This is a genomic window from Desulforamulus aeronauticus DSM 10349 (genome assembly GCF_900142375.1).
Lineage (GTDB): Bacteria > Bacillota > Desulfotomaculia > Desulfotomaculales > Desulfotomaculaceae > Desulfotomaculum > Desulfotomaculum aeronauticum.
In genome coordinates this window covers 115343-172153 of sequence record NZ_FRAR01000008.1, presented here as the reverse complement: position 1 = coordinate 172153, position 56811 = coordinate 115343, and the positions used below count along the sequence as shown (strand labels likewise).

65 protein-coding genes and 2 other annotated features (2 of these 67 only partly in view) are annotated in these 56811 nt (G+C 48.3%); of the genes, 59 read left to right on the top strand and 6 right to left on the bottom strand.

Annotated features, from left to right (window positions below; genetic code table 11):
• The 29 genes from rpsQ to BUA78_RS05090 form a co-directional block, all read left to right on the top strand.
• Positions 1-85, top strand: the 3' end of a protein-coding gene (gene rpsQ / locus BUA78_RS05230; protein ID WP_072911568.1) for a 30S ribosomal protein S17. 185 nt of this gene lie to the left of the window's left edge; only the last 85 of its 270 coding nucleotides appear in the window; its start codon lies beyond the left edge, outside the window; the stop codon is at positions 83-85.
• A gap of 36 nt (positions 86-121) precedes the next feature.
• Positions 122-490, top strand: coding sequence for a 50S ribosomal protein L14 (rplN, locus tag BUA78_RS05225; protein ID WP_072911566.1), 369 nt, complete (start codon positions 122-124; stop codon positions 488-490).
• 67 nt (positions 491-557) lie between these two features.
• On the top strand, positions 558-878 hold the full coding sequence (gene rplX, locus BUA78_RS05220; protein ID WP_072911563.1) for a 50S ribosomal protein L24: 321 nt from the start codon (positions 558-560) through the stop codon (positions 876-878).
• Between the two features lie 27 nt (positions 879-905).
• The gene (gene rplE / locus BUA78_RS05215; protein ID WP_072911561.1) at positions 906-1451 is read left to right on the top strand and encodes a 50S ribosomal protein L5; all 546 of its coding nucleotides are present in this window, start codon (positions 906-908) and stop codon (positions 1449-1451) included.
• Between the two features lie 23 nt (positions 1452-1474).
• Positions 1475-1660, top strand: coding sequence for a type Z 30S ribosomal protein S14 (locus BUA78_RS05210; protein WP_072911558.1), 186 nt, complete (start codon positions 1475-1477; stop codon positions 1658-1660).
• A gap of 21 nt (positions 1661-1681) precedes the next feature.
• Complete coding sequence (gene rpsH, locus BUA78_RS05205; RefSeq protein WP_072911556.1) at positions 1682-2080, top strand: 30S ribosomal protein S8; 399 nt, start codon at positions 1682-1684, stop codon at positions 2078-2080.
• A 23-nt stretch (positions 2081-2103) separates the two neighbouring features.
• Entirely contained in the window at positions 2104-2652 is a 549-nt protein-coding gene (gene rplF / locus BUA78_RS05200; RefSeq protein WP_072911554.1) for a 50S ribosomal protein L6, read from the top strand.
• Between the two features lie 18 nt (positions 2653-2670).
• Entirely contained in the window at positions 2671-3039 is a 369-nt protein-coding gene (gene rplR / locus BUA78_RS05195) for a 50S ribosomal protein L18 (RefSeq protein WP_072911551.1), read from the top strand.
• 31 nt (positions 3040-3070) lie between these two features.
• Positions 3071-3571 carry a 30S ribosomal protein S5 gene (rpsE, locus tag BUA78_RS05190; protein ID WP_072911549.1) on the top strand — a complete coding sequence of 167 codons (501 nt, stop codon included), beginning with the start codon at positions 3071-3073 and terminating at the stop codon, positions 3569-3571.
• Between the two features lie 11 nt (positions 3572-3582).
• Positions 3583-3762, top strand: coding sequence for a 50S ribosomal protein L30 (gene rpmD, locus BUA78_RS05185; protein ID WP_072911547.1), 180 nt, complete (start codon positions 3583-3585; stop codon positions 3760-3762).
• Positions 3763-3776: 14 nt separating this feature from the next.
• Positions 3777-4217 carry a 50S ribosomal protein L15 gene (rplO, locus tag BUA78_RS05180; RefSeq protein ID WP_072911544.1) on the top strand — a complete coding sequence of 147 codons (441 nt, stop codon included), beginning with the start codon at positions 3777-3779 and terminating at the stop codon, positions 4215-4217.
• Positions 4218-4219: 2 nt separating this feature from the next.
• Positions 4220-5479 (top strand): preprotein translocase subunit SecY, encoded by a 1260-nt coding sequence (gene secY / locus BUA78_RS05175; RefSeq protein ID WP_072911542.1) that lies wholly within the window; start codon positions 4220-4222, stop codon positions 5477-5479.
• A 13-nt stretch (positions 5480-5492) separates the two neighbouring features.
• Positions 5493-6239 (top strand): type I methionyl aminopeptidase, encoded by a 747-nt coding sequence (gene map, locus BUA78_RS05170; protein WP_072911539.1) that lies wholly within the window; start codon positions 5493-5495, stop codon positions 6237-6239.
• Between the two features lie 30 nt (positions 6240-6269).
• On the top strand, positions 6270-6560 hold the full coding sequence (locus BUA78_RS05165; RefSeq protein WP_072911629.1) for a KOW domain-containing RNA-binding protein: 291 nt from the start codon (positions 6270-6272) through the stop codon (positions 6558-6560).
• Between the two features lie 35 nt (positions 6561-6595).
• Entirely contained in the window at positions 6596-6814 is a 219-nt protein-coding gene (gene infA / locus BUA78_RS05160) for a translation initiation factor IF-1 (protein WP_072911537.1), read from the top strand.
• Positions 6815-6842: 28 nt separating this feature from the next.
• On the top strand, positions 6843-6956 hold the full coding sequence (rpmJ, locus tag BUA78_RS05155; RefSeq protein WP_003544690.1) for a 50S ribosomal protein L36: 114 nt from the start codon (positions 6843-6845) through the stop codon (positions 6954-6956).
• Positions 6957-6976: 20 nt separating this feature from the next.
• On the top strand, positions 6977-7348 hold the full coding sequence (gene rpsM / locus BUA78_RS05150; protein WP_072911534.1) for a 30S ribosomal protein S13: 372 nt from the start codon (positions 6977-6979) through the stop codon (positions 7346-7348).
• 25 nt (positions 7349-7373) lie between these two features.
• Positions 7374-7763, top strand: coding sequence for a 30S ribosomal protein S11 (gene rpsK / locus BUA78_RS05145; protein ID WP_072911531.1), 390 nt, complete (start codon positions 7374-7376; stop codon positions 7761-7763).
• A gap of 20 nt (positions 7764-7783) precedes the next feature.
• The gene (gene rpsD / locus BUA78_RS05140; protein ID WP_072911528.1) at positions 7784-8410 is read left to right on the top strand and encodes a 30S ribosomal protein S4; all 627 of its coding nucleotides are present in this window, start codon (positions 7784-7786) and stop codon (positions 8408-8410) included.
• A gap of 49 nt (positions 8411-8459) precedes the next feature.
• The gene (locus BUA78_RS05135) at positions 8460-9407 is read left to right on the top strand and encodes a DNA-directed RNA polymerase subunit alpha (protein ID WP_072911526.1); all 948 of its coding nucleotides are present in this window, start codon (positions 8460-8462) and stop codon (positions 9405-9407) included.
• 14 nt (positions 9408-9421) lie between these two features.
• Positions 9422-9760, top strand: coding sequence for a 50S ribosomal protein L17 (gene rplQ / locus BUA78_RS05130; protein WP_072911523.1), 339 nt, complete (start codon positions 9422-9424; stop codon positions 9758-9760).
• 247 nt (positions 9761-10007) lie between these two features.
• A complete protein-coding gene (locus tag BUA78_RS05125) occupies positions 10008-10844 on the top strand; it encodes an energy-coupling factor transporter ATPase (RefSeq protein WP_072911521.1) in 837 nt (278 codons plus the stop codon).
• Positions 10832-11695, top strand: a complete 864-nt coding sequence (locus BUA78_RS05120) for an energy-coupling factor transporter ATPase (protein ID WP_072911519.1) — start codon at positions 10832-10834, stop codon at positions 11693-11695. The genes BUA78_RS05125 and BUA78_RS05120 overlap by 13 nt, the downstream gene beginning before the upstream one ends.
• 219 nt (positions 11696-11914) lie before the next feature.
• Positions 11915-12718, top strand: coding sequence for an energy-coupling factor transporter transmembrane component T family protein (locus tag BUA78_RS05115; RefSeq protein ID WP_072911516.1), 804 nt, complete (start codon positions 11915-11917; stop codon positions 12716-12718).
• 146 nt (positions 12719-12864) lie between these two features.
• Complete coding sequence (truA, locus tag BUA78_RS05110; RefSeq protein WP_072911514.1) at positions 12865-13608, top strand: tRNA pseudouridine(38-40) synthase TruA; 744 nt, start codon at positions 12865-12867, stop codon at positions 13606-13608.
• Between the two features lie 196 nt (positions 13609-13804).
• Positions 13805-14236 (top strand): 50S ribosomal protein L13, encoded by a 432-nt coding sequence (gene rplM / locus BUA78_RS05105; protein ID WP_072911511.1) that lies wholly within the window; start codon positions 13805-13807, stop codon positions 14234-14236.
• 29 nt (positions 14237-14265) lie between these two features.
• Positions 14266-14658 carry a 30S ribosomal protein S9 gene (gene rpsI, locus BUA78_RS05100; RefSeq protein WP_072911509.1) on the top strand — a complete coding sequence of 131 codons (393 nt, stop codon included), beginning with the start codon at positions 14266-14268 and terminating at the stop codon, positions 14656-14658.
• A 138-nt stretch (positions 14659-14796) separates the two neighbouring features.
• Positions 14797-15615: an N-acetylmuramoyl-L-alanine amidase family protein gene (locus BUA78_RS05095; protein ID WP_072911507.1), complete on the top strand. Its 819-nt coding sequence runs from the start codon at positions 14797-14799 to the stop codon at positions 15613-15615.
• Between the two features lie 267 nt (positions 15616-15882).
• Complete coding sequence (locus BUA78_RS05090) at positions 15883-17055, top strand: aminotransferase class V-fold PLP-dependent enzyme (protein WP_072911505.1); 1173 nt, start codon at positions 15883-15885, stop codon at positions 17053-17055.
• Between the two features lie 192 nt (positions 17056-17247).
• Here the strand turns inward: BUA78_RS05090 and BUA78_RS05085 are convergent, their stop codons facing one another.
• Together BUA78_RS05085 and fliK are read right to left on the bottom strand one after the other, a co-directional pair.
• Complete coding sequence (locus BUA78_RS05085) at positions 17248-17538, bottom strand: EscU/YscU/HrcU family type III secretion system export apparatus switch protein (RefSeq protein ID WP_084082315.1); 291 nt, start codon at positions 17536-17538, stop codon at positions 17248-17250.
• Between the two features lie 3 nt (positions 17539-17541).
• A complete protein-coding gene (fliK, locus tag BUA78_RS05080; RefSeq protein WP_072911503.1) occupies positions 17542-18135 on the bottom strand; it encodes a flagellar hook-length control protein FliK in 594 nt (197 codons plus the stop codon).
• 220 nt (positions 18136-18355) lie between these two features.
• On the opposite strand from fliK, the gene amrA reads away from it, so the two are divergent.
• The 12 genes from amrA (at position 18356) to BUA78_RS05020 (ending at position 33349) form a co-directional block, all read left to right on the top strand.
• Entirely contained in the window at positions 18356-19759 is a 1404-nt protein-coding gene (gene amrA, locus BUA78_RS05075) for an AmmeMemoRadiSam system protein A (protein ID WP_072911501.1), read from the top strand.
• 42 nt (positions 19760-19801) lie between these two features.
• Complete coding sequence (gene amrS, locus BUA78_RS05070) at positions 19802-20800, top strand: AmmeMemoRadiSam system radical SAM enzyme (RefSeq protein WP_072911623.1); 999 nt, start codon at positions 19802-19804, stop codon at positions 20798-20800.
• A 111-nt stretch (positions 20801-20911) separates the two neighbouring features.
• On the top strand, positions 20912-21952 hold the full coding sequence (gene argC, locus BUA78_RS05065) for an N-acetyl-gamma-glutamyl-phosphate reductase (RefSeq protein ID WP_072911498.1): 1041 nt from the start codon (positions 20912-20914) through the stop codon (positions 21950-21952).
• Positions 21953-21967: 15 nt separating this feature from the next.
• Complete coding sequence (argJ, locus tag BUA78_RS05060; RefSeq protein ID WP_072911496.1) at positions 21968-23185, top strand: bifunctional glutamate N-acetyltransferase/amino-acid acetyltransferase ArgJ; 1218 nt, start codon at positions 21968-21970, stop codon at positions 23183-23185.
• 83 nt (positions 23186-23268) lie between these two features.
• Complete coding sequence (gene argB / locus BUA78_RS05055; RefSeq protein ID WP_072911621.1) at positions 23269-24126, top strand: acetylglutamate kinase; 858 nt, start codon at positions 23269-23271, stop codon at positions 24124-24126.
• A gap of 23 nt (positions 24127-24149) precedes the next feature.
• The gene (locus tag BUA78_RS05050; RefSeq protein ID WP_072911494.1) at positions 24150-25340 is read left to right on the top strand and encodes an acetylornithine transaminase; all 1191 of its coding nucleotides are present in this window, start codon (positions 24150-24152) and stop codon (positions 25338-25340) included.
• A 186-nt stretch (positions 25341-25526) separates the two neighbouring features.
• Positions 25527-28745, top strand: a complete 3219-nt coding sequence (gene carB, locus BUA78_RS05045) for a carbamoyl-phosphate synthase large subunit (RefSeq protein ID WP_072911492.1) — start codon at positions 25527-25529, stop codon at positions 28743-28745.
• 24 nt (positions 28746-28769) lie between these two features.
• Positions 28770-29723 (top strand): ornithine carbamoyltransferase, encoded by a 954-nt coding sequence (argF, locus tag BUA78_RS05040; protein ID WP_175548970.1) that lies wholly within the window; start codon positions 28770-28772, stop codon positions 29721-29723.
• Positions 29724-29890: 167 nt separating this feature from the next.
• A complete protein-coding gene (locus tag BUA78_RS05035) occupies positions 29891-31096 on the top strand; it encodes an argininosuccinate synthase (RefSeq protein WP_072911489.1) in 1206 nt (401 codons plus the stop codon).
• A gap of 97 nt (positions 31097-31193) precedes the next feature.
• Positions 31194-32561 carry an argininosuccinate lyase gene (gene argH / locus BUA78_RS05030; RefSeq protein WP_072911486.1) on the top strand — a complete coding sequence of 456 codons (1368 nt, stop codon included), beginning with the start codon at positions 31194-31196 and terminating at the stop codon, positions 32559-32561.
• A gap of 240 nt (positions 32562-32801) precedes the next feature.
• On the top strand, positions 32802-33065 hold the full coding sequence (locus BUA78_RS05025; protein ID WP_072911484.1) for a type II toxin-antitoxin system Phd/YefM family antitoxin: 264 nt from the start codon (positions 32802-32804) through the stop codon (positions 33063-33065).
• A 2-nt stretch (positions 33066-33067) separates the two neighbouring features.
• Positions 33068-33349, top strand: a complete 282-nt coding sequence (locus BUA78_RS05020; protein ID WP_072911481.1) for a type II toxin-antitoxin system RelE/ParE family toxin — start codon at positions 33068-33070, stop codon at positions 33347-33349.
• Positions 33350-33507: 158 nt separating this feature from the next.
• Here BUA78_RS05020 and BUA78_RS05015 read toward each other — a convergent pair whose 3' ends face one another.
• Genes BUA78_RS05015 through BUA78_RS05005 form a run of 3 tightly spaced genes read right to left on the bottom strand, consistent with a single transcriptional unit; the run spans position 33508 to position 36083 of the window.
• A complete protein-coding gene (locus BUA78_RS05015) occupies positions 33508-34287 on the bottom strand; it encodes an ABC transporter ATP-binding protein (RefSeq protein ID WP_072911479.1) in 780 nt (259 codons plus the stop codon).
• A complete protein-coding gene (locus BUA78_RS05010) occupies positions 34284-35081 on the bottom strand; it encodes an ABC transporter permease (protein ID WP_072911477.1) in 798 nt (265 codons plus the stop codon). The genes BUA78_RS05015 and BUA78_RS05010 overlap by 4 nt, the downstream gene beginning before the upstream one ends.
• Positions 35082-36083 carry an ABC transporter substrate-binding protein gene (locus BUA78_RS05005; RefSeq protein WP_238456727.1) on the bottom strand — a complete coding sequence of 334 codons (1002 nt, stop codon included), beginning with the start codon at positions 36081-36083 and terminating at the stop codon, positions 35082-35084.
• Between the two features lie 480 nt (positions 36084-36563).
• Here BUA78_RS05005 and BUA78_RS20805 point away from each other — a divergent pair, with 480 nt between their 5' ends.
• Genes BUA78_RS20805 through BUA78_RS04990 form a run of 4 tightly spaced genes read left to right on the top strand, consistent with a single transcriptional unit; the run spans position 36564 to position 38612 of the window.
• Entirely contained in the window at positions 36564-36692 is a 129-nt protein-coding gene (locus BUA78_RS20805; protein ID WP_274377375.1) for a hypothetical protein, read from the top strand.
• 50 nt (positions 36693-36742) lie between these two features.
• Positions 36743-37264, top strand: a complete 522-nt coding sequence (locus BUA78_RS05000; RefSeq protein ID WP_072911476.1) for a hypothetical protein — start codon at positions 36743-36745, stop codon at positions 37262-37264.
• 25 nt (positions 37265-37289) lie between these two features.
• On the top strand, positions 37290-37427 hold the full coding sequence (locus tag BUA78_RS21025; RefSeq protein ID WP_084082314.1) for a hypothetical protein: 138 nt from the start codon (positions 37290-37292) through the stop codon (positions 37425-37427).
• 30 nt (positions 37428-37457) lie between these two features.
• Positions 37458-38612: an HD domain-containing phosphohydrolase gene (locus tag BUA78_RS04990; protein ID WP_084082313.1), complete on the top strand. Its 1155-nt coding sequence runs from the start codon at positions 37458-37460 to the stop codon at positions 38610-38612.
• Between the two features lie 14 nt (positions 38613-38626).
• Here BUA78_RS04990 and BUA78_RS04985 read toward each other — a convergent pair whose 3' ends face one another.
• Positions 38627-39034, bottom strand: coding sequence for a DUF1694 domain-containing protein (locus BUA78_RS04985; RefSeq protein WP_084082312.1), 408 nt, complete (start codon positions 39032-39034; stop codon positions 38627-38629).
• Positions 39035-39202: 168 nt separating this feature from the next.
• Positions 39203-39458 (top strand) — a binding site (T-box leader).
• Positions 39459-39576: 118 nt separating this feature from the next.
• Positions 39577-39829 (top strand) — a binding site (T-box leader).
• Between the two features lie 70 nt (positions 39830-39899).
• On the opposite strand from BUA78_RS04985, the gene ilvD reads away from it, so the two are divergent.
• The 14 genes from ilvD to glmM all read left to right on the top strand — a co-directional run.
• Complete coding sequence (gene ilvD / locus BUA78_RS04980; protein WP_072911474.1) at positions 39900-41561, top strand: dihydroxy-acid dehydratase; 1662 nt, start codon at positions 39900-39902, stop codon at positions 41559-41561.
• A gap of 173 nt (positions 41562-41734) precedes the next feature.
• Positions 41735-43396, top strand: coding sequence for a biosynthetic-type acetolactate synthase large subunit (gene ilvB / locus BUA78_RS04975; RefSeq protein WP_072911473.1), 1662 nt, complete (start codon positions 41735-41737; stop codon positions 43394-43396).
• 13 nt (positions 43397-43409) lie between these two features.
• Positions 43410-43922, top strand: coding sequence for an acetolactate synthase small subunit (gene ilvN, locus BUA78_RS04970; RefSeq protein ID WP_072911471.1), 513 nt, complete (start codon positions 43410-43412; stop codon positions 43920-43922).
• A 3-nt stretch (positions 43923-43925) separates the two neighbouring features.
• A complete protein-coding gene (gene ilvC / locus BUA78_RS04965; RefSeq protein ID WP_072911470.1) occupies positions 43926-44921 on the top strand; it encodes a ketol-acid reductoisomerase in 996 nt (331 codons plus the stop codon).
• 158 nt (positions 44922-45079) lie between these two features.
• The gene (gene ilvB, locus BUA78_RS04960) at positions 45080-46750 is read left to right on the top strand and encodes a biosynthetic-type acetolactate synthase large subunit (RefSeq protein ID WP_072911468.1); all 1671 of its coding nucleotides are present in this window, start codon (positions 45080-45082) and stop codon (positions 46748-46750) included.
• A 19-nt stretch (positions 46751-46769) separates the two neighbouring features.
• Entirely contained in the window at positions 46770-48287 is a 1518-nt protein-coding gene (locus BUA78_RS04955) for a 2-isopropylmalate synthase (protein WP_072911467.1), read from the top strand.
• A 124-nt stretch (positions 48288-48411) separates the two neighbouring features.
• A complete protein-coding gene (gene leuC, locus BUA78_RS04950; protein WP_072911465.1) occupies positions 48412-49674 on the top strand; it encodes a 3-isopropylmalate dehydratase large subunit in 1263 nt (420 codons plus the stop codon).
• Positions 49674-50174 carry a 3-isopropylmalate dehydratase small subunit gene (leuD, locus tag BUA78_RS04945; RefSeq protein WP_072911464.1) on the top strand — a complete coding sequence of 167 codons (501 nt, stop codon included), beginning with the start codon at positions 49674-49676 and terminating at the stop codon, positions 50172-50174. Before leuC ends, leuD begins: the two co-directional genes overlap by 1 nt.
• Positions 50167-51243 carry a 3-isopropylmalate dehydrogenase gene (gene leuB / locus BUA78_RS04940; RefSeq protein ID WP_072911462.1) on the top strand — a complete coding sequence of 359 codons (1077 nt, stop codon included), beginning with the start codon at positions 50167-50169 and terminating at the stop codon, positions 51241-51243. The genes leuD and leuB overlap by 8 nt, the downstream gene beginning before the upstream one ends.
• Positions 51244-51395: 152 nt before the next feature.
• Complete coding sequence (gene cimA / locus BUA78_RS04935) at positions 51396-52946, top strand: citramalate synthase (RefSeq protein ID WP_072911461.1); 1551 nt, start codon at positions 51396-51398, stop codon at positions 52944-52946.
• A gap of 139 nt (positions 52947-53085) precedes the next feature.
• A complete protein-coding gene (locus BUA78_RS04930; RefSeq protein WP_084082311.1) occupies positions 53086-54255 on the top strand; it encodes a CapA family protein in 1170 nt (389 codons plus the stop codon).
• 161 nt (positions 54256-54416) lie between these two features.
• A complete protein-coding gene (cdaA, locus tag BUA78_RS04925) occupies positions 54417-55241 on the top strand; it encodes a diadenylate cyclase CdaA (RefSeq protein WP_072911458.1) in 825 nt (274 codons plus the stop codon).
• Positions 55238-56233: a CdaR family protein gene (locus BUA78_RS04920; RefSeq protein WP_072911456.1), complete on the top strand. Its 996-nt coding sequence runs from the start codon at positions 55238-55240 to the stop codon at positions 56231-56233. The genes cdaA and BUA78_RS04920 overlap by 4 nt, the downstream gene beginning before the upstream one ends.
• 136 nt (positions 56234-56369) lie before the next feature.
• A protein-coding gene (glmM, locus tag BUA78_RS04915) for a phosphoglucosamine mutase (RefSeq protein ID WP_072911453.1) crosses the window boundary here: on the top strand, positions 56370-56811 show its beginning. It continues 893 nt past the right edge of the window; only the first 442 of its 1335 coding nucleotides appear in the window; its start codon is at positions 56370-56372; its stop codon lies off the right edge, out of view.

Genomic DNA, 56811 nt, shown 5'->3' with positions numbered 1-56811 from the left:
CGTTCGCATCATGGAAACTCGCCCGCTTTCAAAAGATAAGCGCTGGCGTGTGATTGAAATCCTGGAAAGGGCCGAGCAGCTATAAGTTCAGCTGCACCCGGTACGAAGGGAGGTTAATTCAGTGATTCAAGTTCAAACGATCTTGAAGGCTGCTGATAACACAGGGGCTCGTAAGTTAATGTGCATCCGGGTTTTGGGCGGATCCCTGCGTCGTTATGCCAGCGTTGGAGATATTATTGTTGCTTCCGTTAAAGAAGCTACACCCGGCGGCGTTGTTAAAAAAGGCGATGTTGTGAAGTGTGTCGTTGTTCGCACCAGCAAAGAAGTGCGTCGTGAAGATGGCTCCTACATCAAATTTGACGAAAATGCAGCCGTTGTCATTAAGGATGATAAAACCCCCAAAGGTACACGTATCTTTGGACCCGTGGCCCGGGAGTTACGCGAAAAAGACTTCATGAAAATTGTTTCCCTTGCACCTGAAGTTATTTAGGGTAGGGGGCTTAACCAAGAGGTAAGAGAGGTAGGAGTGACTCTTACACAGGAGGTGTATGTACTACATGCCGAAAGTTCATGTTCGCAAGGGTGATACTGTGCTGGTGGTTACCGGTAAAGATTCCGGTAAAAAAGGTAAAGTATTGTCTGTAGAACCGGCCAAGGGCCGTGTAATTGTTGAAAGTGTAAATATTGTTAAGCGTCATCGTAAGGCCACTCCCCAGATGCCTCAGGGAGGTATCGTGGAACAAGAGGCCCCCATCCATAGCTCTAACGTTATGCTGTTCTGCAATAAGTGCAACAAGCCTACCCGAATCAAGAAGAATGTTCTGGATAATGGGAGTAAAGAGCGAGTTTGCAAACATTGCGGAGAAACACTAAGCTAACGAGAGTGTCGGAAAGGAGGAGAGCACGTGGCAAGACTAAAGGATAAATACCGGAATGAAGTTCTGCCGGCTATGATGCAAAAGTTCGGTTATGACAATGTTATGCAGGTACCCAAGGTGGAAAAGGTTATTATCAATATTGGTTTAGGTGAAGCCATTCAAAACTCGAAAGCTGTTGATGCTGCAGTTGGTGATTTGATGACTATTACCGGCCAAAAACCTATTACCACCAAAGCTAAGAAGTCTATTGCTGCCTTTAAATTACGGGCCGGCATGACCATTGGTGCAAAGGTAACCATGCGCGGCGAGCGGATGTATGAGTTTGTAGACAGACTCTTCAATATTGCGCTTCCCCGGGTAAGAGATTTCCGTGGCATTTCCGACAAATCCTTTGATGGCCGTGGTAACTACACGATGGGGTTAAAGGAACAACTGATTTTTCCGGAAATTGAATATGACAAGATTGATAAGGTACGTGGTATGGATATTACCTTTGTTACCACAGCTAAAACTGACGAAGAAGCCAGAGAGCTGCTAAGACTAATGGGCATGCCCTTTGTTAAAGCAAGCTAACTTCCGGTAAAGGAGGGTAATCGATGGCCAAAAAATCAATGATCAACAAGGCAAATGGACCACAGAAGTTCACAGTTCGTGCGCATAATCGTTGCAAACTGTGTGGTCGGCCCCACGGATATATGAGAAAGTTTGGCATTTGCCGTATCTGCTTCCGTGAACTTTCCTATCGCGGAGAGATTCCGGGAGTTAAGAAGGCCAGCTGGTAATCAGGAAGGAGGTTGCATCACATGGTCATGACTGATCCCATTGCGGATTTTCTAACCAGGATCCGTAATGCTAATACGGTTTACCATGATAAAGTAGAAGCCCCGGCCTCCAACGTTAAAAAGGCTATTGCTGAGATTCTAAAGCAAGAGGGCTATATTAAAGATTACGATTACGTAGAAGATGGTAAACAAGGTGTACTAAGACTTTATCTAAAGTACGGTAGCAATAAGCAACGCGTTATTACAGGTGTCAAGAGAATTTCTAAGCCTGGATTGCGTGTGTATGCTAAAAAAGACCAGATTCCCAAGGTATTGGGAGGTCTCGGGATTGCTATTGTATCAACTTCTCAAGGCATTATGACAGACAAACTGGCCCGTCAGAATGGTTTAGGCGGCGAGGTTGTTTGCTACGTCTGGTAGCTTCGTAACAGGAGGTGTGATAGATGTCCAGGATTGGTAGAAAGCCCATTCCCGTACCTCAGGGCGTTGACATTCAGATTGAAGGAAACTTGGTCCGTGTTAAAGGCCCCAATGGTCAAATGGAACGGGAAATCCACCAGGATATGATTATTAGTTTGGAAGAAGGCAACCTGGTGGTTAATCGCCCCAGTGATGCAAAGAACCATCGTTCTTTACATGGTCTCACCCGCACCCTGTTAAGCAACATGGTGGAAGGTGTCACCAAGGGCTTCCAGCGTAATCTTGAGCTAGTCGGTGTTGGTTACCGTGCTGCCAAGCAAGGGAACAAACTGGTCTTAACCGTCGGTTATTCCCACCCGGTAGAAATGGAAGCCCCGGCTGGTATTGAAATTGAAGTACCTGCTCCCACTAAAATTGCCCTAAAAGGTGCTGATAAACAAGTAGTGGGTCAGTTTGCAGCCAACGTTCGTTCCGTACGTGCGCCTGAACCCTATAAAGGAAAAGGCATCAAATACGAAGGCGAAATTATCCGCCGTAAAGCCGGTAAAACCGGTGGCAAAGGCAAGAAATAGGGAAGGAGTTGAATCCGGTTGCTTACCAAACCTGACCGTAAAGCGATACGTGCAAAACGTCGTCGCAGAGTACGGAATAAGATTTTGGGCACAGCGGGAAGACCACGTCTTAACGTATTCCGCAGCCTAAACAACATTTATGCCCAACTTATCAATGACGAAGCTGGCGTGACCGTGGTTGCTGCTTCAACCCTATCGCCGGAATTGAAGGGTCAACTGAAAAGCGGTTGCAATATAGAAGCAGCTCACGCCGTTGGTAACTTGATTGGTAAATTGGCCCAAGAGAAGGGTGTAAAAGAAGTTGTATTTGACCGTGCTGGCTATCTGTACCATGGTCGCGTGAAGGCCCTGGCAGAAGGTGCCAGAGAAGCAGGGTTGGACTTCTAGTCTGATAGACAAAGGAGGGAAGCAAAACCACATGGCAAGAATTGACGCCAGTAAGTTAGAACTGTCCGAAAAGGTAGTGTTTATAAACCGTGTCGCCAAAGTTGTTAAGGGTGGTCGGCGTTTTAGCTTCTCCGCTCTGGTCGTCGTTGGCGACGGCAATGGTCACGTGGGTTCCGGTCTGGGTAAGGCTAGTGAAGTTCCCGAAGCAATTCGCAAGGGAATTGAAGATGCCAAGAAAAACATGATCAAGGTACCCTTAAATGGAACCACGATTACTCACCAAGTACATGGTCGTTTTGGCGCAGGTAAAGTATTAATGAAGCCTGCTGCTAAAGGTACCGGTGTTATCGCCGGTGGTCCTGTACGTGCCATCTTAGAATTGGCAGGTGTAAGGGATATTTTAACCAAGTCTCTGGGTTCCAACAATGCCAATAACATGGTGAATGCTACAATGGAAGGTCTTAAGCAATTAAAGACTCCCGATGAAGTGGCTCGCCTGCGTGGCAAAAGCGTTGAAGAACTGTTAGGTTAGGGGGACGGACAATGGCCAACCTGAAAATTACCCTGGTTCGGAGTCTTATCGGACGGCCGGAGACTCAAAGAAAAGTTGTCCGTGCTCTGGGCTTGGGGAAAACCAATAGTATTGTAGAAAAAACTGATAATCCCCAAATTCGGGGAATGATCAACAAAGTAGCTCACCTGGTTAAGGTTGAGGAAGCCTAAAGGAGGTGTACCGGTTGAATCTTTCTGAATTAAGACCGGCTCCGGGATCAAGAAGAAAGCCCACCCGTAAAGGGCAAGGTATTGGTTCTGGTTTAGGTAAAACTTCCGGCAAAGGTCACAAGGGTCAAAACGCTAGATCTGGTGGCGGTGTGCGCCGTGGTTTTGAAGGCGGACAAATGCCCATAGCTCGCCGGTTTCCCAAGAAGGGCTTCACAAACATTTTTAAAAAGAAGATCACTGCCATTAACCTGGATGATCTCAATGTTTTTGAACCCGGCACGGAAGTAACTCCTGAATTACTATTAGAAGTGGGTGTAATCAAAAAGATCGGCGATGGCGTGAAGATCCTGGGTGATGGTGCCCTGGAAAAAGCGTTAACTGTAAAAGTTCATGCCTTTAGTAAGTCAGCAGCCGAGAAGATTGCCGCTGCCGGCGGTAAAGCCGAGGTGATCTAAGGGTGTTAAACAGCCTGAAGACTGCGTTCAAACTGGATGAACTGCGTAGCAAGCTGCTTTTTACCCTGGCAATGTTGTTTCTCTTCCGGGTGGGTGCACATATTCCGGTACCTGGAATTAACTCGGATGCCTTTGCCGACCTGCTGACAAAAGGGCAGCTGCTTGGCTTCTTTGATGTAATCTCCGGTGGTGCTTTTAAGAGAGCAAGTATTTTTGCCATGAGTATCACCCCTTACATCAACGCATCTATCATTATGCAACTTCTCACCGTGGTCATTCCTCATCTAGAGAAATTGGCCAAGGAAGGAGAAGAAGGGCGTAAAAAGATTACCCAGTATACACGTTACTTTACCGCAGTACTTGCGTTCATTCAGGCCATTGGTATGTCGGTGGCTCTGAAAGGAGCATTGGTTAACCCCAGTGTATTGAACTATTTAGTGGTAGCCATTACCTTTACTGCAGGTACTGTACTGTTGATGTGGATTGGTGAGCAAATTACTGACAAAGGGATTGGTAACGGTATATCATTACTGATTTTTGCAGGGATTGTTTCCCGACTCCCGTCAGCCCTCGTAAGTATGACTGAATATTTGAGGGCAGGCACCATTAACTTCCTAAGCGTGCTTGTTCTGGTAATCATCGGTGCTCTGGTTATTGCTGCAGTGGTTGCGGTACAGGAAGGACAACGTCGCATTCCGGTACAGTATGCTAAGCGGGTTGTGGGACGCCGTGTATACGGTGGTCAGACTTCCCATTTACCTCTAAAAGTGAACCAGGCCGGTGTTATTCCGATTATCTTTGCTTCATCACTGCTAATGTTTCCGGGTCAAATTGCTTCCTGGTTCCATGAGAATGCCGTAGCAGCTTGGTACCTTAAGTGGTTTACCTGGGGCGGGGTTTTGAATAGTCTTTTATACGCCTTGTTAATTGTCGGGTTTACTTACTTCTATACAGCAGTTATTATGAACCCTGTGGACATGGCTGAAAATATCAAGAAGCATGGGGGCTTTATTCCTGGGTTGCGCCCGGGACGCTCCACTGCTGAATATATCGGTAAAATTATGAGTAGAATTACGTTGGCCGGCGCCATTTTCTTGGCACTGATTGCAATTATGCCGAACATTATTCTTCCTTTAACAAAGATACCGAATATTTATTTTGGTGGTACTGCCCTATTGATTGTAGTTGGTGTTGCGTTAGACACGATGAAGCAGATTGAATCTCACCTGCTCATGCGGAGCTACCAAGGTTTCCTTAAATAAGCAGGTGAATAAGATGATTACAATTAAAAGCGAAAAAGAATTAACCTATATGCGGGATGCGGGAAGGGTTGTTGCCGAAACCTTTGAAATACTAAAGGGCATGGTAAAGCCTGGTGTAACCACCAAGGAACTGGATGCGAAGGCGGAGGATTTTATCCGAAGTCAAGGAGCACGTCCTGCTTTCAAAGGATATGGTGGCTTCCCCGCTACCCTGTGCACCTCCGTTAATGAAGAGGTAGTACACGGTATTCCCAGTTTAAAAAAATTGGAAAATGGGGATATTATTAGCATTGACTGTGGTGCGGTAATAAATGGTTTTGTTGGTGACAGTGCCCTAACCCTTCCAGTAGGTGCTGTGAGTTCAGAGGCACAGGAACTGTTGAGGGTAACCGAGGAATCCCTGTATGCCGGCATTGCCAAGGCAGTGGAAGGAAATCGCTTGAGTGATATTTCTCACTCTGTGCAACAATGCGTGGAAAGTCAGGGTATGTCGGTTGTTCGGGACTATGTTGGTCATGGTATTGGGTCTAAAATGCATGAGGACCCGCAAATACCGAATTATGGTCCTCCTGGCCGCGGGCCCAGGCTAAAAAAAGGGATGACATTAGCAATAGAACCCATGGTTAACCTGGGCACCTTTGAGGTTCGCACGCTGTCGGACAATTGGACTGTGGTCACTCTAGATGGCAGGCTGTCGGCCCACTTTGAACATACAATTGCCATAACCGATGATACACCAGAAATTCTGACTAAACTTTAAGTGGCCAAGGACACGAAAAGGGTGTTGGAGGTGCAAGGTTTGGTTGATGAAGTGAGGACCGGACAACTGGTGAGTTCGACCCAGGGGCGTGATAAAGGAAGGTATTACTTGGTTGTTAGCAAATCCGAAGATGATTTCATCTTGGTTACAGACGGTGAATATCGAGGGATAGAAAAACCCAAGAAAAAAAACCTAAAGCATCTAAAAATTTGGCCACATCATTCGGAAGGAATTTCCAGGAGATTGGCCGAAAAGAGCAAAGTAACCAACGCAGAAATCATGTTAGAAATCGGAGAACTTATTAAGCTGGCCCAAGAATAACCTTACTCAAGGGCAAGGAGGTTGGGTAAAGAGCAATGTCTAAAAATGATGTTATAGAAGTTGAAGGCAAGGTTTTAGAGCCGTTACCGAATGCTATGTTTCGGGTGGAACTTCAGAACGGGCATAGAGTATTAGCCCATGTTTCGGGCAAAATCCGTATGAACTTTATCCGTATACTACCTGGCGACAGGGTTACGGTGGAATTGTCTCCATATGACTTAACCCGGGGTCGCATCGTTTACCGCTTTAAGTAAACTAGAGTCCCCCAAAGGAGGGTCACTGATGAAAGTGAGACCATCGGTCAAGCCGATTTGCGAAAAATGTAAGATTATCCGCCGTGAAGGTAAGGTCATGGTTATCTGCGAAAATCCCAAGCACAAGCAAAAGCAAGGGTAACACGGGAGGTGTAACAAACTATGGCACGTATTGCCGGGGTGGACCTGCCGAAAGATAAAAGGTCAGTAATCGCACTTACCTACATTTACGGTATTGGTAAGCCCACCGCTGAAAAAATTCTGAGTCAAACCGGCGTTAACCCGGACACCAGAATTAAAGATTTAACAGAAGAAGAAGTTAACAAACTGCGGGATTATATCGACAAGAACGTTAAAATTGAGGGTGACCTCCGCAGAGAAGTTGCTCTTAACATTAAACGTCTGATTGAAATTGGTTGCTATCGTGGCCTCAGACACCGTCGCGGACTTCCTGTTCGTGGACAGCGTACAAAGACCAACGCACGTACCCGTAAGGGTCCCAAGAGGACTGTTGGTGCAAAACGCAAGAAGTAGGGGTGAAAGGGGGTAAATAACAAACATGGCGCGTCGCCAAGTAAGAGCAAAACGTAAGGAAAAGAAAAATATTGAGCAAGGTGTGGCCCATATCAAGTCCACCTTTAACAATACCATCGTTACCATTACCGATCTGAAGGGTAACACCCTGGGCTGGTCCAGCGCCGGTCAGGTGGGTTTCAAGGGTTCCCGTAAAAGCACTCCCTTTGCCGCACAGATGGCTGCTGAAGCCGCTGCTAAAGATGCAATGGAACATGGCTTAAAAGAAGTTGAAGTTACCGTTAAGGGACCCGGCTCCGGTCGTGAGGCAGCAATTCGTTCACTGCAAGCCGCCGGTTTAGAAGTAAATATGATTAAAGATGTTACCCCAATTCCACACAATGGCTGCCGGCCGCCTAAGCGCCGCAGAGTTTAAAGGGAGGTGCGTGAGTTTCCATGGCAAGATACACTGGTCCACACTGCCGTTTATGTCGGCGTGAAGGCCTAAAGTTGTATTTGAAGGGAGACCGCTGCTACACCGGTAAATGTGCAATTGACCGTCGTAGTTATGCTCCCGGACAACATGGCCAAGGTCGTAAGAAAGTTTCTGAATACGGTATTCAGCTTCGTGCTAAGCAAAAAGCACGCCGTATCTATGGCGTTTTAGAAAAACCCTTCCGCACATATTTCGAACGTGCAGAGCGTCAGGGTGGCGTAGCTGGTGAAAACCTGTTGCGTTTACTGGAACGTCGTTTAGATAACGTGGTTTATCGCTTAGGTTTGGGGGCCTCCAGAGTGGAAGCTCGCCAACTGGTGCTCCACGGACACTTTACCGTGAACGGAAAAAAAGTTAATATCCCATCCTTCCAGGTGCGTGTGGGTGAAGAAATTGCTGTTTCTGACAAGAGCAAGAATTCTCCTCGCATTAAGGAATTAATCGAGAGATCTGCTGACCGTACTCCTCCAGCTTGGTTAGAGTATGACGCACAGGAAGCTAAAGGTAGAGTTGTAGCATTACCAAGCCGGGATCAAATTGACGTGCCGGTTGAAGAACATTTAATCGTCGAACTGTATTCCAGGTAATTGGTCGGCTATATGTTTGTTCCGGTCCGGCCAAAGGAGGGTTACCGAATTGTTGGAGATTGAAAAGCCGAAGATTGAGATTGTAGAACAGAGTGAGGATAATACCTACGGTAAGTTTGTGGTAGAGCCGCTGGAGCGAGGTTACGGGATTACCCTGGGCAACTCTCTACGTCGGATTTTACTTTCCTCTCTGCCTGGAGCTGCTGTAACCTCAGTGAAAATTGAAGGTGTGCTGCATGAGTTTAGTACTGTTCCGGGTGTTCAGGAAGATGTTACCGATATTATCCTAAACTTAAAAAATCTTTGTCTTAAGATACACAGCGACGAGGAAAAAATACTTCGGGTGGAAACCCAAACCGAAGGCCCCGTCACTGCCGGTGACATTATACCTGATGCAGATGTGGAGATCTTAAACCCTGAGTTACACCTGGCAACCCTGGATACAGGGGCCCGACTGTTTATGGAAATTACCGTAAGTAAAGGTCGGGGTTATTCTTCCGCTGAGAAGAATAAAAAGGGTGAACACATTATTGGAGTTATCCCCATCGATTCTATTTATACACCGGTGCGTAAGGTGAACTACACTGTGGAGAACACCCGTGTAGGTCAGATTACAGACTACGACAAGCTCACTCTTGAGGTCTGGACCAACGGCAGTATCCGACCGGACGAGGCCACCAGCCTTTCCGCCAAAATTTTAAGCGAGCATCTGAGATTGTTTATGGGATTAACCGAAACGGTTAACGATGTTGAAATTATGGTGGAAAAAGAAGAGGAGCAAAAGGACAAGATTCTGGAAATGACGATTGAAGAGCTTGACCTGTCGGTACGCTCCTATAACTGCCTAAAGCGGGCTGGTATCAACACTGTTGAAGAACTAATTCAGCGAAATGAAGAGGATATGATGAAGGTTCGTAACCTTGGTAAGAAATCGCTGGAAGAAGTAGTCAATAAATTACATGAATTAGGCCTGTCACTAAGGGATGACGACGAGTAAGGGAGGGACGAAATGTGGGCTATCGCAGATTTGGTCTAACCACTGGCCACCGCAAAGCTATGTTGAGAAACCTCGTTACCTCTTTGTTCAGGGATGAGAGAATCCAGACCACTGAACCCAGGGCTAAAGATGTTCGCAGCATCGCCGAGAAGCTGATTACTGTTGCCAAAAAAGGCGACCTAGCTGCTCGACGCCAGTGCTTAGAATATATCTACGAAGAAGAAGTTGTAAGAAAGCTATTTGATTCCATTGCTCCTAAATATGCTGAGCGCCAGGGTGGTTATACCCGTATTGTTAAGGTAGGTTATCGCCGGGGTGACGCAGCAGAAATGGCGCTGCTTGAGTTAGTATAAATTCCAGGCGTATGTAATAGCGGAAACCCCGGGACGTGTGGTTTCCGTTTCGCCTTGCTAAAGAAAGAGACCCCGGGGCGCACTATGTTATGCATAAGCCCCGGGGTTTTTGTCTAGGCTGGTAGGAACTGCTATGTTTAATTTAAACTGGCCTTTAGCCTTTAACCTTTAACCATTGACTTTAAGACCAAAGAGGCTAAAGTTTAATGGCTAAGGACCAAGCAAAAAGATACTGGTAAGGTGCAGCATGGTACATAATAGGGTTGTTTTGAATATTCAAGGGGTATCTTTTAGCTACCCAGATACACAGGAAAAAAAAGCCTTGGATAGCATCAGCTTAGAAATAGTTGCTGGTGAAATGGTGGCACTTTTGGGACCCAATGGTTCAGGAAAGTCCACATTGGCCAGGCTCTTTAATGGTTTATTGATTCCCACCAGTGGACATGTGCTGGTGGAGGGACAGAGTACCCGGGATGAAGAAGTTCTTTGGCAGATCAGACAGAGGATTGGTATGGTCTTTCAGAATCCAGACAACCAACTGGTGGCGGCTCTGGTGGAAGAAGAACTGGCCTTTGGCATGGAAAATTTAGGTATACCTCCTTGGGAGATGAAGGAAAAAATTGAGCAAATTAGCACTCAATTTGGCATTCATGAACTTTTGCAATCACCGCCGCACAGGCTATCCGGAGGACAAAAACAGAGAGTGGCTATTGCTTCTGTACTGGCTGTCGACCCGGAGGTATTGGTGCTGGACGAACCTACCTCTATGCTAGATCCTGGTGGCCGCCAGGAAGTAATGAGAGAGCTTACTCATTTAAGACAATTAGGGAAAACCATTATCCTGGTAACCCATGATATGTCCGAAGCCCTCATGGCAGACAGAGTAGTAATTCTAGAGCAAGGAAAAATTGTTCTTCAAGGAGAGCCGAGGCAATGTTTTTCCCAGGAAGACCGGTTAGTGAAAATGGGTTTAGAGATACCACCGGCAAGACGCCTAGCTCAGAGACTCAAACAAAAGGGCTTTGACATACCAAGTGATTTGTTAAGCGTAAAAGAATGGGTTGAGTTCCTATGTCTAAAGTAATTGAGATTGAAAATCTTCAGCTTACCTATGCACCAAAGACCTCTTTGCAACGTCAGGCTTTGCAGAATATAAACCTGACTGTAGAAAGTGGGGAGTTTAGGGCTATTATTGGACCCCAAGGCTCGGGAAAATCTACCCTTTTGCAAGTGATGGCGGGCTTGGAGTTAGGTCTTGGAAAAGTTGTTGTTGATGGTCTGGACCTAAGCCAAAAAAAGAATCGCCGCATTCTCTGGCAGCGGGTGGGGGTAATCTTTCAACAGCCCGAGCGTCAATTATTTGAAGATAGTTTATACAATGACGTGGCCTATGGGCCAAAGAATATGGCTTTGACTTCTGAAGAGATAGAACGACGAGTGAAAGCGGCCCTCAAAAAAGTGAAGCTGGGGGAAGAATACTATCCTTTATCTCCCTTTAAGCTTAGTGGTGGACAGCAGCGCAGAGCGGCCATAGCGGGTATCTTGGCCATGGAGCCAAAGATCCTGCTGCTCGATGAACCTACTGCTGGATTGGACCCTAGGGGACGACAGGAAATCATGAATCTCTTTACTGAATTATGCCGAAAGCAAGGAATTACCACGATCCTGGTGAGCCATGATATGGAAGAAGTTGCTCACCGGGCTGACAAAGTTACGGTTTTACATAAAGGCAAAGTATTTATGGAAGGCTGCCCGCAGGAGATTTTTGCACGGGGTAACCAGTTGGCAGAGATCGGTCTAGCTGTTCCCTTTGCTTCAGAATTAGCCAATGCTTTGCGTGAACGAGGCAAGAGTATTGCTAACCTAACGACACTGGTGGATGCAGAGCGGGAAGTGGGGCGGTTACTAGGGGGTCGGAGTGGCCGTCAACAGTAGCGGCCATTAGCCTTTAGCCGTTAACTTTTAGTTATTGAGATAACTTTAGTAAGATAAGAATCTAAAGCCATGATAAACGCCTGAATGAATACCTATGACCGTTAGATTATTTGTGAAAAAAAAGGGTGTTTTTTGTTGTAGGAGCGTGCTTTGCACGTCCGAAAATCATGATGTTGGTATAGGCTTATGGCTAAATTAATGAAACGCAGGTGTTTCATCGTGTCTTTTTTCTCCAATATTACGGTAGGTCAATATTATCCAGGCAATTCACTAGTACATAGATTGGACCCCAGAGCAAAACTTCTCGCTATGCCGTTAATCATGGCAGGGGTGTTGTTAGCCCAGGGACCGGTAGGCTACCTAGCTGCTGGTTTGCCAATTCTTTTTGGCTATGCTATGGCAAAGGTTCCCCTAGCCGCCCTTTGGCGGGGGATGCGTTTTCTGTGGATATTTCTCATCATCAGCCTGATACTGCAAGCGGTTACCTATCCTGGTGAGACCCTCTGGGAATGGGGCATTATTAGTGTCAGTCGAGAAGGGCTACTCCTGGGACTGAGGCTTATCTATCGATTGGTGTTACTTGTGCTAGCAGCCATGTTGCTAACCATGACAACCACTCCGGTTAATCTCACGGGAGCTATGGAGAAACTCCTACAGCCCCTGAAAAGGCTGGGAGTACCAGTGCACGAGTTGGCTATGATGATGACCATAGCTTTGCGGTTTGTACCTACTCTCTTAGAGGAAGCAGAAGTTGTGATGAAGGCTCAGCAGGCGCGGGGTGGTTCTCTAACCACAGGGAGTTTGGAGAAGAGACTAGGAGCTGCCGTAGCCTTATTGGTTCCTCTATTGGCAGGTTCACTAAGAAGGGCAGATGAATTGGCAATTGCCATGGAAGCTCGTTGTTATAGAGGAGATAATGGTCGTACGAGGTTAAAACAATTTCAATACCGTTATCTGGATTTTCTAATTTTACTTATTTTATTTGCATCGACTATACTAGTTGGTTTGGAACGTTGGGTCTAACCTTATATTAAATGCCCCCTCCGTTGGGGATTGAACCCACTATTGAGGGGGCATTTGATAAAACCACTCGCGGCCGATGCAGACAATTCGCGCAAGTGCTCATTGAAAATGATCTTTGGACATGAATGATGGTGGGGAATGGAACAATGAAAAATATAAAATTAACAGTGGCTTATGATGGGACGAATTATCATGGTTTTCAAGAGCAACGGGGTACAGGACTTCCCACCATACAAGAGGTATTAGAAACCACTTTAAGCAAAGTAGCCCAAAGTCCCATCCAAATTATTGGAGCGGGACGAACCGATGCTGGTGTTCACGCCCAGGGTCAAGTGGTCAACTTTCGTAGTGATAAATGGCCTGTGCCCACAGAAAAAATTCATTTGGCACTCAATACGCTGCTTCCAGAAGATATTAAAATTGTGAGGTCAGAAGAAGTATCCCTAGACTTTCATGCCCGGTTTTCAGCCAAGGCAAAGACCTATCGCTATTCAATTTACCACCATCGAGTCATGTCGCCACAGCATCGGCTTTACTGCTACCATGAGCCGAGACTTCTTACTGTACAGGCTATGCAGGAAGGCTGTCGGTATCTATTGGGCACCCATGACTTTAAGTGTTTTCAAGCCCAGGGCTCACCAGTGAAAGATACCGTAAGGACGATCCTGCGGGCGGAGCTTGTCGAAGAAAAACCTGTTATTCATCTCTACCTTAGGGGTAATGGTTTCCTATATAATATGGTGCGAATTATTACCGGCACTTTACTAAACATTGGTATGGGCAAAATCAAACCACAGGAGATGGAAGAGATTATTGCCAGCAGGAAGAGAACTCTAGCTGGGACCACCGTACCTCCACAAGGGTTGTGTATGATGGAAGTGGAGTACTAGCGAGGCTTACGGGTAAGACTTTGGGGTCGCGAGCCATTGGCTAATGGCTAAATCCACCAGTAATATTTACAATTCATTCAGGTAACCACACTTGACACATTATAGCCAATCTATTAAAATAATACCATGTGTGGCCGGTTACGACTCCCGCCCCGTTGTCGTGATCTGCACAGGCAGTAAGGAGGGTAAACGGATAATGAAGACTACATTCATGGCCAAGCCAGCTGATATAGAGCGCAAGTGGTTCGTTATCGATGCTGAAGGAAAGGCCCTTGGTCGCGTAGCTGTTGAAGCTGCTCGCATTTTGCGTGGGAAGCATACTCCTATGTTCACTCCCCACGTAGATACCGGTGACCATGTAATTGTTATTAATGCTGATAAGGTAATCCTTACCGGTAAAAAACTGGATCAAAAAATGTACACCCGGCACAGTGGTTATCCCGGCGGTTTGAAGCAGGTTCCCTACCGCAAAATGATGGAAAAACGCTCTGAGCTGATTGTAGAAAAGGCTATCAGAGGTATGTTACCCCATAACAGTTTGGGTGAACAGCAATCCAAAAAGCTCAAAGTTTATGAAGGTAGCGAGCATCCCCATCAGGCTCAAAAGCCGGAAGTATGGAATTTTTAATTTAGTCTTTACCGGAAGGAGGAAGTATTGTGGCTCAAGTACAATTTTACGGAACCGGTCGTCGTAAAAACGCAATAGCCAGAGTTTATCTGGTTCCCGGTGAAGGCCAGGTTTCTGTAAACAATAAACAAGTATTGGATTATTTTGGTCGTAAGACTTTGGAAATGGTTGTTCGTCAGCCCCTGGAACTTACTAATACTGTTGGCCGTTTTGATGTAATTGTTAAAGTTCTTGGCGGCGGTGTAAGTGGTCAAGCAGGTGCTGTAAGACATGGTATTGCCCGTGCTCTAATACAAGCAGATCCTAACCTGCGTCCTGTTTTAAAGCGTGCTGGTTTCCTAACCCGTGACCCACGGATGAAAGAACGTCGTAAATACGGTCTTAAGAAAGCCCGTCGCGCACCCCAGTTCTCCAAACGTTAATTCAATATGCTTATGCAAAAGGAAGGCAGCTGGCCTTCCTTTTTATTATGTCCAAGTTATTTTTATTGCTTCTATTTACCAATTTTAAAGCATACCATTCCTTTAGAAGACTTGTACTACTAAAGGAGTGGATAAATCATGACAGTAATTCGTGCAGTTAGGATAAAAAAATATTATGTAATTGGGCTTATTGCTCTAATTATCCTGGCTGCTCAAGTGTATAAATTATCTGTGCTGAAGCTGGAAGAGAAAAATATTACATCTATGTCCTATGTGCTAGCCAATAAACTCATCGTTGTAGATCCGGGGCATGGAGGCAGAGATCCAGGCAAGATTGGTGTTAGCGGAGTGCCTGAGAAAGCAATCAATTTAGAAGTATCCAAACGATTGGCTATGGTGCTGGGACAAATGGGAGCTGCGGTAATTCTGACCCGAGATACCGACATCGATTTAAGTGATGACGCAACTCCGGGCTGGCAGGGGAAAAAAAGACAAGACCTATCTCGGAGAGCAGATAGGGCCAACGAAAGGAATGCCGATCTGTACATCAGTATTCACTGCAATGCTTTTCCCAGTGCCAGAGAGCATGGGGCCCAGGTTTTTTCCCACCCTGAATCTGGCCAAAGTAAAATATTGGCGGAATGCATCCAAAAAGAAATGACTACGATTCTAGGTAACACCAAACGGCAGGCTAAACAAGTGGATTACTACGCCCTGAGAAAAACGAAAATGCCTGCGGCGATTGTGGAGATTGGTTTTGTTACCAACCCCGAGGAAGATAAATTGTTGCAAGACCCACTTTATCAAAGCAAAGTAGCTTGGAGCATTGCTGCCGGAATTATTAAATACTACTCTGGTGAACAGGTAGAGGGACAGGGTGAAACTGGGGATAAAAGCGGGGAAGAAGCACTAAAAACCTTTAAAGAACAGCCAGGAAACTATATACCTGCGCCCTAAGAAAGCAAAGAAGGCATCTTTGTAAAACTAAAAGCGAGCAAGGTAGACTAGCTATTCCATAAGCGTAGCGTTGGAATTGCCAGGCACCCTGCGTGTACTTTTTCAAAAATCTGGGCTTAAAGAAATGGTAACGTTACTATTTCTTTGAGCCCAGATTTTTTACACTTTCAGAAAGCCTTAGTTTTTCTAATTAGATAGTCACTGGCGCATACATTGGTGAATAAAATGGAACATTAGATAAGCATAATTTTTTAAGGGGGGGAAATTTTGGTTTATTTTGATTCTGCGGCAACTTCCTGGCCAAAGCCACCGGAAGTATGGCAGGCCATGGAACATTTTATTAAAAAAGTAGGAGCCAGCCCCGGCAGAGCAGGACATAGAAGGACCGTAGAGGCCAACCAGATGGTGGATGAAACCAGGGAACTACTGGCTGAGCTTTTTAATATTGGAGACCATCATCGTATTATTTTTACCTTAAATGCTACCGATTCGTTGAACCTCGCCATTAAAGGATTGCTGCGACCTGGAGATCATGTGGTTACTAGTTCCATGGAGCATAACTCGGTCACACGGCCCTTATATACTCTGGCTTCCTATGGGGTGGAAGTGACCAAAGTTGCCTGTGATGGTCAAGGTAATATTTCTGTTAGAGATATCGAGCAGGCTATCAAGCCCAATACCAAGGCCATCGTAATGACCCATGCTTCCAATGTAACAGGCACCATTATGCCGGCGGCAGAGGTAGGGCAAATTGCTGCCAAGCATAACATATATTTCGTTATGGATGCGGCACAGACTGCAGGGGTGTTAGATATTGATGTACAGAAACTAAATATTAGTGTGTTAACCTTTCCGGGTCATAAAAGTCTCCTAGGTCCCCCGGGAACCGGGGGTATTTATATCCGCGAAGGGGTGCCGCTTTTGACCCTACGGGAAGGTGGCACTGGTAGCGGATCTGAAACACCTACTCAGCCAGAGATGATGCCGGAGAAATATGAAAGTGGTACATTAAATGGAGTTGGTGTTGCAGGCTTAGGGGCGGGAGTAAAATTCCTGCGTAGAGTGGGCATGAAGAAGATTAGAGACCAAGAAATGAATTTGACGAAACGTTTTCTTGATGGAGCAGCACGGATTCAAGGACTACAGGTTTATGGCCCACAGAATGTCGATGACAGAGTAGCCGTGGTGTCTTTTCGGATGGACGGTTATAAGGCTAGTCAAGTGGGAGAACGGTTGGATAAAGAATTCGACATTGCCTGCCGCGCCGGGTTGCATTGTGCTCCTGACGCCCACCGCACTTTAGGTACCTTTGAGGAAAAACTGATCCGATTTAGTTTTTCTTACTACAATCAGCCTTCAGAAGTAGATTTTGCCTTGAATGCTTTGCGGCAAATTGCGGCTAGCAGACCTCCGGCGGTTACTACCTTGCCGGTAAAATAAAAGAGAACTTATTTTTAGAGTCTAAAAACAGGGCATGGTACCCTGTTTTAATTTTTTCACTTTCAGAAAGTATAAAATTTCTATTGATGAAAGTATAAGAAAAACTAAGGCTTCCGCCGACGTCTAAAGACTTGGCGCAAGCCTTAGTTTTCTAAATAGATATAACGTTACGGCTGGTTCACGATACAGGTGCTACTTAATCACCTTCTTATCCAAAGCAGCCACATGCACCAAAATCTTGGCCACAGCTTCATACAACTGAGGCGGGATTTCTACACCTAATCCCAGTTCAACTAAGGTATGGGCTAGGGTTGCGTCCCGATAGAGGGGAATGTTGTGATCCTGGGCCAATTTTTCTATGGTCTTAGCCATCTCACCTTTGCCCACGGCTACCACGGTCGGAGCATGATCCTTCTCATAGCGGTAACGTAGGGCAGCTGCTACTCGTTCTTTCTTTAACTTGGGTTTCCTCATTTCTTTCATGGCTTACACCTGCACATTCAATAAAGAAATAGTTTCACCTGCTAGAAAATCAGGATCCAAATCAGCTATGCTGCGAATACCAGTCTGTATCCGACAAGAGACAACGACATTTTCATACCCTGCCTCGGTCAATTCCCTTTGTAAAAGCTCGGAACTGCCCCGAAAGACTTCCGCTACCAAGCTGGCCTCTGTGAGGCACTGAACGGATAAGTATTTACTCTCCTGAGAGGTGAGTGTAAACCACAACGTACCCAGGGTGTTGGTATTTACGCTGAAAATAACTTTAGCCTCACCATTTTCCTGTACTTTGGCCGATAACTCTTTTAGTTTCCAATAAAATCTGGCATCTTCATAAAGCGGTGTGCGAAGAGGCAGAGGAACGTAAGGGGGCTGCTCCGGGCGTTCTGCTGTAGTTGGTTTATCGGTAGGCTTAGCTTCCGTAGGCCGTTTGATTTTGCTCATTTCCTTGGCAGTTTCGGCAGCCAGACTCTGTTCAAGTGTAAAGGGTTTTTGATTAATTTTGTCTACTTGTTTGCCGGGAGTTACCCGCATATTTTCGCTAGCTTTAAACAAGGCCGACATTACTCGATCAATCATCAAAGCCCCTCCCCCCGTAGCTTAGATAATACGTTCGACAGAAGTAAATTTCTTCCTCCTGCAGAAATCATGCGGCAGGATTTTAAATTGTATATCCGAAAAAACTAGTTGAGAGTGATTTTGGCTCCATCAGAAAATAATAACACCATACCCTTATTTAACCCTGCAGTTATTATTACGATAGAAAAATTAAGCCAAATTTTCAAAGGGAGGGATTATCATGAGTATTGTGTTTTGCGGGGTTATGCCGCATCCGCCTATTGCTGTACCGGAAGTGGGAGGGGCAGAGGCAGATAAAATTAGGGATACCCGTGAGGCTATGCTGGCAATGGGGCAAAAAATTAAGAACAGTGGTGCGGAAACACTGGTAATGATTTCTCCCCACGCCACGGTGTTTGGTGATGCCATTGCAATCAATGCTTTACCGGAAACCAAGGGGGACTTGGCAGGTTTTGGGGCACCTCAGGTGGCACTTACCTATCAATATAACCAGGGGCTGGGTCAGGAAATTGGTTGGCAGGCGGAAGAGCTGGGCCTGCCGGTGGCGGAGATCGATAAGAAAGTGGCTGGACGGTTACAGGTAAGTTTGGAGCTAGATCACGGTTTTGTGGTGCCCCTTTACTTTCTCCAACAGGCAGGGGTTACTTTACCACTGGTTCCCTGCTCCATGGGAGTATTCTCCCCAGAAAAATTATATGCCTTTGGACTAGCCATTAAGCAAGCAGCAGAGGCAACGAATACAAAGGTTGCTGTTATTGCCAGTGGGGATCTCTCCCACCGTCTCACAGCAGATGCCCCGGCTGGGTATGACCCTAAGGGAAAGGAATTTGATCAGGCCATCGTAGCGTCTCTTAAGTCCTTGGATGTTATGGGACTGGTTACCTTGGAGGAAGACCTGTGCGAGCAGGCAGGGGAATGCGGGCGGCGCCCCATCACCATGATGCTGGGGGCTTTAGAGGGCACTGCAGCAGATTGCGAGATATTATCTTATGAAGGACCCTTTGGAGTTGGCTACCTGGTGGCCGCTCTGCAGCCCAGGGGTGCTGACACCAATCGAACGTTCCTGAGGCGGTTGCAGCAAGACAAAAAGAAGGTGCTGGAACAACAAAGAAGCAGCGAGAGCTACTTGGTTCAGATAGCCCGGCAGAGTTTAGAGAGTCACCTGCAGGGTCAATGGAAGGACCCGGATCACTATGATGTGCCTTCTGAGTTCGCCGGGCAAGCGGGTGTCTTTGTATCCTTTAAAAAGAACGGGCACTTGCGGGGCTGCATTGGAACCACGGCACCTACTCGAAAAAATGTGGTGCAAGAAGTGGTTTATAACGCGGTTAGTGCCGGTACCCAGGACCCTCGTTTTTACCCCATCCGGCGCGATGAACTGACTGAATTAACGGTATCTGTGGACGTGCTCATGCCCCCGGAAGCTATTGAAAATATGGAACAACTGGATGTTAAAAAATATGGGGTGATTGTGCGTCGGGGAAGTCGCAGCGGTTTACTATTGCCAGATCTGGAGGGAGTGGACACCCCACTGCAGCAGGTGGAGATTGCCAAACAAAAGGCGGGTATTGGAACAGATGAAGCAGTGAAGTTAGAGCGCTTTGAAGTGATTCGGCATACCTAGAAGTGGGAAGAGTAGATGTTAGAAATGGGGGAGTGGCTCTTGGTGAAGGAAGCCATGTTTTGGCAGAGCAAAGAGGATGGTTTGGTGTTTTGCGAGTTGTGCCCTAAGGGATGCAGTATTCGGGAGGGCCACAAGGGTTTCTGTCGGGTGAGGGAAAACCGGGGAGGTATTCTTTATACCCTGAATTACGGGCAGGTTTCTTCCTATGCCTTAGACCCCATGGAAAAAAAGCCGCTCTACCATTTTTATCCCGATACATTAATTCTTTCCCTGGGAACGGTAGGTTGTAATCTGCGCTGTGGTTTTTGTCAGAACTGGCAAATCGCCCATGGAGAACCACAAACCTTGGACTTGTCTCCCCGACAGGCTGTGGATTTGGCTAAGCAACAGAGGGATAAGGGGCTGCCCTGCAGCGGGATTGCCTATACCTATTCCGAGCCCTTTATGTGGTACGAGTATATTTACGATACCGCTCGCTTGGCCCAACAAGCAGGGCTGAAAAATGTACTGGTGACCAATGGTTATGTACGGCAGGAACCCCTCCAGAAAATTCTTCCCTATATCGATGCTATGAATATTGATGTTAAAGGCTTTACCGATAAATATTACAAAGATAATTGTTTGGGCCATTTGGCTCCCGTCATAAAAACCGTAGAAACGGCTTACAAGGAATGCCATGTGGAAATTACCACACTTTTGGTACCCGGATTAAATGATTCCGAAGAAGAAGTGCAGGAACTGGTGGATTGGTTGGCGGGATTAGATCCGGATATGCCGGTGCATTTTTCTCGCTATTTTCCCAACTATCAGTTTGATTTACCCCCTACACCGGAAGCCACCCTGCAGCGGGCCTACCAATTGGCTAAAAGGAAACTTCATTATGTGTATCTCGGTAATTTGGGGGATGCGGGCAGTCAGAATACCAATTGCCCGAAGTGTGGTGAGCTAATGATTCGTAGAGAGGGTTATCGTACCGAAGTGACGGGACTCAAAGAGAAGGCCTGTAGGCACTGTGGTAACCCAATTAGAATGGTTCTCTAAATTAATGGTTGTATTTTATGCATGTGGGTGTATAATTATAAGATAAAATCATTAATTATGGTATAAAACACTACATTATATAAATCTTTATGCAAAAAGGGAGGGTGACAGATGGCAAAGATAGGAGTGGTTGGAGCAACGGGTTATGCAGGGGCAGAACTGGTACGGCTGTTATCCCGACATCCCCAGGCTACGTTAGCGGTGCTGACTTCCCAGACTTATGCTGGGAAGGCTATGGGGGAAGTATTTCCCCATTTATTAGGCGTGGTAGACCATACACTGGAAGAACTTAACGTAGCGGAATTAGTTGACCGTTGCGACGTGATATTTACCGCTCTGCCCCATGGTCACGCGATGCCTATGGGCCAGGAGGTTATGCGCCAAGGGAAAAGGCTCATCGATTTAGGGGCGGATTTTCGACTCAAAGATGTGGCTACCTACCAACATTGGTATCAGACCGAACATACAGCCTCCGCTCTGGTAACCAAGGCGGTTTATGGTTTGCCGGAGCTATATCGAAAGGACATTAAAAACAGTGTTATTGTTGCTAACCCTGGTTGTTATCCTACCAGTACCATCCTTGGTTTGGCACCGTTATTAACAAACAAATTAATTAACCTGGAAACAATTATTGTTGATGCAAAATCCGGGGTATCCGGAAGCGGTAGGGGGTTAAGTTTAAAGAGCCATTTTACGGAGATTACAAATAATTTCCAGGCTTATGGAGTAGCCACACACCGCCACACACCAGAGATTGAACAAGAACTGTCCGAACTGGCTGGCGTGTCGGTTACCGTTAATTTTACCCCTCATTTAACACCGATGATTCGGGGCATATTGTGTACCAGTTATGCCAAAATGACTTCTCATATGAGCAGTGAGCAGCTGACCGAGTTATACCGTGAATTTTATCAAGGGGAACCCTTTGTCCGGGTACTGCCTGTTGGCATATATCCTGCTACCAAGAATGTGGCAGGTTCAAACCTTTGTGATTTGTCGGTAACCGTAGATCCGAGAACCGGTCGGGTCATCGTGCTTTCCGCTATTGATAATTTAATCAAGGGTGCAGCGGGCCAGGCGGTGCAAAATCTTAATCTCCTCCTGGATATCCCGGAAAATACCGGACTGGATTTTGCAGGTATGTACCCATAGGGAGGAAGGAATAGAATGACAGAAAATATTCTTCAAGTAATACCTGGGGGAGTTACCGCCCCCAAAGGTTTTATGGCCAGTGGAGTAGCTGCTGGATTAAAGAAAAATAATAAGGTAGATCTTGCCTTACTACTTTCCGAGACACCTGCTGCAGCGGCAGGAGTTTATACCACCAATCTGGTGCAAGCAGCCCCCTTGGTTCTTACCCGTCAGCGGGTGGCAGAGGGGCTGGCCCGGGCCGTGATTATTAATGCCGGCAATGCTAATGCCTGTACCGGGAGCAGAGGACTACAGGATGCCATAGCAAGCAGCCGTGCGGTGGCAACCGCCTTGGCAATTCCGGAAGAGCAAGTCTTAGTGGCTTCCACCGGGGTTATCGGTGTACCACTGCCGGTGGAAAAAATTGTTGATGCTGTGCCCCGGGCGGTAGAGGCTTTAGCGAAAGAAAATCATATGGCAGCCAGTCAGGCTATTATGACTACAGATCTGGTGCCAAAGGAAGTTGCTGTTCAGGTACAACTAGGAGAAACCTTGGTTACCCTGGGGGGTATGGCCAAAGGGTCTGGAATGATTCACCCCAATATGGCCACCATGTTAGCCTTTATCACCACCGATGCTGTTATCAGCCACGGGGTGTTGCAACAAGCTCTCAAGCAAGCGGTGGATAGTTCTTTTAATATGATTACCGTGGATGGGGACACCAGCACCAACGATATGTTGCTTGCCTTGGCTAACGGCCAGGCCGGTAATCCGGAGATTTTACCAGAAACTGAAGCGTATCAGCTTTTTTATCAAGGATTGTTAGAAGTATGTTCTGCCCTGGCAAAAATGATTGCCCGGGACGGAGAAGGGGCCACCCGGCTCATTGAGGTGACGGTCAACGGTGCGCTTACTCTACAGGATGGCCAAAAAGCAGCCCGCTCGGTGGCTGGTTCCAACCTCTTTAAGGCGGCTGTCTTTGGTAAAGATGCCAACTGGGGGCGTATTCTTTGTGCGGTAGGTTATTCCGGGGCGACCTTTGACCCGTCTACCGTAGATATCTTTATCGGTGAAGTACAGGTGGCCCAGGACGGTGCAGCCCTGGAATTTGATGAAGAAAAGGCCGCAGTGATGCTCAGTCAGGACCCGGTTACTGTCCTAGTCGATCTGAAATCCGGGGCTAGTTCCGCTACCGCCTGGGGCTGTGATCTAACCTATGATTATGTACGGATTAATGGGAGCTATCGGACCTAATTAGCCCTTGGCCGTTAGCCATTCGTTAAAGGTAAATATGCCAAGGCCAAGAGTCAATGGCTGTGAAGGAGAAAGAAAAGATTATGCAATCTGCACTGGAAAAAGCGAACATTTTGGTGGAGGCATTGCCTTATATCAAGAAATTTTCCGGTAAAACGGTAGTGATCAAATACGGCGGTCACGCTATGTTGAACACGGAATTAAAGCAAGCTGTCATGACTGACCTGGTACTCATGAAGTTTGTGGGTATTAACCCGGTGGTGGTGCATGGGGGTGGCCCTGACATTACCGGGATGCTAAATCGATTGGGGATTGAATCTCAGTTTATCGGTGGCCTGCGGGTTACGGATTCCTCCACCATGGAAGTGGTGGAGATGGTACTGGGTAAACTGAATAAAGAAATTGTTTCTTTCATTAACCAGTTAGGCGGGCGGGGCATCGGGCTGTCTGGCAAAGATGCCAATTTAATTATGGCTGCCAAGAAACTGGGCAAAGACCAAGCGGACATTGGCTTTGTGGGTGAAGTGGAAAATATTAACCCGCAGCTGTTAAAGACAGTTATTGAAGAGGGCTATATCCCGGTTATCTCTCCGGTGGGAGTGGGCCAAGAGGGTGAAACCTATAATATCAACGCTGATACGGCAGCCGGAGCCCTGGCCACGGCATTGCAAGCGGATAAGCTAATGATTCTCACGGATGTGGAAGGAATACTGGCGGACCGCAATACTAAGGAGTCACTGCTGTCTGTTATTCAAACAGAAGAAATCCCTGCTCTTATTGAACAGGGTGTTATTCAGGGTGGCATGATTCCTAAGGTAGAATGTTGCGTTAAGGCGATTCAAGGGGGAGTGAATACCACCCATATTTTGGATGGGCGGGTGCCCCACTCCATTTTGTTAGAGGTTTTTACAGATAAAGGGATCGGAACAATGGTGAAATAGGGTCTGGGAGGTAAGGTGAAACTATGAATAATGTTGCTATCGTGTCAATGGGACAGCAGTATGTGATGAATACCTATGGGCGGTTGCCGATGGCCTTGGTTAAGGGAGAAGGGGCCTGGGTTTGGGATGCCGACGGGCGGCAATACCTGGATTTTGTTGGCGGGTTGGCGGTAAATTCATTAGGCCATGCCCATCCCAAAGTGGCAGAGGCTGTTTGCCACCAGGTCAAGAACTTACTGCATTGCTCCAATATCTACTGGATTGAACAGCAGGTCAAGCTGGCGAAGCTATTGGTAGAAAACTCCTGCTTTGATAAAGCCTTCTTTTGCAACAGTGGAGCCGAGGCTAACGAAGGGGCCATTAAATTAGCCCGCAAATATGCGAAAATCCATCTAGGCCCAGACAAGTATGAAATTATTACTGCCACCAACTCCTTTCATGGTCGAACGTTGGCCACCATCACGGCTACCGGACAGAGCAAATATCAAACGGGCTTCACACCGCTGCCCGAAGGTTTTCAATATGTGCCCTTTAATGACTTGGCAGCCTTAGAAAAAAGCATTGGACCTCACACTTGTGCTGTTATGCTGGAGCCGGTGCAAGGTGAAGGCGGTGTTATTCCAGCCTCCCAGGAGTATCTGGTAGGTGTCGGAGCACTTTGCCGGGAAAAAGGCTTACTGCTGATCTTTGATGAGGTGCAGTGTGGTTTGGGGCGTACCGGGGAGTTTCTGGCGTACCAGCATTATCAGGTGGAGCCGGATATCATCACCCTGGCGAAAGCTCTGGGGGGAGGGTTCCCCATTGGTGCCCTGTTGGCCAAAGACGCTGTGGCGGCGGCCTTCCAACCGGGCGACCATGCCAGTACCTTTGGCGGCAACCCCTTAGCCTGTGCTGCGGCTCTGGCAGCGATGGAAACACTGCTACACGACGGAGTGTTGGCAAACACCCGGCAGGTGGGGCGGTATTTTGCCGATAAATTGAATCAACTGGCAGCTAAGTATTCCTTTGTAAAAGAAATCAGAGGGTCAGGTTTAATGCTGGGAATGGAATTGACCATCGAAGGCAAGGATATCGTTGCCCACTGCCTGGAGCAAGGATTGCTAATAAACTGTACCAACGGTAATGTTTTGAGGTTCTTACCTCCCCTGATCATTACCCAGGATGAGGTAGATCAAGCCTTAGCCATTTTAGACAACGCACTGCAAACCGTGTAAAAAATTATAATTCGTCGTAGGAGCGACCGACGTTCTGCTACAGCAGTGAGCCCGCAGGTAATTCATTCGGACGATCACAGATCGCCCCTACGGCAAAAAAGGACGTACCTATTACTAGGCAAAAAATACGTTCCCTCTGCCGACCCTAAATTATTATTAGGATAGACCAATCAAGGAGGCAAAACGATGCCCAAACGGAAGGACATTCAAACGGTATTGGTGATTGGTTCCGGGCCTATTATTATCGGTCAGGCAGCGGAATTTGACTATGCCGGAACTCAGGCCTGCAAAGCCCTGCGGGAAGAGGGCATCAAAGTGGTCTTGGTCAACTCGAATCCGGCCACCATCATGACCGATGGCGACATTGCTGATGTGGTCTATATTGAACCCTTAACCAGTGAAAGTATCGAGAAAATCATTGCCAAAGAAAGGCCCGATGGGTTGCTGCCTACCCTGGGTGGTCAAACCGGCCTCAATATGGCGGTGGAATTAGCCGAACAGGGTATTTTGGCTAAATATCAAGTGGAATTGCTGGGTACGACCTTGGAAACCATTAAAAAGGCGGAAGATCGGGAACTTTTCCGGGCCACGATGTTGGAGATTGGCGAACCCATCCCGGAAAGCACCATTGCCAGCTCGGTAGAAGAATGTATTGCCTTTGCCAACCAGATTGGGTATCCTTTAATCGTACGTCCGGCGTATACTTTGGGCGGTACCGGCGGCGGCATTGTGAAGGATGAAAAAGAACTAACCGCCGTGTGCCACCGGGGTCTTAAAATGAGTATGATCAATCAGGTCCTACTGGAGCGCAGTGTGGCCGGTTGGAAAGAAATAGAGTACGAAGTGATGCGAGATCATGGAGATAACTGCATTACCATCTGCAATATGGAAAATATTGACCCGGTGGGGGTCCATACCGGGGACAGCATTGTGGTGGCTCCTTCCCAGACCCTATCTGACCGGGAGTATCAAATGCTGCGAAGCGCCTCCCTGAAAATTATCCGTGCCTTGAAGGTGGCCGGGGGCTGCAATGTGCAGTATGCCCTGGACCCCCAGAGCATGAAATATATCGTTATTGAAGTAAATCCACGGGTTAGTCGTTCTTCGGCCTTGGCTTCCAAGGCTACGGGTTATCCCATTGCCAAATTGGCAGCCAAAATTGCCATCGGGCTTCACTTAGACGAAATCACCAACCCGGTTACCGGCAAAACCACGGCCTGCTTTGAACCAACCTTAGACTACGTGGTGGTAAAAATCCCCCGCTGGCCCTTTGATAAATTCTCCAGCGGCGACCGTAACCTGGGCACTCAGATGAAAGCCACCGGCGAGGTGATGGCCATCGACCGCACCTTTGAAGGAGCCCTCATGAAGGCAGTCCGCTCCTTAGAAATTGGTGTAGACAGTCTGCAAATGAAGGGCAGTGCCAGTTGGACAGAGATGGAACTGGAAAGCAAATTAAATCACCCGGACGACGAGCGGTTGTTTGTGATAGCAGAAGCCTTCCGGCGTTACTGGACGCTTAAAGAAATACAGCAGCTTACCGCCATCGACTACTGGTTCCTGGAGAAAATTAAAGATCTGGTGGTACTGGAACAACAGATTCACAGTTCCGGTCTGCCCGGTGGGGAATTGCTGCGGAAGGCAAAAACCTATGGCTTATCCGATACTCTAATTGGCAGATTGTGTGGTAAACCCATGCAAGTGATTCGGCAGCTGCGGCAGGAGCAAGGCATTCTTCCCACCTACAAGATGGTGGATACTTGCGCTGCGGAGTTTGCCTCGGCCACTCCCTATTACTACTCCACCTATGATTATGAAGATGAGGTAGCAGTATCCAACCGGGAGAAGGTAATTGTTTTAGGTTCCGGGCCCATTCGTATTGGCCAGGGGGTGGAGTTTGACTATTGCTCGGTGCATTCCGTGTGGGGGTTGCAGCGGGAAAATATCGAAGCCATTATTATCAATAACAACCCAGAGACAGTCTCCACAGATTTTGATACAGCGGATAAACTTTATTTTGAGCCCCTGACAGTGGAAGATGTGATGAATATTATCGACAAAGAAAAGCCCCTGGGTGTGATTGTTCAATTTGGGGGCCAGACAGCCATCAACCTGGCCGGGGATTTGGCTGCTATGGGGGTTCGCATTCTGGGTACCCCGGTGGACGGCATTGATGCTGCCGAAGATCGGGAAAAGTTTGAAAAACTACTCAAGGGACTGGGGGTACCCCAGACCGAAGGAAAAACTGCCACCACCGTGGAACAGGCACGGCAAATTGCAGTCGAACTTGGCTTTCCGGTAGTGGTTCGTCCTTCCTATGTACTGGGTGGCCGGGCCATGGAAATTGTCTATAATGATGATCAAATGCTTAAATACATGACCAGTGCGGTACAGGTATCTCCTAAGCACCCAGTACTGGTAGATAAATATGTCCGGGGCAAAGAAGTGGAAGTAGATGCCATCGGTGATGGGCAGCAGATCTTTATTCCCGGCATTATGGAACATATTGAACGAGCCGGTGTCCACTCCGGCGATAGCATTGCCGTTTATCCACCCCAAAGTCTGAGCCAGCGGGAAATGGAGCAGGTGATGGACTATACCCTGCGCATCGGTAAAGCCTTGCAAATCTGTGGCTTAATGAATATCCAATATGTTGTTGGGGATGGGGAGGTCTTTGTTTTAGAGGTCAATCCCCGGGCTTCCCGTACCGTGCCGGTGCTGTCCAAAGTGACGGGAGTACCTATGGTGCAAACGGCCACCCGCTGTATGTTGGGCAAGACACTCAAAGATATGGGGTATCGTTCCGGATTAGGACCGGTGTCCGACTACATTACGGTGAAAGCCCCGGTATTCTCCTTTGAAAAGTTAGGCTTGGTGGAAACCTCCCTGGGGCCGGAAATGAAATCAACCGGTGAGGTAATGGGGGTAGATAAATCCTTTTCCCATGCCTTTTACAAAGCGATTACTGCCGCGGGATTAAAGGTGGCCAGAAGCGGTTCTGTGCTCATTTCTGTGGCCGATCGTGATAAGCTGGAAGCAGTGACGGTGGCACAGCAGTATGCCAACCTGGGGTTTAAGCTCTACGCGACCCTCAACACAGCCTCTGCCTTGGCAGACGCCGGGTTACTGGTGGTGGTCACCGAAGACCCCCTTTCCCTAGTGCGTTCCGGGAATGTGCAAATGGTTGTCAACACTCCCACCAAGGGGAAGGTGACCGGGCGTGCCGGTTTCTGTCTGCGTCGCCTGGCCGCAGAGTATAAGGTTCCTTGTCTTACCTCTCTGGATACAGCCAGGGCTATGGCTGGGGTGCTGCAAGATTTATTACAGGGTGCCCCGGTTACACCAGTGGCACTGTCCAAGTTTACGGAATTTCTGGTGAAAGAAACCGTTCAAAATGTTAGCTAAAACCACTTGAGGAGTGTGACATAGATGAAAGAGTTGCTGGAAACAGTAAGGAAGGACCTAAAGGGTAGAGATTTGTTAACGTTACACGACTTTACCGTACCGCAAATAAATTTTTTACTAGAGGAAGCAAGCCGCATTAAAGCCCTGCAGAAGGCCGGGATACCTCACCCTTATTTACAAGGGAAAACCCTGGCGATGATCTTTCAAAAAAGCTCCACCCGGACCCGGGTGAGCTTTGAAGTGGCCATGTTTCAATTGGGGGGACACGCACTATTCCTAAGTCCCAGAGATATTCAAATGGGGCGGGGTGAATCGGTGGCAGACACCGCCAAGGTGCTGTCCCGCATGGTGGACGGTATTATGATTCGTACCTACGCCCAAAGCGAAGTGGAGGAATTAGCGGAGCATGCCACGGTGCCTGTAATTAATGGTCTCACAGACCTAACGCACCCCTGCCAGATTCTGGCTGACCTTTTAACCATCAAGGAGCATAAGGGCACTCTCAAGGGCTTAAAGCTGGCCTATGTGGGAGATGGCAATAACATTGTCCATTCCCTGCTCTATGGTTGTGCCAAGGTGGGTATGCATATCTCCGTTGCTACCCCCGAGGGCTATGAACCTAAGGCAGAAGTGGTGAAACTGGCACAACAGGATGCTCAAGAGACGGGAGCACAAATTGCCATCCTGACCGATCCTGTACAGGCAGTAACCGATGCCGATGTGGTGGTTACCGATGTGTGGGCCAGCATGGGTCAGGAAGCAGAGCAACGGGAGCGGGAGAAGGCCTTCGCGGCATACCAAGTGAACAGAGAATTGTGCTCCCAGGCCAAATCAGACTTCATCTTCCTCCATTGTTTACCGGCTCACCGGGGTGAGGAAGTAACCGCGGAAATTATTGACGGACCTCATTCAGTAGTCTGGGATGAAGCAGAAAACCGCCTGCATGCCCAAAAGGCTGTATTGGCAACCTTGTTGTAGAAAAAGAGAATTTAATTGTCACGTATGTAAAATGTGGTAGAATAATCATGGAAAAGCTTAGCTGAAAATGAAGAAGCCTTGCCCTTTTTTCATTTTACATAGATGATAGAGCTTTATGCTATAATAACCATATCTGCATATTTATTCAAGAAAGGAGCATACACACTATGCCAAAGGTTGTACTGGCTTACTCCGGAGGTTTGGACACCTCTGTTATTATTGCCTGGCTCAAAGAGAACTACGGTTACGAGGTTATTGCCGTGACGGCGGATCTGGGTCAGGGTGAAGAACTGGCCCCGCTGGAAGAAAAGGCTATCCAAAGTGGTGCCAGCAAGATTTATATTGAAGACCTGCGCAAGGAATTTGTGGAAGATTACATTTGGCCCACTCTGAAGGCAGGTGCCATTTACGAAGGTAAATACCTGCTGGGCACTTCCTTTGCCCGCCCCCTGATTGCCAAAAAGTTGGTTGAAATTGCAGAAAAAGAAGGGGCTGTGGCGGTGGCCCACGGTGCCACCGGCAAAGGCAACGACCAGGTTCGTTTTGAATTAGGGGTAAAGGCTTTGGCCCCACACCTAAAAGTGATTGCCCCCTGGCGGGAATGGGATATTCGTTCCAGAGAAGATGCCATTGATTATGCTGAAGCCCGGGGTATCCCCGTGCCGGTAACCAAGAAAAGTATTTATAGCCGGGATCGCAATATTTGGCACATTAGCCACGAAGGCGGCGAACTGGAAAGTCCGGCCAACGCTTCTTCCTACGACATGCTAATGCTTACCGTTCCACCGGAACAGGCTCCGGACAAGCCAACCTTTGTGGAAATCGGCTTTGAGCAGGGTGTTCCTGTGGCCCTTAACGGCGAACGCCTGGACAGCATTAGCCTGTTAGAAAAACTCAATATCATCGGCGGTGCCAATGGCATTGGTCTGGTGGATATGGTAGAGAATCGTTTGGTGGGTATGAAATCTCGTGGTGTTTACGAAACCCCCGGTGGTGCCATTCTTATGTATGCCCACCATGAATTAGAACTGCTCACCCTGGATCGGGCTACCCTGCACTACAAGGAGCAGATTGCCTTGCGTTATGCTGAGCTGGTTTATGACGGAGTTTGGTTCGCCCCCCTGCGGGAAGCCCTAGATGCCTTTGTCAACAATACCCAGCGTACCGTAACGGGTACTGTTAAATTAAAACTATACAAAGGTAACATTATGCCCGCGGGAAGTACTTCACCCTACTCCCTGTATGATGAAGAGCTGTCCACCTTTGGCCGGGATGAAGTGTACAACCAAGCTGATGCTGAGGGCTTTATTAACCTATTCGGCTTACCGCTAAAGGTTCGTGCTCTGATGGAGAAAAAGTCTGGATTAAAATAGATTGCTGTGAACTTTCAGCCGTCAGCCAAAACCTAAAAAGCTGATGGCTGACGGCATAACCCCACAGAAATACCTATGAGCTGAAGAGGTGTATTCCATGAAACTTTGGGGCGGACGTTTTCAAAAAACAACCGACCGTTTAGTGGAGGATTTTCATTCCTCCATTTCTTTTGATCAAAGACTTTATAAGCAAGACATCAAAGGCAGTATCGCCCATGCCACCATGTTGGGCAAAGTGGGGATTATTTCTCCTGAAGAAGCCGCTCAAATAGCGGCGGGTTTACAAAAGCTGCTGGAAGAAATCGAAGGCGGCCAGGTGGAGTTCGATATTGCAGCCGAAGATATCCACATGAATGTGGAGCAGCTGCTCACCGCCAAAATTGGTGCGGTAGGCAAGAAACTGCACACCGCCCGCAGCCGGAACGATCAGGTGGCAGTGGATATTCGGATGTATCTGAAGGATGAAATTACCGAAATTCGTGCTCAACTGAAGGAACTGATAGAAACCCTGCTGGATTTGGCGGAACAGCACCTGCATACCGTTATGCCGGGCTATACCCATCTGCAGCGGGCCCAACCCATCACCCTGGGCCACCATTTAATGGCCTATACCCAGATGTTTTTACGGGACAGGGAGCGGCTGGCAGATTGCTATAAAAGAGCCGATGTTCTGCCGCTAGGCTCCGGTGCTCTGGCAGGTACCACCTTCCCCTTGGATCGGGAGTATACTGCCGAACTGTTGGGGTTTGCCGAAGTCAGTGATAACTCGTTGGATGCGGTCAGTGACCGGGACTTTGCTGTGGAATTTTGTGCTGCTGCGTCTCTCCTGATGATGCACCTAAGCCGCTTCTGCGAAGAAATTATCCTCTGGTCCACCGGAGAATTTGCCTTTATCGAACTGGACGATGCCTATAGCACCGGCTCCAGCATTATGCCCCAGAAGAAAAACCCCGATGTGGCAGAGCTTATTCGGGGCAAAACAGGCCGGGTGTATGGGGATCTCACCGGTCTTCTCACCATGCTTAAGGGACTTCCCCTAGCTTACAACAAAGACATGCAGGAAGATAAAGAGGCTCTGTTTGATGCCATTGATACCGTCAAGGGTTGTCTGCTGGTCTTCCGGCCAATGATTGCTACCATGACTGTACGCCAGGACAATATGGCCAAGGCGGCCCGGGGTGGTTTTACCAATGCCACCGATGTGGCGGATTACTTGGCTAAAAAAGGGATTCCCTTCCGGGAGGCTCACGAAATCGTGGGTAAGGCGGTATTCTACTGCCTGCAACAGAATAAAAACCTGGAAGAACTAACCATGCAGGAATACCAAGAGCTTTCCCCAGTTTTTACAGACGATATCTATGCGGCCATTGGGGTAGAATACTGTGCTGCTGCCCGCAAAGTGAGGGGTGGCCCGGCACCGGAAGCCGTTCAACAGGCCATTGCCCGAACCAGAGAAAAACTATAGTCCCTAAGGGCAGACTAAGCCTCTTAATTCTCTAAATGAATGAAGGAAAAAAGATAGCGAGACAGTGGGGACATCCCTGCCGTCTCGCTTTTTGTTGCTGTCTTCCACGACAAACGCATAAATGAACAGAAAGGTCACAAACTATTCATTTATGCGTTTGTGGGGCGGGGTCTCACTATAATCAATTGTAAAATGTACATAATAATGTTATAATAATGTACAGCGAAAGGAGTGAGTATTATGCCGCAGATCAGACCTATTACTGACCTTAGAAATACCAATGAAATTTCTGATTTATGCCACGCAAAAAACGAGCCGATTTTTATTACGAAAAACGGTTATGGAGATTTGGTTGTAATGAGCATTGAAACCTACGAAGCAATGCTTGATGAAAATGAACTGGATAAAGAGATTGCCCAAGCGGAGGCAGAATATCGTTTAGATGGTAAACTGCACGAGGCAAGGAACGCTCTTAGCTCTTTGCGGAGGAAACATTTTGTGTAAAGTTGCTTTCTGCTGCTTATCGTAACTTAGACAGTATTTTCGCCTTTATTGCTAATGAGATTAACGCTGAGCTGTCGGCTATAAACCTTATTGACAAGTTGGAGGAAGCAATTTTATCTTTGGAGGTTATGCCACAGCGTGGGGCAAGGCGGCGGGTAGGTGCTTACGCAAGCAGAGGTTATCGCCAACTTTTTGTTAAGAATTTTACAATCGTTTATCGCATCGACGAGCGGAAAAAAGAAGTTATTATTGTAGCGGTAAGATATTCGAGAAGCGAGTTTTAGGGAAGTGGCATATATGTGAGGATTAAATCAAAGCTGTACTATCGGGACAGTCAAAAGGGAAAATATATTTTATAATTTCTGTTAGAATAATACCAAAGGGGACGGCCAAGCGGTACGAAGTTTCGCATCGTTTGCCGTCCCTAAGTGTTAATGATAGCTTATCTTTCAATGGCGGCTGTCCGGCTTTCTTCCCACAGCATTTCCATAATTTCTTTTTTAATGGTCGAGAATTCAGGAGAGACGGTAGCACGGTGATCCCGAGGCCGAGGTAGTGACACCTGGATCTGGTTCCTAATTCGTCCAGGCCGGCGGGACATCACATAAACATTATCCGCCAGTAGTACCGCCTCATCAATATCGTGGGTGATAAATAAAATGGTAGTGCGCTCCTGCTCCCAGACGGTAAGCAAGAGTTCCTGCATAACCAAGCGGGTTTGGGCATCCAGCGCCCCGAAGGGTTCATCCATCAGCAACATTTCCGGTTTATTGGCCAACGCTCGGGCAATGGCCACCCGTTGTTTCATGCCTCCGGACAGTGCTTTGGGCAGCGTTGCTGCAAAACTGCCAAGTCCCACCAGATCGATATAATGACGAGCGATTTCCTGCCGTTCTTTGGCAGTAATTCCTCTGATTCTCAGTCCAAATTCCACATTCTGCTGCACAGTTAACCAGGGAAATAGGGTGTAAGACTGAAACACCATGCCCCGATCTGCGCCGGGCCCCTCAATGCTTCTGCCATTCATGGTGACAATACCGCTGTCGGCCTGTTCCAACCCTGCCACAATGTTGAGTAAGGTGGACTTGCCGCAACCGCTGGGCCCGACAATCACCGCCAGTTCATGCTCCGCAATGCGCAGGTTAATATCGGATAACGCTTCCACAACGATGTCCCCGCTGGCAAAGGTTTTTCCCACCTGTTCTACCATGAGTTTACTCATGCTTTTCCACCTTCCTTCTCACTCCAGGGTACCACAACCCGGGTTAACCACTTGAAGAAAAGGTCAGTGAACAAGCCCAACAGACCGATAATGAGTAAACCTGCAAACATGCGGTCGGTGGCTAAAAACCGCTGGGCCTTTAAGATCATATGACCTAGGCCGGAATTGGCTGCCACCAGTTCTGCCACCACCAGATAGGTCCAGGCCCAGCCAATGGTGATCCGCAAGCTGTCCATAATGCCCGGCAGGGAGGCTGGCAGCAGCACGAGGCGGTAAATCTGCCAGCGGCTGGCCCCTAGAGTAGCGGCAGCCCGCAGCAAGTCCCGCTGTACATTGGCTACCACATCACTCACCATAAGTACCAGTTGAAAAAAGGTACCCAGGAAAATAACCGCAAATTTTTGTAAATCGCCAATGCCAAAATACAACAGTGTTAGGGGTACCATGGCCACCACCGGCAGGTAGCGGGCAAATTCAACCACCGGGGTCAAGAGAGCTTCTGCTTTCTTAGAGCTGGCCACCAGCATTCCCAGGGGAACTGCTGCCACCACAGCCATGAGCCAGCCCACCACCACCCGGTAGGTGCTATCCAGGGTGTAGGCCAAGAGAATTCCTTCGCGGTACATTTCCTGAAGAGCCTGCCACACCGAAGACGGGGCAGGTAAAAAAAGTTCCTTGACCACGCCGCTGGCGCTAAGAGTAAACCACAAACAAAAGAGAAAGAGAAAAGATGCCAGCGTTAAAGTTCTATAACTTCTATTGGGCCAAACTTTGGCCGGGGCTTTTTTCTGCATTTACTTAGCAGCCTCATTTACATAAGTAGTATCAATTAACTGATCCAGGTTTACTTGTTCGCTAATAATGCCCTTTTCCTGCCAAAACTTCCCGGCTCGTTCGACCAGGGTGTAAATGGTGTTTTCTCCCTCTTTAGCAAAGAAAGCTTTGTTCTCTTCCTTGCCAAAGAAAGCTACCCCCTTGGCCATATCGGCAATCTCTTCTTTCTGTAAACCTAAGGCCTTAGCCATAATGGCATTGCCTTCATCAGGATTTTGACGGTAGAAATCGATAGCTTCAAACCAAGCTTTGGTTAATCCGGTAGCAGCTTCCGGATGTTCCTTTAGGAAATCCTGACGCAGCGTGATAACATCTACAATGGTATGGGGGTACTCTTTACTGTTTACTAGCACGTGGCCGCCTTCCCGCTGGGAAGAGTTGGTCAGCCAGGGTTCCCAAACAACTGCTGCATCCAGCTTGCCTGCCACAAAGGCTGCCCCTGCATCTCCGGCAGACATCTCTTGGATGGTCACATCTGCTTCTTTCAGACCGTTCTTTTCTAAGATCGATAGGAGAAAGAAATAGGCAGTGCTAGACTTATCTAACCCAATGGTGGTACCTTTTAGGTCTGCCACTTTAGTAATCTCTTTTTTAGCTATGATGCCATCGCCACCAGCGGACTCATCCATCGCCAAGATAAAGGTTTCGGCAGTACCTTTGGCAGAGTGGATGACTTCTCTATCCACAACATTACCCAAGGCCTGAATTTGCCCAGAGGCCATCGCTCCGGCATACTGGGACTCATCTTCAATTACAACCAATTCCGGGGCCAGACCGTACTTCTCAAACAACCCTTTTTCTTTGGCAATATACAGCGGTGCATAACCTACCCAGGTGGCGTGAGCCAGTTTAAACTGCACTGGTTTTTCCTTTCCTTCTTCCTCTCGGGCACTGCTACAGCCGATTAAAACAATCGTTAATAACATCAGCAAGACACCCAGTAACGCAAAAGACTTCTTCACAATACCACTCCTCCCCAAATTATGACATGATTTTACAATTACAAACTTACTATTCTACATTAACACTGCATCACCTGCTTAAATTAATACTTTAATTTGTTAAAATGTTAAATTTATTCTCTAGATATCAGGAGTAAACGCCAGGGACACCAGACTGTACGAAAATACTCCTAAAACATACTTAATCACCTACTAAAGGGAAGCTGCTAAAATACCGGTCTATTTTGAGTAGATTGTTAAATGTTATTTGGAAGTAGTGGAACATTGTGATGAAAATGATATAAACCATCAAAACAAAATGAGGAAAATATGTAGAAATTAGTTGGAATTAGTCATAGTTAATTAGTTGGCTTTGATTTGTATTATTATTACAATTATTATGTAGATTATAAGGGTTGTTTTTAGATTGGAATGGGGGTGATGTTACCACCCATGCGGAATGGTGGGAAAGGAAAAATAAAACTATGAAGGAGGGTCTTTGTGAAAAGAATTAAAATGCTTCCCGTTGTTCTTTTCATTGTTGCGCTGGTAATACAACCGCTTTATGCTTTCGCAAGTACCATCAGCAAGGCAGGTGAAGAGACAAACCACCTCGTACAAGCAGCATAGAGGCAAGTTTCACAGATAAATCGGTTCAAAATCCATACGTTCAACAGTACTTGAAAGAAAAAGATAAAAGTATCACAGCAGCAGAAACATTAGTTGACCCAGAATTAGAAGAGAAAATAATTATTACCACCTTAACTGAGTACTATAATGAAGATGTAAAGGTAGCTAATATTATTAAAAAGCATCAAAAAGACACAAATTTAATGGATAAAGCAACATCTTTAAATAAAGAAGATAAAATAAATGTAATGCATGCTATTAAGGAAATATATCCTTACGTTAAAGATCAAGGTGAACAAGATGTTTTGATAGCTTATTTTAAAAGATATGCAAGGAGTTCAAAGGATAATGCATCAATATTATATCTTAATGAATTTGCCCCTCAATTACAATCACTTAATAGTGTTAACGAAAAAGAAGACTTACTTAAACAAGGCAAAGAATTAGTAAACATATTAGATGATAGATCAATGACGGCTACTTCATCATATGATTGGGATGGGGTGTCTAATTGGGCTTATAATAATTACAATAAGTATAATATAATACTAATTATCCCGCATTTATTCTGATTGCACTAACTTTGTATCTCAAGCCATGTATGAGGGCGGAGGTATGCCAATGCAGGGGGATTGGATTGTTATAAGAAAAATTCAAGATATAATTTCTCAAATCTTTAGCCAAACAGGGAGTAGATGTTGCAATTGCTGCCAGAAGAATGAGAATAGTTTATAATTACTAAAATGGCAGGAATTAGGTGGTGAAATGGCCAATATATATACCAAACATTTACGTTGGGAGAACATATTGGTGGATGTATACGAAAAGCAAGCGGAAAACAGAGATCAATTTACCTCGGAAGAAGTAGAAACTCTCATCGAAGTGGGTGCTTTGCTCAGCTCTGACCTGCGTGTGGAAGAATTGGTGGAAATACTGATGGAACAAGCTGCTCTGTTGGTAGGGGCTGAGACTGGTTTACTATGGCTGGCTGGGGAACAACGTCAGATGACTCCGATGGCATCCTACGGGTTGGATGGTGATGCTGTGGGCCTGTTGTTAAAACAGTTTGCCTCCAATATCGACAGTGTTACCGTACGAGGAAAGCCTATTGTCGTGACCACTGGCAGCAGAGAGGGCAGTGGGCTGTTGGAAAATGTCGGCTATGCCCTTAATTACACAGTGTCCTCCATGGTTTTGCTCCCGTTGGTCAGTAAGGGGAGCAGATTGGGATGTCTGCAGTTAATTAATAAACCGGATGGCAGCCAATTTGGTAACAGGGACCTTCGGCTTTGTGCCACCTTTGCCAGTCAAGTAGCTGTTATTATCGATAATCGCATTTTGTTTGACAAGCAGGAAAAGCTCATGATCAGTTTAATTCGGGCCCTATCTTCCGCGTTGGATGCCAGAGACCCCTATACCAAGGGGCACTCGGAGCGGGTTAGTCAACTGGCACTGCTCATAGCAGAAAAGATAGAAATGGAACAGGAGCAGCAGGAACTTTTACAGCAGGCAGCTCTGCTACATGATGTCGGAAAAATTGGTATCCGGGACAGTGTATTGCTGGATACCGGACCTTTGGATGAAGAGAAGTGGCAAATCATGAAAAGCCACCCGGTTATTGGGGCACAAATTATCCAACAAATCCAACCCAAATCGGTTATGGAAAAAATATATGACGGGGTTATGTACCATCAAGAAAAATATGATGGCAGCGGTTATCCCTGCGGTTTGCGAGGGAAAGAAATTCCTCTGGTCGCAAGAATCATTGCTATTGCCGATGCCTTCGATGCCATCACCAGTGACCGGCCTTACCGTAAAGGCAAAAGCCCGCGGGAAGCCCTTGAAGAAATAAGAAAATGTGCTGGAAAACATTTTGACCCTCAATTGGCAGAGGTTTTTCTGGCGATCATGTCCCGCTAAGCAGAATAGCCGATCTATGATTCGGCTACCTCGATATTTTCTACATCCACAGCATCCGCTGCGGCGACTACCAAGCCAATTTGTCCCTTAAAATTTGGATCACTGACATAGGTTACTGTTAGACCTCTTGCGCGGGCGGGCTTTTCGTAGCGAGACCCTAGTTTTATCGGCACCACATGGTGGAGGAGCACGTGGCTGGCCCGAGGATCTTGAATGGCCTTAAGGATTTCTGGGTAAATTTTGCTGGATTTAACTTGGGCAAAGCTCAAGGATTTAATAACCCTTTCTCGTAGTTCGCCCAGATATAAATTACGTTCTGCCTGCCTCGTCACCCTATCCCGCAGACCTTCTGAAAGAATAACATCTAAATCCGAAGGGCCCTCTTGGTTTAGCATTTGATCGGGGTGCGAATCGTCTGGCATGGAATTCCCTCCTTGTTTCTCTGGGAAGTAGTGTTACATGAACTGAGTAAAAATATGTCCTAAGAAAATATTACCAGAGTCCCAGAACGAGATTATACAGTATTTTGACTAATAACTTCTTGACAGGCAATGACTCTAAAACTATACTAGGTAGTAATTAAAACATACTTAACAGCGTTGAAAGGGATTAGGAATCTGATACAGGGCTACAGAGAGCCGGGTAAGGTGGAAGCCGGCGCCAATGGCAGGTTACCTTTATCACCCTGGAGCTGCCTTTCTGAAAACCATTGGGTAAGTAAGGGAGGCCGGGTTTTGGAACCCGTTACCTAAACCGCACAATACAGGAAGTTGTATTTGGTGCAGAAAAGTGGCTCCTTTGGAGCAAACAGGGTGGTACCGCGGAAGCTAACCTCTCGCCCCTGGCAATTCTTTGCTAGGTGTGAGAGGTTTTTTGATTTGCAGCTCATTTTTCGTTCAATGTCAGGAAATTAATCCTTGACAACTTTTGTCGAAGTAATTATACTATGTAGTAATTTACTTTGCAGAAAGCTTTGAACGGGAAAATAGTCTGGAAACAGGGCTGCAGAGAGCCGGGGTTGGTGAAAGCCGGTGTCGCTGTCAGGCTAATCTCACCCGGGAGCTGCCCCCGTGAAAGTGTTTTTCACTGGTAATTGGGGCCGGGTTCATGAAACCCGTTACCAAAAATGCACCATACAGTGGTTGTATTTGTGTATGAGTGGCTCCTTTGGGAGCAAACAGGGTGGTACCGCGGAAGGATAACCTCTCGTCCCTGGCATATTATGCCAGGCGCGAGGGGTTTTTTATATTTTTTACAGTTTTTTATTTCTCACTAGGAGGTAGACGTATGCGCAGCGATATTATGAAAAAAGGCCTAGAAAGGGCTCCTCACCGCAGTTTGTTTAAAGCCTTGGGAATGGTGGATGAAGAACTAAACCGACCGATGATTGGTGTGGTTAATTCCTATAACGAAATTGTGCCTGGTCATCTGCATTTAAAGGATATTACCGAAGCGGCCAAGGCCGGTATTCGGCTGGCCGGGGGTACGCCGGTGGAATTTCCCGCTATCGCGGTTTGCGATGGCATTGCCATGGGACACGCGGGGATGCATTATTCTTTAGCCAGCCGGGAACTTATCGCCGATTCCATTGAGGTAATGGCCCAGGCTCATCCCTTCGACGGGCTGGTACTCATTCCCAACTGTGATAAGGTGGTACCTGGTATGCTAATGGCCGCCGCCCGCTTAAACATCCCGGCCATTGTGGTTAGCGGTGGTCCGATGATGGCAGGGAAGTTCCAGGATCGGGATGTTTCTTTAACCCAGATGTTTGAAGCAGTGGGGGCGGTACATACCGGTCGTATGAGCGAAGGGGAACTGGCGGAACTGGAAGAAAACGCCTGCCCCGGCTGCGGTTCCTGTTCCGGTATGTTTACCGCCAACAGTATGAATTGCTTAACCGAGGCTCTGGGTATGGCACTCCCTGGTAACGGCACCATTCCGGCTGTTTCCGCTGCCAGAAGAAGGTTGGCGAAAATGGCAGGTATCCGGGCAGTGGCTTTGGTCCAGGAAGACATCAAACCCAGTGATATTCTAACAGAGGAAGCTTTGCAAAACGGCCTGGCAGTGGATCTGGCCCTGGGCTGCTCCACCAACACAGTACTGCATTTGCCGGCCATCGCCCATGAAGCAGGTCTTACTTTAGACCTTAACCTGATTAATGAAATGACAGAGAAAACGCCCCATTTATGCAAACTAAGTCCTGCGGGACAACATCATATTCAAGACCTATATGCGGCTGGAGGAATCCAGGCAGTGATGAAAGAGCTTTCTAACAAGGGTCTGATAAATCAAAACAATAAGACTGTCAGTGGATTGACGGTTGGCGAATTGTTGACACAGGCCAGGGTAAAGGATAGAGATGTGATTCGTAGTGTGGAAGCTCCCTACAGCAACACCGGTGGATTGGCAATTCTGCGGGGGAACCTGGCACCGGACGGTGCGGTGGTGAAACGAGCCGCCGTAGCGCCGGAAATGTTGCAGCACACCGGGCCCGCCAGAGTATTCGACGGGGAGGAGGCTGCCATTGAGGCCATTATGGGAGGACGCATCAAATCCGGCGATGTGGTAGTGATCCGTTACGAAGGTCCCAAAGGCGGACCGGGTATGCGGGAAATGCTCGGCCCCACCTCGGTACTGGCAGGCATGGGGTTGGACAAAGAAGTGGCTCTGCTTACCGATGGCCGGTTCTCGGGAGCTTCCAGAGGGGCATCCATCGGACACATTTCACCGGAAGCCGCTGAAGGCGGACTCATTGCCCTCATTCAGGAAGGTGATCTGGTGGAAATAGATATTCCCAATTACCGATTAGAAGTCAAAGTGGAAGAAGCGGAGATCGAACGCCGCCGCGCAGCTTGGTCCCCTCCGGCACCCAAGATAACCAAAGGCTATCTGGCCCGCTACGCCAAGCAAGTTTCTTCAGCAGGAACGGGAGCGGTGCTTAAGGGATAGTCGTAAGAGATGGTTTGGGGGTCAGGCCATCAGCCATTGGCTGTAAAAAACCTTTGGGTACTGTATGAATGAGAGTAAAACGTAGCTCTTTAGATACATGTATGAAATTATGACGAAAAAGGCTTAAGGCCGCTGGCCTACAGCCAATAGCCAGAAAAGGAGGTTCTTATCCTATGAAAATGTCCGGTGCGGAGATCTTAATAGATAGTTTAAAAGAAATGGGTGCGGATACCATCTTCGGTTACCCGGGCGGGCAAGCACTTCCCATTTACGACGCTTTGTATGATTCAGATATAAATCACCTGTTGACTCGCCATGAGCAGGGAGCTGTCCATGCAGCGGATGGCTATGCCCGGGCTTCCGGTAAGGTTGGGGTTTGTCTGGCCACCTCCGGTCCCGGTGCCACCAACTTGGTAACAGGCATTGCCAATGCCTATATGGACTCCGTTCCTTTAGTGGCTATTACCGGGCAGGTGCCCACTTCCTTACTGGGACGGGATTCCTTCCAAGAGGTAGATATCACAGGCATCACGCTTCCCATTACCAAACATAACTACATCGTTAAGGATATTCGGGACTTAGGGCGGATTGTTAAAGAAGCCTTTTATGTGGCAAGTACCGGCAGACCGGGTCCTGTGTTAATTGATATTCCCAAGGATATTTCGGCCGGGGAAATGGATTATCACCGCAATGGCTTCCTGGACCTGCCAGGCTATAACCCACCCCGCAAGGGCAAAGAAGAACTTTTAAACCAAGCCTTCAAAGCCATTGCAATCAGCCAGCGGCCAGTGATCTATGCCGGTGGTGGTGTGGTTAGTGCCGCTGCCCATCAGGAATTAAAGCAATTAGCAGAGACTCTATTGGCACCGGTGGCCACCACTCTCATGGGTTTAGGGGGCTTTCCCGAGGATCATCCTCTGGCCCTGGGGATGTTGGGGATGCATGGCACCAAATATGCTAACTACGCCATCTGCGATTGTGATTTGTTAATTGCCGTGGGAGTACGCTTTGATGATCGGGTTACTGGCAAGGTAGAGTCCTTTGCTCCCCATGCCAAAATCATTCATATCGACATCGATCCGGCAGAGATGGGGAAAAATGTTCGGGTAGACATTCCCATCGCTGGGGACTTAAAAATAGTACTAAATCAACTGTTGGAACGTCTAGAGGCTCGGTTGGCAGGTGCCTGGCAAGATAAAGTGGCCACCTGGAAAAAGGAGTATCCCCTTGAATTTAATGAAAAGGGCAGTGGTTTAAAACCACAGCAAATTATCCAGGAAATCTATCGGCTAACCGAAGGTCAGGCCCGCGTTACCACCGAGGTGGGACAGCACCAAATGTGGGCAGCTCAATATTACACCTATACCAAACCCCGTTCCTTTATCTCATCGGGCGGGCTGGGCACTATGGGCTACGGTTTTCCGGCGGCCCTTGGGGTACAGGTTGCTTGCCCGGAAGAAACCGTATTTGACATTGCCGGGGATGGCAGTATCCAAATGAATATTCAGGAATTGGCTACGGCGGTGGATTATCAGTTACCAGTTAACGTGGCAATTATGAACAACGGCTACCTGGGGATGGTTCGCCAGTGGCAGGAAATACTATATAATCGACGCTATTCTTACTCTGAGATGAAAAGTCCGGACTACGTCAAGCTGGCGGAAGCCTACGGTGCCGAAGGGTATCAGATAACTCGTCAAGATGAAGTGGCCGAGGTACTGCAGGCAGCAATCCAGTCCCAGAAACCGGTGTTAATGGATTTTGTGATAGAGAGAGAAGAAAACGTTTTACCCTTTGTCCCACCGGGCAAAGCACTGAATGAAATGTTAGGGTAGGAGGGGTGATGTTATGTATCATACATTGGCAGTCTTAGTGGAAAACAGTCCAGGTGTTTTGGCGAGAGTAGCCGGTCTTTTTAGCCGGCGCGGCTACAACATCGACAGTTTGGCAGTGGGGCGTACAGACAACCCGACCATCTCCCGGATGACCATCGTGGTAGAAGGTGATGAACGGGTCTTAGAACAGGTGAGTAAGCAACTACACAAGCTGGTGGATGTGATAAAAATTGGCGACATTACTGCCGCCCCCCACGTAGACCGGGAACTGGTGCTGATTAAGGTAAATGCGAATGCCAACACCCGGGGAGAAGTAATGCAAATTGCCCAGGTTTTCCGGGCTGCTATTGTGGATTATGGTCATAAAAACCTTACCTTAGAGTGTACAGGTAATCAGGAGAAAATTAGTGCCTTTGAGGAAGCTCTACAACCCTTTGGCATTAAAGAATTGGTTCGCACCGGTAAAGTAGCCATGCTGCGGGGCGCCAAATATACCAATATCACCAAGACGAAAGAGGAGGACTAAACAATGGTTAAAGTTTATTACGATGCAGATGCTAATTTGGAATTTTTAAAGGGTAAAAAGATTGCCGTTCTCGGTTATGGCAGCCAAGGGCATGCCCAGGCTCAGAGCCTAAGGGATAGTGGTTTAGATGTAGTGGTGGGCTTGCGCAAAGATAGCGCTCGTTGGGCCAAGGCTGAGGCCGATGGTTTGCAAGTGGCCACCGTTCCGGATGCTTGTGCACAGGCACAGGTAATTCAAGTTCTGCTGCCGGACGAAATTCAGGGCCGTGTTTACGCTGAAGAGATTGAACCCTATTTAGCCGAAGGCAAGTCACTGATGTTCTCTCATGGTTTCAACATTCACTTTGGCCAAATTGTTCCCCCCAACTATGTGGATGTGTTCCTGGTGGCCCCCAAAAGCCCGGGTCACTTGGTAAGACGGATGTATGCCGAGGGTAATGGTGTACCTGGACTGGTGGCGGTACATCAGGATTATACCGGCAAAGCCAAGGATATCGCCCTGGCCTATGCCAAGGGTATCGGTTGCACCAAGGCGGGTGTTTTTGAAACCAGCTTCCAGGAAGAAACCGAAACCGATTTGTTTGGCGAACAGGCTGTACTCTGCGGTGGTGTTTCCGAACTAATCAAAGCCGGCTTCGATACCCTGGTAGAAGCAGGGTATGCTCCGGAAATGGCTTACTTCGAATGCTTACACGAATTGAAATTAATCGTTGATCTCATTTATGAAGGCGGCCTTTCCCGCATGCGCTACTCTGTGAGCAATACTGCCGAATATGGTGACTATATGATCGGACCTCGCATCATCACCGAGGAAACCCGTGAAGAAATGAGGCAGGTGCTGCTGGAAATCCAGGACGGAACCTTCGCTCGCAATTGGATGCTGGAAAACCAAGTGAAAGCTCCCCAGCTAAATGCCATCCGCAAGATGGAAGCCGAGCACCCCATCGAAGAAGTGGGTGCCGAACTCCGCAAAATGATGCCTTGGTTGAGGAAGAAGTAGGTTTGGGATATTTCTTTGGAGCCGACCCTCGGCCATCAGCGATCAGCCTTTCGGCTTGATTTGGGTGGTTGGTCGGGAACTGAGGTAAAAACTGATTCGATAACAAAGCCGATGGCCAAAGGCTGAAGGCCGACGGCCATCTTTGGGAGGGATATGCTTTGGAAATTACCTGCGCCGAAGCGTTGGTTCGCTGCCTGGAAATAGAGGGTGTGGAATTAATCTTTGGTTATCCGGGTGGTGCTATCCTCCCTGTCTACGATGCCTTAAACAACAGCAAGATCAAGCACATCTTAACTCGGCACGAACAGGGGGCTGCCTTTGGGGCCAGTGGATACGCCCGGACGACCGGGAAAGTAGGGGTCTGTATGGCAACTTCCGGCCCCGGTGCCACCAATTTGGTCACCGGTTTGGCAAATGCCTATATGGATTCCATTCCCCTGGTGGCGATTACTGGGCAGGTATCCACCGCCCAAGTAGGTACCGATGCCTTTCAGGAAGTAGATATTACGGGCATTACCATGCCCATTACCAAACACAATTACCTGGTGAAAGATGCCAGGATGTTGCCCGGGATCATTAAAAAGGCCTTCCATATCGCCCGTACGGGCAGACCGGGACCGGTATTAATTGACCTGCCCCGGGATGTAGCGGACACCAAGATTCCTTTTAAATATCCGGAGTCTGTGGAATTGATGGGCTATAAGCCCACCGTCAAAGGACACTCCGCCCAAATTAACCAGGCAGCCCGGCAAATGATGGAAGCCCAGCGTCCGCTGATTTACATAGGTGGGGGCGTGGTCAATGCCGAGGCTTCGGAAGAGTTGTTGTGGCTGGCCGAAACCATTGATGCTCCGGTGGTTGCCACCTTGATGGGGTTGGGTTCCTTCCCCGGTGATCACCCGCTGTTTCTTGGTATGCTGGGTCTGCATGGCAACAGAGCTGCCAATTTGGCTGTAACCGAGTGCGATTTACTGGTGACCTTGGGAGCCAGATTTGACGATCGGGTTACCGGTAGAATCAGTGGCTTTGCTCCGCAGGCCAGGGTGATTCATGTGGACATTGATCCGGCCGAGATCAGTAAAAATGTGATCTCTCACCTACCCATTGTGGGAGATACCAAAATGGTGCTGGAAGCCCTGCTGGTACGTTTGGAGAAAAAGCAAAATCTTGCTTGGCGGGAAACCATCGCCCGTTGGAAGGAAGAGTTTGCACCGAAATACCGGGAGCGAGATGGCTACCTGAAACCGCAATATATAATAGAAGAAATTTATCGACATACCGATGGTAATTGCATTCTGACCACTGATGTAGGTCAACATCAAATGTGGGCGGCACAGCATTTTACCTTTAAGAAACCGAGAAAATTTGTTACCTCCGGGGGATTGGGGGTAATGGGCTTCGGATTACCCGGGGCCATCGGGGCCCAATTTGGCCAGCCAGAGGAAACGGTAGTGTTGGTTACCGGTGATGGCAGCTTCCAGATGACCCTGAATGAGCTGTCCACCGCTGCCGAGCAAGGCCTACCGCTCAAGATCTTTGTCCTCAACAACCGACGGCTGGGCATGGTACGACAACTCCAGGAGTTTTACTGTGAAAAACGCTATATCGCTGTAGATTTTAGCTTTGTACCCAACTTTGCGGATTTAGCCAAAGTATACGGCTTTACCGGGCTAACCGTGACATCCCAGGAAGAATTGCAGGATGCCTTGAAGACGGCCTTCCAAAAGCCGGGTCCGGTACTGGTGGACTGTGCCATCGACCCCGAGGAGAATGTAATGCCCATGGTATTAGCGGGGAAAGACATTAACGACGCAGTGGATTGCGAATAAATATACGGGAGGGAATGGCTTGAGCAATCGGGTGTATATCTTCGATACCACCCTGCGGGACGGCGAACAGTCTCCGGGTGTGAGCTTAAATATAAATGAGAAACTACAGATTGCCAGGCAACTGGCCCGCCTGGGCGTAGACATTATTGAGGCTGGGTTCCCCATTACCTCCCCTGGCGATTTCGCCGCGGTGCAAGCGGTGTCTAGAGAGGTGCGGGGGGTTACCGTAGCCGGTTTGGCCCGGGCTAACTTCAAAGATATTGACGGCGCCTACGAGGCGCTCAAGGAAGCTGAGCAAGCTCGCATTCATATTTTTCTTGCTACTTCCGATATTCACTTAAAATACAAACTTCGTAAAGACCGGGAACAAGTGCTGGAGGCAGCGGTAGCAGCCGTAAAATACGCTAAAAAATATACCTCCGATGTGGAATTTTCTGCAGAGGATGCCTCCCGCTCGGATGTAGATTATCTGAGCCGAGTTTTCGGCGAAGTCATCAAGGCGGGTGCTACGGTCATTAACATTCCGGATACCGTGGGTTATGTCACACCGGAGGAATATGGACGCTTTATCCGCCAGGTGATGGATCGGACGCCGGGCATAGAAAAGGTTGTTGTCAGTGTTCATTGTCATGACGATCTGGGGATGGCTGTGGCCAACTCCCTGGCAGCAGTGGGGGCCGGTGCCCGTCAGGTGGAGGGCACCATCAACGGCATTGGTGAAAGGGCAGGAAATACCGCCCTGGAAGAAGTGGTGATGGGACTCTACACCCGGAAAGACCTTTACGGCTTGACTACCGGTTTTAATACCAAAGAAATTTATCGCACCAGCCGTTTAGTTAGTTCACTGACCGGTATGCCAGTACAGCCCAACAAGGCTGTGGTGGGTAAAAATGCCTTTGCCCATGAATCGGGCATTCACCAGGACGGCGTGCTTAAGGAACGCACCACCTATGAAATCATGAACCCAGAAATGTTGGGCATTTCCTCTAATAATCTGGTGCTGGGGAAACATTCCGGCCGGCACGCTTTCCGGGAGCACTTGTCCCAGTTGGGCTATGACCTGACTGACGAAGAATTAAACTTAGCCTTTGGCCGCTTTAAGGCACTGGCTGATAAGAAGAAAGAGATTACCGACCAAGACCTACAAGCCCTGGTGGAGGATGAAATCAGACAAATTCCAGACACCTATGTATTGGACTACTTCCACATCTCCAGTGGTACCACCGTAGTGCCCACGGCCACCGTGAGACTCCTGATGGCTGAAGAAGCAAAAGAGGAGGCAGCCTGCGGCGATGGCCCGGTAGATGCCATCTACAAAACCGTAGATAAAATCACCGGTCTCTCCTGCACATTGGTCAGCTATGCTATCAACGCCATCACCGGCGGTAAAGATGCCCTGGGGGACGTAACGGTGAAACTCCGCTGCGAAGGCCGGGAAAAGGTTTACACCGGCCGCGGCGTCAGCAGCGACGTCCTGGAAGCCTCGGCCAAGGCGTATGTCAATGCGGTGAATAAGTTGATGTACGATAAAGGGTAAGGTGATAGGTAACCTTGGGCTTCGAAGGTAAGTTGGCCTATAAAGTAAAAGTTTGCATTTATACAAAACAAGCCAATGGCCAAGGGTTAATGGCCAGAAACCAATTCAAGAGAGGTGAAGTACCGTGCCAATGACAATAACAGAAAAAATACTGGCTGCGGCAGCAGGTAAGGACAGCGTAAAACCTGGGGAGCTTATTAATGCCAGGGTAGACTTAGTACTGGGGAACGATATTACAGCCCCGGTAGCAATTAAGGAATTTCAAAAAATTGGTGTAGACAGGGTCTGGGATAAAGATCGGGTTGCCCTGGTGCCAGACCATTTTACTCCCAACAAGGACATCAAATCTGCCGAACAGGCGAAAATGGTACGGGAATTTGCCCATCAACAAGAACTAAGCAACTACTTCGAAGTGGGGCGCATGGGCATTGAACACTGCCTGTTACCCGAACAGGGTCTCGTGGGACCCGCCGATGTGATCATTGGGGCAGATTCCCACACCTGTACCTACGGTGCCCTGGGGGCCTTTGCCACCGGCGTGGGGAGTACCGACCTGGCAGCCGCGATGGCTCTGGGGGAAACCTGGTTTAAAGTACCGGAATCCATCAAGTTTGTCTTTCACGGGCAGCTGGGCAAATGGGTAGGGGGCAAAGATCTGATCCTCTACACCATTGGTCAGATCGGTGTGGATGGAGCACTGTACAAAGCGATGGAATTCTCCGGGGAAACCATTCGGCAGCTTTCCATGGACGGTCGCTTCACCATGTGCAACATGGCTATTGAAGCCGGTGGTAAAAACGGTATTATTGAGCCCGATGAAATTACCCGTCAGTACGTGGAAGGGCGCACCAAACGTCCCTATACCTTCTACACCAGTGACCCTGATGCTGAGTATACACAAGTCTATCATTTTGATACTTCTAAAATAGAGCCCCAGGTGGCCTTCCCCCATCTGCCGGAAAATGCTCGTCCTGTCAGCCAAGCCGGCCAGGTAGAGATTGACCAGGCGGTGATTGGTTCCTGCACCAATGGGCGGATTGAAGATTTGCGTTTGGCGGCAGAAATCCTCAAAGGAAATAAAGTTAATCAGCGGGTTCGCTTAATCGTGATTCCCGGTACCCAAGAAATTTATCGCCAGGCTATGCGGGAAGGTCTCTTTGAAATCTTCCTGGATGCAGGTGCTGTGGTGAGCACTCCTACCTGTGGCCCCTGTCTGGGTGGTCACATGGGAATTTTGGCCAAAGGTGAGCGCTGCATTGCCACGACCAATCGTAACTTTGTCGGCCGGATGGGACATCCCGAAAGCGAAGTATACCTGGCCAACCCGGCAGTTGCAGCGGCCAGCGCCGTTACCGGCCGTATTAGCCATCCCGAGGAGGTGCTGTAATGAAACTGCAAGGTAAAGCATGGAAATTTGGTAATGATGTTGATACAGATATAATCATCGCGGCACGCTACCTTAACAGCTCCGACCCGGCGGAATTAGCCCGTCACTGCATGGAAGACGGAGATCCGGAGTTTGCTTCTAAAGTTCAGCCCGGAGATATGATCCTGGCAGCCAAAAACTTTGGCTGTGGCAGTTCCCGGGAGCATGCTCCCATTGCCATTAAGGCGGCAGGAGTTTCCTGTGTGGTGGCTAAATCCTTTGCCAGGATCTTCTATCGTAACGCCTTTAATATCGGTTTACCCATTTTGGAATGCCCCGAAGCCATTGATGAAGTGCAGGAAGGGGATACCCTGGCGGTGGATGCCGCCACAGGTACGATCCAGAACCTGACCACCGGTAAAGAGTACCAGGCGGTGCCTATTCCAGATTTTATGCGACAAATTATTGATGCCGGTGGGCTCATCAGCTATGTGAAAGAGCGGGTGAACAAAAATGTATAAAATTGCCCTCTTACCCGGTGACGGCATTGGGCCGGAAATCATCCCCCAGGCGGTACGAGTACTGCATGCTGTGGGACAACGATTTGATAGAGAATTTCAATGTGAAACGGCTTTGATTGGGGGCGCGGCCTACGACGCCACCGGCCATCCCTTGCCGGAAGAAACCCTGGAAGTCTGCCGCAACAGCGATGCTGTTCTCCTGGGGGCGGTGGGTGGTCCCAAGTGGGATAACTTGGAGCCGCACCTGCGACCCGAGCGGGGGGCATTATTACCCCTACGTAAGCAACTGGGCCTTTTTGCCAACCTCCGTCCGGTGATGGTGAATTACGCTCTGGCAGATGCCTCTCCCTTAAAATACGATCTGGTGGCCGGCTTGGATGTTTTGATCATTCGGGAACTCACCGGTGGCCTGTATTTTGGGGAAAAGCGCCGGGAAGATTTACCGGACGGTGGTCAAAAAGTAGTGGAAACCCTGGAATATACCACCCAAGAAGTGGTCAGAGTGGTTCGCTTGGGTTTTGAAATGGCGCAAAAACGAGGCAAGAAATTAACCTCTGTAGATAAAGCCAATGTTTTAGAAAGCTCCCGCTTATGGCGGGAAGTGGTAGAAGAACTGGCTCAGGAATATCCCGATGTGGAGCTAAACCACATCTTGGTGGATAACTGCGCCATGCAATTGGTGCGTAACCCCAAGCAGTTCGATGTGATGGTGACCGAGAACATGTTTGGCGATATCCTAACGGATTTAGCCTCTCAACTTTCCGGTTCTATCGGGATGCTGCCTTCCGCCAGCCTGGGCGGGGGAGTCGCTTTATACGAGCCTATTCATGGTTCTGCACCGGACATTGCCGGCCAAAACCTGGCCAATCCCTTGGCTACCATCCTGTCTGTAGCGATGATGCTGCGCATCACCTTCAACCTGGAGGAGGAAGCCACCGCCATTGAACGGGCCGTAGACGGCGTGTTGCAACAGGATTATCGCACTGGCGACATTATGCAACCGGGCAAAATTCGGCTGGGCACAGTGGAAATGACAGATGCGGTGATACGGGCGTTGCGGCAAGAGTAAGCAGTTTAACCCCGCTCCAATTGGCCATTAGCTAGTAGCCATGGGCCTGTAGTCCAAAACCAGCAAAGCTAATGGCAAAGGCCCGGCCCTAAAGGAATACCCAAAAGCAAACGAGGTGAGGCAAAATTGGGGATTATCAGAACGTAATTAAAATCTACGACACCACCCTGCGGGATGGTACCCAAGGTGAGGGAGTCAGTTTATCGGCAGAAGATAAGGTGAAAATTGCTCTGCGTTTAGATAAAATGGGTTTCCATTATATCGAAGGGGGCTGGCCTGGTTCCAACCCCAAGGATATGGAGTTTTTTAACCGCATCAAGCAATATACTTTGAAGCAGGCTGTTATCACGGCCTTTGGCAGTACCTGCCGTCCCGGGGTGGTGCCCGAACAGGATGCCAACCTCAACGGCTTGTTAGAGGCGGGGGTGCAGGCTGCGGCCATCTTCGGCAAAACGTGGGATTTTCATGTGACCAAGGCGTTGAATACCACGCTGGAAGAAAACCTGCGCATGGTGCGAGAGTCAGTGGCCTACCTAAAAAGCCATGGCCTTACCGTCTTCTTTGATGCGGAGCACTTTTTTGACGGCTTTAAAGCGAATGCCGATTATGCCTTGGAGGTATTAAAGGCTGCGGCCCAAGGGGGAGCAGCCGCCCTCATTCTGTGCGATACCAATGGCGGCAGTCTACCCCACGAGGTACATGCGGCAGTGAGCCGGGTAGCCAGAGAACTGCCGGAGATAGAACTGGGAATTCATGCCCATAACGACGGTGAAATGGCTGTGGCCAACACCCTTATGGCTGTACAGGCGGGAGCTATCCAGGTACAGGGAACCGTCAATGGGTTGGGGGAGCGCTGTGGCAATGCCAATCTTTGCTCTATCATCCCCAACCTTACCTTAAAAATGGATTACCAAACGGTCCCGCGGGAAAACCTGGCGTATCTTACCGAGCTTTCCCGTTATGTGTATGAACAGGCGAATCTCAATCCCCCGGCTAACCAGGCCTATGTGGGGGAAAGTGCCTTCGCCCACAAGGGTGGTATGCACGTTAGCGCCCTCTTGAAGGAACCTGGCACCTATGAACACCTGGCCCCGGAACTGGTGGGTAACACCCGGCGGGTGCTGATGTCGGAGTTATCGGGTATTTCTAATCTACTCTACAAATATAAAGAGTTGCATCTGGACAAAAGCAGCCCCCAGGGTCGCCAAGTACTGGAACAGCTAAAAAGCATGGAACACCGGGGCTACCAGTTTGAAGCAGCGGAAGGTTCCTTGGAACTGATGCTGCATAAAGCCATGAACGGTTACCAGGAGCCCTTTCAGCTAGCCAGTATGCGTCTGATCTTAGAGATGCGTGAACAGCAGCCGATTCATTCCGAAGCAGTGATCAAACTAAAGGTTGGCGAGGAAATGGTACACACCGCGGCCGAAGGCAACGGACCGGTGAATGCCTTGGACAATGCTTTGCGCAAGGCCTTGGAAACCTTTTATCCGGAAGTGGCCGGTTTGCGGCTCTCGGATTATAAGGTGCGGGTGTTGGAGGAAAAGGCCGGTACCGAAGCCCAAGTTCGCGTACTCATTGAAACGGGCAATGGTAAAAAGACCTGGGGTACCGTGGGCGTATCCACGAACATTATCGAAGCTAGTTGGCAGGCCCTGGCGGACAGTATGTCCTATGGGTTACTGCCGGAAACCCTAAAATAGTCGACACAAGGCAGATTCGGAAAAAGAATTCCGAGTCTGCTTCTTTTTTGCCCCAATTTGTCTGGTAAAAAATGTAATATATGGAGCAGTATACACATATACATGAAGGGGAGTGATTTGACGTTGGGAGGACTCAGGATTGAACAAAGAAATCTGCAAGGTCACTGCAAAAGTGCTATTTTTTATCGTACTCTACGCCTTCGTGATGATTCCCCTTTCTGCAAAGACAGGGCAAATTACCGCAGCCTCCGCTGGCCCGCTCCAGAAGGAAATCAATCAATTTGCCTTTGGTCAATTACTGGAGAAACAGCAGCCCACAACGCAGCCTTCACCACTGGAACCGCCGGCATCTCAACAGCCCGTGTCGCCACAAGTTACCCTGGCTTTGGTGGGCGATATTCTCCTGGATTCCTGGGTGGGCACCGAGATGCTAAAACAGGGTGTGGATTATCCCTGGGCCAAAGTAAAACCAATCCTTAGTGCTGCCGATCTGGCCATTGGCAACCTGGAATCTGCCGTAGGGGTAGGGGGCAGCCCTCTAAAAGGCAAATCCTTCACCTTCCGGGCCAGACCGGAGACCCTACAAGGCGTAGTAAATGCCGGTATTGATGTGGTGAGTCTGGCCAATAACCATGTGCTGGATTACGGCACCACGGCCTTGGAGGAAACCCTGGTAAATTTAGACCAATACGGCATCGCTCGCACCGGAGCGGGTCGCAATATCTACGAAGCTTTGACACCGGCGAGCAAGGAGGTTAACGGTCTTAAAATAGGAGTGCTTTCCTTCAGTCGGGTGGTTCCCTACGGCTGGTGGGTTGCCGGGCATGAACAGCCCGGAGTGGCCAGCGGTTGGGATGAAAAAACCTTGTTGAACACCATTAAACAGTGGGATAGTCAAGTGGATCTATTGCTGGTTGCCATTCACTGGGGCGAGGAACTGGCGGACTACCCGGCCGGGGATCAGGTGAAGCTGGCTAGAACAATGATTGACAGCGGGGCAGATATCATCCTGGGCCATCATTCTCACTGTTTACAAGGGATAGAGGTTTATCATGACAAACCAATTCTCTACAGTATGGGTAATTTTGTTTTTACCTCCAGCAGTTTGAAGGCCCGTACCGGTGCCATCGCCCTGGTGACCATGGACAAAAATGGAATCAAGGGTTTACAGATGATACCGACTCGCTTAGAGCGGGGGCAACCTCAGGTGCTGGAAGGGCAAAGCAAATCGGCAGAACTGGTTCGTCTATTCAATCTCTCGAAACCCTTCGGTACACAAATTGATTCTGAGGGTAAATACTATCGCTAAAGCTCTGTTGTTAAGGTTCGATCCCATGGATCGGCCTTTTTTCAATGTCAGAGAAGGGTATCCTCAATCGGTAGCGAAAATAGTATGTATGTCCAAAAAGTTGGATTGATCTGTCCTTTTGAGAAATACTACAAAATATCTAAAAATAGGGGGAGTGCCGGTTGATGGAACAACTAAAGGCGCTGAACCTTGACATCTTAAATCTTGCCAGTATCCTGGATATTACCCTGGTAACCCTTATTTTTTACCTTTTTATGCGCATCATCCGGGGAACTCGGGCAGTACAGCTTATCAAGGGGTTGGTTGTTCTGTTGGTAGCCACTACCGTAAGTAGTTGGCTGCATTTATATACGGTCAATTGGCTGTTGCAGCAAGTGATGACTGCCTTAGTGGTGGCGTTGCCCATTGTCTTTCATCCAGAACTGAGACGCGCCCTGGAATCACTGGGCCGGGGCAAATTTTTGGCGCGCACCATTAATACACTAAAAGAAGCTGACATCAGTCGGATGACCAATGAAGTGGTACGGGCCGTTACCGTACTGACCAAGAATAAGATGGGAGCACTCATCCTCATCGAGCGGGTTACCGGCTTAGAAGAACATATTGCTACGGGTGTAAAACTGGACGGTATCGTGTCTGCCGAGTTTTTGGTTAATATCTTTATTCCCAAAACTCCTCTGCATGATGGAGCGGTGATTATCCGAGGGGATCGGGTAGCCGCCGCCGCTTGTTTCCTGCCCTTATCAGAGAATCCCTACCTTAGCAAAGAGCTGGGTACCCGCCACCGGGCTGGTATCGGCATTACAGAAGTTTCCGATGCCCTGGCTGTTATTGTCTCGGAAGAAACTGGGGCTATTTCTCTGGCGGTAGACGGAACCCTTGACCGCATGTTGGACGAAGCCACGCTTAAACAAAAATTAACCGATGCCCTGGAGGCAAAGCACCAGGCATCTTTAAGTGGTGTATTTAGGAGGAACGAATCATGATTCGGCTGAAGTGGAGCAACAACTCCATGATGCTGCTATCTGTCCTGCTGGCCGTGTTGCTGTGGGTCTACGTTACTAACGTACAAAACCCCATTAAAGAGCAGGATTTTCGAGTGGCCGTGGATACCCGGGGAGAACTGCCCCAGGGCATTACCATGAGCGGCCTGCCCCAAACCGTTTCTGTGCGGGTACAGGGCAAGAATGCTCAACTTTCCGGCGTGCGTCCTGCGGATTTTCAAGCGGTGGTTGATTTAAGCAACGTCGAAGAGGGCACCAATAGTCTGCCCATTCAAGTAACAACGCCTACTGGTTTACAGATTGTCCATATGAATCCGGCTAGGGCTGATATTGTGGCAGACCGTCTGCTACAAAAACAATTCCCGGTTAAAATCGTACTCAGGGGAGAGCCGGTTAAAGGGTACTCCGCAGCAGAGCCGGTAATACAGCCCAGTGCAGTGATGGTTCGGGGACCGGCCCGCTTACTGAAAGATATCAAAAACGTAGAAGCAACCGTAGATGTTTCCGAAGCCAGCCAAAACATAGAGCAAACTCTGACGGTTTCACTACCCCAGGGTGTTTCATCCGTACCGGATCGAGTAAAGGTATTGGTGCCTGTAACCCGCACCATGCCCTCCCGAACTTTGCAGGTAGTACCCCGCTATATCGGTAACCCGGCGGACCAGTATCAGATCGTACGAATCATCCCCCAGCCAGCCAACGTCCTGGTCTATGCGCCAGTGGAGGTATTGAAGGAGCTGGAAAATATCTCAACGGAACCCATCAGAATTGATGGTATCGCCGAAAATGCAGTAAAGGATGTTCGTTTGTTGTTGCCCGCAGGGGTGGCAGAGATTATCCCGGGGAAAGTGGAAGTGACGATTCAGGTGAAGGCCAAGCAGCCCACCCAGGGCCCGGAACCCACACCAACGCCACCTCCAGTGGATACGGTACCGCCTGAGAAGCCCCAGACTCAGTCAAACCAAAGTAGGTAAAATTACCAAAATTGGACAACTGACGCAGCCTAGGATTGGTTCATACTATGATTGAAATTGACAGCCCAAACGGGGGGAGCTATAATAGCTTTAATTTGGTTAAAATTCCTCGGAACAAGGGGGAAAAGGACATATAATGGCAAAACTATTCGGCACCGACGGTGTGCGCGGGGTAGCGAATACTGAACTTACCGCTGAACTCGCCTTTAAATTGGGGCGGGCTGGCGCCTATGTACTCACGCAGCAAGGACACCCGAAGAAAATCATTATTGGCAGAGACACCCGAATTTCTGGTGACATGTTAGAAGCCGCCTTGGTGGCGGGAATTTGTTCTGTGGGAGTGGATGTTTACAAAGTAGGTGTCTTACCCACACCGGCCATTGCTTATCTCACAAGAAAAACGAAATCCGGGGCGGGGGTCGTTATTTCTGCCTCCCATAACCCGGTGCAGGATAACGGTATCAAATTTTTTGGCCCCAGTGGTTACAAGTTGCCCGATGAACTAGAAGGCAAAATTGAAAAACTGGCTTTGCAGGAAGAGCCGGATATTCCCAAACCCACGGGCGGAGAATTGGGCA

Coding starts and splice junctions, on each gene's coding strand:
- BUA78_RS04985 (WP_084082312.1), bottom strand. CDS start 39,034: ATGCCAGACGATTCGCACCCCGATCAAATGCTAAACCAAGAGGGCCCT.
- BUA78_RS04920 (WP_072911456.1), top strand. CDS start 55,238: ATGATTCGGCTGAAGTGGAGCAACAACTCCATGATGCTGCTATCTGTC.
- leuD (WP_072911464.1), top strand. CDS start 49,674: ATGAAACTGCAAGGTAAAGCATGGAAATTTGGTAATGATGTTGATACA.
- map (WP_072911539.1), top strand. CDS start 5,493: ATGATTACAATTAAAAGCGAAAAAGAATTAACCTATATGCGGGATGCG.
- argB (WP_072911621.1), top strand. CDS start 23,269: ATGCAATCTGCACTGGAAAAAGCGAACATTTTGGTGGAGGCATTGCCT.
- truA (WP_072911514.1), top strand. CDS start 12,865: ATGAAAAATATAAAATTAACAGTGGCTTATGATGGGACGAATTATCAT.
- BUA78_RS21025 (WP_084082314.1), top strand. CDS start 37,290: ATGTATGAGGGCGGAGGTATGCCAATGCAGGGGGATTGGATTGTTATA.
- BUA78_RS05210 (WP_072911558.1), top strand. CDS start 1,475: ATGGCCAAAAAATCAATGATCAACAAGGCAAATGGACCACAGAAGTTC.
- rpsK (WP_072911531.1), top strand. CDS start 7,374: ATGGCGCGTCGCCAAGTAAGAGCAAAACGTAAGGAAAAGAAAAATATT.
- ilvD (WP_072911474.1), top strand. CDS start 39,900: ATGCGCAGCGATATTATGAAAAAAGGCCTAGAAAGGGCTCCTCACCGC.
- BUA78_RS05085 (WP_084082315.1), bottom strand. CDS start 17,538: ATGAAAGAAATGAGGAAACCCAAGTTAAAGAAAGAACGAGTAGCAGCT.
- rplM (WP_072911511.1), top strand. CDS start 13,805: ATGAAGACTACATTCATGGCCAAGCCAGCTGATATAGAGCGCAAGTGG.
- rpmJ (WP_003544690.1), top strand. CDS start 6,843: ATGAAAGTGAGACCATCGGTCAAGCCGATTTGCGAAAAATGTAAGATT.
- leuB (WP_072911462.1), top strand. CDS start 50,167: ATGTATAAAATTGCCCTCTTACCCGGTGACGGCATTGGGCCGGAAATC.
- rpsD (WP_072911528.1), top strand. CDS start 7,784: ATGGCAAGATACACTGGTCCACACTGCCGTTTATGTCGGCGTGAAGGC.
- ilvN (WP_072911471.1), top strand. CDS start 43,410: ATGTATCATACATTGGCAGTCTTAGTGGAAAACAGTCCAGGTGTTTTG.
- BUA78_RS04990 (WP_084082313.1), top strand. CDS start 37,458: ATGGCCAATATATATACCAAACATTTACGTTGGGAGAACATATTGGTG.
- argF (WP_175548970.1), top strand. CDS start 28,770: ATGAAAGAGTTGCTGGAAACAGTAAGGAAGGACCTAAAGGGTAGAGAT.
- ilvC (WP_072911470.1), top strand. CDS start 43,926: ATGGTTAAAGTTTATTACGATGCAGATGCTAATTTGGAATTTTTAAAG.
- carB (WP_072911492.1), top strand. CDS start 25,527: ATGCCCAAACGGAAGGACATTCAAACGGTATTGGTGATTGGTTCCGGG.
- rplX (WP_072911563.1), top strand. CDS start 558: ATGCCGAAAGTTCATGTTCGCAAGGGTGATACTGTGCTGGTGGTTACC.
- BUA78_RS05015 (WP_072911479.1), bottom strand. CDS start 34,287: ATGAGTAAACTCATGGTAGAACAGGTGGGAAAAACCTTTGCCAGCGGG.
- BUA78_RS05125 (WP_072911521.1), top strand. CDS start 10,008: ATGGTACATAATAGGGTTGTTTTGAATATTCAAGGGGTATCTTTTAGC.
- rplF (WP_072911554.1), top strand. CDS start 2,104: ATGTCCAGGATTGGTAGAAAGCCCATTCCCGTACCTCAGGGCGTTGAC.
- rpmD (WP_072911547.1), top strand. CDS start 3,583: ATGGCCAACCTGAAAATTACCCTGGTTCGGAGTCTTATCGGACGGCCG.
- fliK (WP_072911503.1), bottom strand. CDS start 18,135: ATGATTGATCGAGTAATGTCGGCCTTGTTTAAAGCTAGCGAAAATATG.
- ilvB (WP_072911473.1), top strand. CDS start 41,735: ATGAAAATGTCCGGTGCGGAGATCTTAATAGATAGTTTAAAAGAAATG.
- BUA78_RS05035 (WP_072911489.1), top strand. CDS start 29,891: ATGCCAAAGGTTGTACTGGCTTACTCCGGAGGTTTGGACACCTCTGTT.
- argH (WP_072911486.1), top strand. CDS start 31,194: ATGAAACTTTGGGGCGGACGTTTTCAAAAAACAACCGACCGTTTAGTG.
- rpsE (WP_072911549.1), top strand. CDS start 3,071: ATGGCAAGAATTGACGCCAGTAAGTTAGAACTGTCCGAAAAGGTAGTG.
- infA (WP_072911537.1), top strand. CDS start 6,596: ATGTCTAAAAATGATGTTATAGAAGTTGAAGGCAAGGTTTTAGAGCCG.
- BUA78_RS05010 (WP_072911477.1), bottom strand. CDS start 35,081: ATGCAGAAAAAAGCCCCGGCCAAAGTTTGGCCCAATAGAAGTTATAGA.
- BUA78_RS05120 (WP_072911519.1), top strand. CDS start 10,832: ATGTCTAAAGTAATTGAGATTGAAAATCTTCAGCTTACCTATGCACCA.
- BUA78_RS05095 (WP_072911507.1), top strand. CDS start 14,797: ATGACAGTAATTCGTGCAGTTAGGATAAAAAAATATTATGTAATTGGG.
- BUA78_RS05025 (WP_072911484.1), top strand. CDS start 32,802: ATGCCGCAGATCAGACCTATTACTGACCTTAGAAATACCAATGAAATT.
- argC (WP_072911498.1), top strand. CDS start 20,912: ATGGCAAAGATAGGAGTGGTTGGAGCAACGGGTTATGCAGGGGCAGAA.
- amrA (WP_072911501.1), top strand. CDS start 18,356: ATGAGTATTGTGTTTTGCGGGGTTATGCCGCATCCGCCTATTGCTGTA.
- rpsH (WP_072911556.1), top strand. CDS start 1,682: ATGGTCATGACTGATCCCATTGCGGATTTTCTAACCAGGATCCGTAAT.
- rpsM (WP_072911534.1), top strand. CDS start 6,977: ATGGCACGTATTGCCGGGGTGGACCTGCCGAAAGATAAAAGGTCAGTA.
- argJ (WP_072911496.1), top strand. CDS start 21,968: ATGACAGAAAATATTCTTCAAGTAATACCTGGGGGAGTTACCGCCCCC.
- BUA78_RS05050 (WP_072911494.1), top strand. CDS start 24,150: ATGAATAATGTTGCTATCGTGTCAATGGGACAGCAGTATGTGATGAAT.